The sequence below is a fragment of the Rathayibacter sp. AY1D9 genome, from assembly GCF_002932395.1.
Classification (GTDB): Bacteria; Actinomycetota; Actinomycetes; order Actinomycetales; family Microbacteriaceae; genus Rathayibacter.
This window is the reverse complement of sequence record NZ_PSVQ01000016.1, coordinates 1-57,671: the sequence shown is the minus strand read 5'-3', so window position 1 is coordinate 57,671 and position 57,671 is coordinate 1. Positions and strand designations below refer to the sequence as shown.

The following is a 57,671-nucleotide window of genomic DNA, read 5'->3' as shown; positions in this document are numbered from 1 at the left end:
GCGAGTGGCCCGACGGGCGCCCCAACCTCGCGACCGAGGGCACCTATCTGGGCAGCGCCGCGCGGATGCCGCACACCCAGGGCGCGTTCGCCCGCCACGCGGTGCTGCCGGCGCGCATGCTCCGCGAGCTGCCCGCCGGTCTCGGGCTCCGGGAGGCGGCGCTCGCGGAGCCGGCGAGCGTCGCCTGGCACGCGGTGTCGCGCGCGGGTGAAGTGTCGGGACGGCGCGCGCTGGTGATCGGCAGCGGCCCGATCGGGGCGCTGATCGTCGCCGTGCTGAAGCGGGCGGGGGCGGCCGAGATCGTCGCCGTCGACCTGGCCGAGGAGCCCCTCGCGATCGCCCGGGCGGTCGGCGCGACCCGGACGATCCGCGCGACCGAGCCGACGCGATCGCCGAGGTCGCGGCCGACGTCGTCTTCGAGTCCTCGGGCAGCCCGCGCGGCCTCGCCTCGGCCGTCCGGGGCGCCGCCCGCGGCGGCACCGTCGTGATGGTGGGACTCCTCCCCTCGGGCGAGCAGCCGGCCCTGATCTCGCTCGCGATCACCCGGGAGCTGCGCCTGATCGGCTCCTTCCGCTTCGTCGACGAGATCGACGAGGTGCTGGCGGCGCTCGCCGACGGGAGCCTCGCGGTGGCGCCGGTGGTCACACAGGTGCTGCCGCTGGAGCGCGCGCTCGAGGCCTTCGAGCTCGCCCGCGACGCCTCGCGCTCGAGCAAGGTGCTGCTCGACTTCACCCCGTGACGGGCGCTCGAGGCGCCTCCGGAGGGTCGGGATCGCCCGAGCGTTCGGGGTTCCCTCGGACGGCGGCGCCGCCGGAGCACTACCGTTGCACCATGGCGTCCACCGATACCCCCGATTCCGCCCCCGAAGCCGACACCGCTTCCGAGAGCGCCCCCACGCTCACCTTCTCCGACCTCGGTCTCTCCGACCCGGTCCTCAAGGCCCTCAAGGAGGTCGGCTACGAGACGCCCTCGGCCATCCAGGCCGCGACGATCCCGTCCCTCCTCTCCGGCCGCGACGTCCTCGGCGTCGCCCAGACCGGCACCGGCAAGACCGCGGCGTTCGCGCTGCCGATCCTCTCGCGCCTCGACGTCTCGCAGAAGACGCCGCAGGCCCTCGTGCTGGCCCCGACCCGCGAGCTCGCGCTGCAGGTGTGCGAGGCGTTCGAGCGCTACGCGTCCGGCCTCCGCGGCGTCCACGTCCTCCCCGTCTACGGCGGCCAGGGCTACGGCACCCAGCTCTCCGCGCTCCGCCGCGGCGTCCACGTCGTCGTCGGCACGCCCGGCCGCATCATGGACCACCTCGAGAAGGGCACCCTCGACCTCTCGCAGCTGAAGTTCCTGGTTCTCGACGAGGCCGACGAGATGCTCAAGATGGGCTTCGCGGAGGACGTCGAGACGATCCTCGCCGACACCCCCGTCGAGAAGCAGATCGCGCTGTTCTCGGCGACGATGCCCGCGCAGATCCGCCGCATCTCCGGCAAGTACCTGAAGGAGCCGGAGGAGATCACGGTCAAGAACAAGACCACGACCTCCGTCAACACCACCCAGCGCTACCTGATGGTGTCCTACCCGCAGAAGGTCGACGCCCTCACCCGCATCCTCGAGGTCGAGAACTTCGAGGGCATGATCGTGTTCGTCCGCACGAAGAGCGAGACGGAGACGCTGGCCGAGAAGCTGCGCGCCCGCGGCTACACCGCGGCGGCGATCAGCGGAGACGTGGCCCAGGCCCAGCGCGAGCGCACCGTCGAGCAGCTGAAGTCGGGCAAGCTCGACATCCTCGTCGCGACCGATGTCGCCGCCCGCGGTCTCGACGTCGAGCGCATCAGCCACGTCGTCAACTACGACATCCCGATCGACACCGAGTCGTACGTCCACCGCATCGGCCGCACCGGTCGCGCGGGGCGCAGCGGAGCGGCGATCAGCTTCGTCACGCCGCGCGAGCGCCGCCTCCTCGCCGCCATCGAGAAGGCCACCCGCCAGCCGCTGACCGAGATGCGGATGCCGAGCGTCGAGGACGTCAACGTCACCCGCCTCTCGCGCTTCGACGACGCGATCACCGCGGCGCTCGCCGACACCGAGCGCCTGCAGCGCTTCCGCGACATCATCGGCCACTACGTCGAGCACCACGACGTGGTCGAGTCGGACGTCGCCGCCGCGCTGGCCATCGTCGCGCAGGGCGAGGAGCCGCTGCTGCTCTCGCCCGACGACCCCCGCTTCGCCCGTCGCGAGCGCGAGGACCGCGACTCCCGGCCCGACCGCGGCGACCGCCCCGAGCGCGGCGACCGCTTCGACCGCGGCGGCGACCGGGGCGAGCGTCCCGAGCGCCGTCAGCGCCCGGCGAACAGCAACCTCGCCTCGTACCGGATCGAGGTCGGCCGCCGCCAGCGCGTCGAGCCCCGCCAGATCGTGGGCGCGCTCGCGAACGAGGGCGGCCTCAACCGCGGCGACTTCGGGCACATCGACATCCGCCCGGACTTCTCGATCGTGGAGCTGCCGGCCGACCTGCCCCAGGACGTGCTCGACCGCCTCGCCGACACCCGCATCAGCGGCCAGCTGATCGAGCTGAAGCCGGACCGCCGTCCGAGCCGCGCCGGCGCCGACCGCGGCGCACGCCCCAGCGGCCCGAGCCGCTCGAGCGAGCGCCCGGAGCGCAAGCCGCGCTACTGACGCCTCCCGCCCCGGCGGACGGGCTTCCACGAGACGCCGCTCCGGTACAGCGACCCTTGCGTGTCGCGAACCGGAGTGGCGTCTCGCGTTGGTGCGGGGGGCGGCCTCAGCGGCGCAGGACGCGCCGGGCCAGCACGTTGCCGAGCAGCTGCACCAGCTGCACGATCACGATGATCACGAGCACCGCGGCCCAGGTGACGACCGGCTCGAACTGCCGGTAGCCGTACTGGATCGCGAAGTTGCCGAGCCCGCCGGCGCCGATGTATCCGGCGACCGCCGACATGTCGATCACGGCGACGAACACGAACGTGTAGCCGAGGATCAGCGGACCGAGCGCCTCCGGCAGCAGCACCGTGCGGACGATCCGGAACCGGCTCGCTCCGACCGACCGCGCCGCCTCGATCACGCCGGGCTGCACGGTCAGCAGGTTCTGCTCCACGATCCGCCCGATGCCGAAGGCGGCGCCGAGCGAGAGGGTGAAGACGATCGCGTCCGTGCCGATGCCGGAGCCGACCACCAGCCGGGCCAGCGGCTGGGCCGCGGCGATGAAGATGATGAACGGGATCGGCCGGAACACGTTCACGATCACGTTGAGCAGTCCGTGGACCACCCGGTTCGCGTAGAGGGCGCCGCCGCGGGTGAGCGCCAGGCCCAGCCCGATCAGCAGTCCGCCGAGCCCGCCGAAGAGGAGGCTCAGCGCGACGATGTAGAGCGTCTCGCCGGTCGCCTGGACGAGCTTGGGCAGGAGCGGGATCAGCTCGTTCATCGGGGCACCTCCGTGAGGGCGACGCGTCCGCCGAGGCGGGCGAGGAGGGGGTCGACGACGCCGTCCGGCGCGTCGAGGGCGACCGTGAGGTGGCCGAAGGCCCGTCCGCGGACGTCGGTGATGCCGCCGTAGACGAGCTCGAGCGGCACACCGGCGGCCGCGACCTCGGCGAAGACGTCGCCCTGGGAGGCGGAGTCGTCCGAGAACGAGAGCGTGACCAGCCGGCCGCGGTGGCGCGCGCGCAGCACGGCTGCCTCCGCGGGTGAGGGCACCGAGCGGACGACCGTGGAGACGAAGCGGCGGGTGACCGGCTCGCGCGGGGCCGAGAACACGTCGAAGACGGGCCCGCGCTCCACGATGCGGCCCGACTCGATCACCGCGACCTTCGTCGCGAGCTGCTGGACCACGTCCATCTCGTGGGTGATCACGACGATGGTGACGCCCAGCTCCTCGTTGATGCGGCGGAGGAGGGCGAGCACCTCGCCGGTGGTGTCCGGGTCGAGCGCGCTGGTGGCCTCGTCGGCCAGCAGGATGCGCGGGGAGGCGGCGAGGGCGCGGGCGATGCCGACGCGCTGCTTCTGCCCGCCCGAGAGCTGCTCCGGGTGGCTGCGCGCCTTGTCGCTCAGGCCGACGAAGCGGAGCATCTCGTCGACGCGGGCGCGCTGCTCCGCCCGCGGGACGCCCGCGACCTGCAGCGGGTAGGCGACGTTCTGCCCCACGGTCTTCGAGCCGAACAGGTTGAACTGCTGGAAGATCATCCCGATGCCCAGGCGCAGCCGACGCAGCTCGCGCTCGGGCAGCCCCATGGTCTCGCGGCCGTCGATCTCGATGCTGCCGCTGGTCGCGGGCTCGAGGGCGTTGACGAGGCGCGCGAGCGTGCTCTTGCCGGCGCCGGAGTAGCCGATCACGCCGTAGACGTCGCCCGCCTCGATCTCGAGGCTCACGCCGTCGACGGCCGCGGTCGGGGCGGCGCCGCGCCCTGCGCCGGGGTACACCTTGCGCACGTCGGTCATGCGGATGAGCGGCACGGGGCGCCCTTTCTGTTGCGGGGGAGGCGCGGGACCGCGCCGGTGGGGAGCTCCGCGAGCGGAGGATCCGACCGGCGCGGTGCCGCGGGTGCCGGAGTCAGGAGGCGGCGGAGATGTCGGTCTCGGCGGACTCGAGCGAGGTCTCCAGCTCGGAGGCGGGGGTCTTCAGGAAGACCGCGGTGCCGCCGGACTGCTCCGAGACGCCGTCGAGCACGTCCTGGCTGTCCTGGTAGACCGAGACGAGCTTCGTGTAGGTCTCGTTCTCGGCGTCGTCGGCTCGGGCGGCGAAGATGTTCGTGTAGAGCAGGGAGGCGGGGTCGCTCGGGTCGTCCTGGGCGATCGTGTCCGAGGCCTTGAGGCCCGCGTTCTCGATGAAGTCGTTGTTGATGATCGCGGCGGCCACGTCCGGGAGCGACGTCGGGGTGAGGGAGGCCTCCAGCGCGGTGACCTCCACCTTCGAGGAGGATTCGACGTCGTCGACGTTCGAGAGCACTCCGCCGCCGTCCTTCAGCTCGACGAGCCCGGCCGACTGCAGCACCAGCAGCGCGCGCGCCTGGTTGGTCTCGTCGTTGGGGATCGCGACGGTGGAACCGGCGGGGATGTCCGCGACGTCGTCGTACTGCGAGGAGTAGAGGCCGAGCGGGTAGATCGCGGTCGCGCCGATCGGCACGAGATCCGCGTCGGCCGAGGTGTTGTACTGCGCCAGGTAGGCGATGTGCTGGAACTGGTTGAGGTCGATCTCGCCCTCGGTGAGGGCGGGGTTGGGCTGGTTGTAGTCGCTGAAGTCGACGATCTCGACGTCGATCCCGGCGTCGGCGGCGGCCTTCTCGTAGGTGGCCCAGTAGGGGTCGCTCGCGCCGACCACGCCGATGCGGACGGTGTCGTCGCCGCCGCCCGCGCCGGAGCAGCCGGCGAGGAGCAGGGCGGCGGAGGCGGCGATCGCGGAGGTCGCGAGGAGTCGGGTGCGCAGGGTCATGGCTGTGGGGATCCTTCCGTGGAGAGGATCCGGGCACGCGGTGCCGACCGGGCGGTGCTGGTCACCGCCGGCGCTGCGACCGGCCTCCGGTCGCTCGGCGCCGCGACTGCGCGGATCCCGGGGATCACCTTACGAAGGCGGTCGGACCCGCGCGGAACCCGCGCGTAACACGGCGACTCGGAGGCAGAGGAAGCGCGCGCTCACCGCGGGATCGCGCTGTGACGGCTGCTCAGCGCCTGACCGCGCCGCGCCGGACGCTCAGCTCGCGAGCGCGCCGTCCTCGCCCGCCGACGCCTCGTGCTTGGCGATCCGCTTCGCTATCGCGTCGCGCTCGGCCCGGAGCGACGCGATGGTCGGCTTGTCCAGGCGGGGGTCGGCCAGATCGGCGAAGGGGCTCGCGGCGCCGGTGCGCGCGGACACGAGCGCGGCGTACGCCTTCGTCGCGGCGCGGAGCTCGGCTCCGGCCAGTTCGACCTTCCGCGGCTTCGACTCCTTGTCCGAGACGAGTCGGGCGTGCTTGTCGAGGGCCTCTACCAGTGCGCGATGCGCAGCGTCAATCTTCTTGCTCATAGGCGCATTATGGCGCAGGATCGGCGCACGGCGCCGACTGTGACTCCCCGCGCCCGTCGCCACCTTCCGTGAGACGCCGCTTCGGCACGCGACACGCCGGGGGAGGCGTACCGGAGCGGCACCTCGCGGGGAGGGGACGGGCGGGTCAGCGGGCGACCGGCGTGGAGACGGACGACGCGCCGGCGCTGGTGGCGACCGCCTCGAGGACGCGCTGCACGTCGAGGGCGTCGGCGAATGTGGGCGTGACCGCCGTGCCTCCGGCGATCGCCTCGACGAGGTCGACGACCTGGTGCGTGAAGAGGTGCTCGTAGCCGATGCCGTGCCCGGTCGGCCACCAGGCCGCCATGTACGGGTGCGCCGGCTCGGTGACCTGGATGCGCCGGAAGCCCTGCGCCTCCTCGGGGTCGCGGGCGTCGTAGTACTCGAGCTCGTTCATCCGCTCGAAGTCGAACGCGATCGAGCCGAGCTCGCCGTTCACCTCGATCCGGTTGGCGTTGCGGCGGCCGGTCGCGACGCGGGTCGCCTCGAAGACGCCCAGGGCGCCGCCCTCGAAGGAGGCGGTGAAGGCCGCGGCGTCGTCGACGGTCACGGCGCCGCGCGGGGCGTCGGCACCGGCGCGGCCGCCGAGGCCGACCTGCTCGCTGAGCACGGGGCGCTCGGTGGTGAAGGTGCGCAGCGTCGCCGAGACCGAGGTGATGCCGCGGCCGGTCAGCCACTGGGCGGTGTCGATGCTGTGCGCGCCGATGTCGCCGAGGGCGCCCGAGCCGGCGCGCTCCTTCTGCAGGCGCCAGGTCAGCGGCGCCTCGGAGTCGGACAGCCAGTCCTGCAGGTACTGGGCGCGCACGTGGCGGATGTCGCCGAGGCGGCCCTCCTCGATGAAGCGCTTGGCGAGGGCGAGGGCCGGGGTGCGACGGTAGCTGAAGCCGCACATCGCCACCTTCCCGGAGGCGGCGGCCGCGGCGACCATCCGCTCCGCCTCCTCGACGGAGTTGGCGAGGGGCTTCTCGCACAACACGTGCTTGCCGGCCTCGAGGGCCGCGATGGCGATCTCGGCGTGGGTGTCGCCCGGGGTGCAGATGTCGACGAGGTCGATGTCGTCGCGGGCGATGACGGCCCGCCAGTCGGTGGAGGCCTCGCTCCAGCCCAGCCGCTCGGCGCGCTCGGCGGTCGAGTCGGGGTTGCTCCCCACGAGCACGGCGAGCTCGGGGCGGAGGGGGAGGGGGAAGAAGCGGGAGGCGGTGCGCCAGGCGTGCGAGTGGGTGCGGCCCATGAAGGCAGTCCCTACCATCGCGACGCGCAGGGCTCGGTCGTTCGACATCGTCGTCCTTTCGTCGGCCGTACGACCCTGCCACGGGTCGGGGCGCGGGCGCTACCGCGCTCGGCGAGGCCGCCTCCGGGGCGACGCGCCCGGGCTGCACGGACATGAGCGCGTTCATAGGGTTCGGAGAGCGCTCTATCACGGACGGAATGTCTCAACCGCCGCCGTCAGATGTCGCGTAATCCCGCGGATCCCAGCCCTGACGCGGTAGCAGGAAGCCCTCGGGGCGACTGGGCGATCACTCGAACCGCCTTCGAATCGGTTCAGAACTTTTGCTTGACCCGCGACGTAAGTGGAAGTAGCTTCATCCGCATGGTCACCGCAGACCCCCGCAGCACTGCTGCACAGCCTCTTCCCCGCACCTCCGACGAGTCTCAGCAGCTGCTTCTGCAGATGCGCGGCATCGTGAAGGTCTTCCCCGGCGCCCGTGCTCTCGACGGCGTCGACCTCGATGTCCGACCCGGTGAGGTGCACTGCCTCCTCGGCCAGAACGGCGCCGGCAAGTCCACCCTCATCAAGACCCTCGCCGGGGCCCACCAGCCCACCGAGGGCGAGATCCTCGTCGACGGGAACGTCGTCACGATCCCGTCCCCGACGGCGGCCCTCGCCCTGGGCATCGCGACGATGTACCAGGAGCTCGACGTCGTCGACGGCCTCTCCGTCGCCGAGAACATCTTCCTCGGCCACGAGCTCTCCCGCGGCGGCTTCACCGCCCGGGCGAAGGCCACGAGGATCACCCGCGAGCTGATGGAGCGCCTCGGCCACTCCGAGATCTCGCCGAACCGCGAGGTCGGCACGCTCTCCGCCGCCGGCAAGCAGATCGTGCAGATGGCCCGCGCCCTCTCGCACGACGCGCGGGTCATCATCATGGACGAGCCCTCCGCGGTGCTCGACTCCGAGGAGGTGGAGAACCTCTTCCACGTGGTGCGCCAGCTCACCGCCTCCGGCGTCGCCATCGTCTACATCTCGCACCGCCTCGACGAGATCCGCGCCATCGGCGACCGGATCACCGTGATCAAGGACGGCGCGACCGTCGCGCAGAACCTCGCGGTCGCCGACACCCCCACCTCGAAGCTCATCACCCTGATGACCGGCCGCGCGGTCGAGTACGTCTTCCCGGACCGCCAGGAGCTCGACGTCGAGGCCGAGACGCTGCTGAAGGTCGAGAAGCTGGGCCTGCAGGGCTCCTTCTCGGACGTCTCCCTCGAGATCCGCGCCGGCGAGGTCGTCGGCCTCGCGGGGCTGGTCGGCTCCGGCCGATCCGAGATCCTCGAGACCATCTACGGGGCGCGCCGCGCCAGCACCGGGACGGTCAGCGTGGCGGGCAAGCGCCTGCGCGCCGGCTCCGTCACCTCGGCGGTCGACGCCGGCATCGGCCTCTGCCCCGAGGAGCGCAAGAGCCAGGGCCTGCTCCTGGACGAGCCGGTCTACCGCAACATCACCCTCTCGACCTTCGACCGCTTCGCCAAGCGCGGCTTCCTCGACGAGCGCTCCGAGCGCGCGGCGGCGGCCGAGCAGGCGGTCTCCCTCGACCTGCGGCCCTCCGGGGTCGACCGCGACGCCCGCACCCTCTCCGGAGGCAACCAGCAGAAGGCGCTCCTCGCCCGCTGGCTCGTGCGCGGCTGCCGCGTCCTGCTGCTCGACGAGCCGACCCGCGGGGTCGACGTCGGCGCACGGGCCGAGATCTACACCCTGATCAGGGACCTCGCGACCAACGGCGCCGCCGTGCTCGTGGTCTCCAGCGAGATCGGCGAGGTCCTCGGACTCTCCGACCGAGTGCTCGTGATCTCCGACGGCGCCGTGGTCCACGAGGGCCCGGCCGATTCGATCGACGAGCACCGCGTGCTCGATCTCGTCATGGAAGGAAGTGCAGCGTGAGCGGACAGCTCGACACCGCGTCGCCGTCGATCGGCGGTCCGCAGGAGGACGCCGCCCGTCACGCGTCGGCCGCGACGGGAGGCTCCTCCGGGGGCGTGCCGTCCAAGGACTCCCGCTCCGGGATGGCCCGCCTCATGCAGGGCTCCCTCGGCCGCAACGTCGGGCTGCTGCTCGCGCTGGTGATCCTCTGCATCGTCGGATTCGCGACCGCGGGCGAGCGCTTCGCCAGCGTCGACAACGTGCTCACGATCCTCCGCCTCGCCGCGGTCATCGGCGTGCTGAGCATCGGGATGACCTTCGTCATCACCTCCGGCGGCATCGACCTCTCGGTCGGCTCCGTGATGGGGCTCGCGACGGTCTGGGCGAGCACGGTCTCGACCCAGTACTACGCGGCCAACACCTCCTGGCTGGTGATCGTGCTCACCGCGGTCGTCGTCGGCCTCGTCTGCGGCCTCATCAACGGCGCGCTGATCGCCTACGGCCGGGTCGTCGCCTTCATGGCGACCCTGGCGATGCTCGTCGCCGCCCGCGGCTTCGCCGAGCTGATCTCGAACCGCCAGACGCAGGTCGTCACGGTCACGCCGTTCCTCGACTTCTTCCGCGCCGACGTGCTCGGCATCCCGGTGCTCGTGCTGATCTTCGTGGTCGTCGCCGTCGCCGGCTGGATCCTGCTCAACCGCACCACCTTCGGCCGCCGCACCATCGCGGTCGGCGGCAACCCGGAGGCGGCCCGTCTCGCAGGCATCAAGGTCCGCCGTCACACCATGTACGTCTACGGCCTCGCCGGGCTCACCGCCGGCATCGCCGCCGTCATGATGCTCGCCCGCACCACCGCCGGCAGCTCGACCAACGGCCTCCTCTACGAGCTCGACGCCATCGCGGCGGTCGTCGTCGGAGGCACGCTGCTGGCCGGCGGCCGCGGCACCATCGTCGGCACCGTGTTCGGCGTCCTCATCTTCACGACCCTGACCAACGTGTTCACGCAGAACAACATGTCGACCTCGACTCAGGCCGTCGCGAAGGGCGCGATCATCGTCGCCGCCGTCCTGCTGCAGCAGCGGTTCGCCGCCCGCGGCAGGAAGTCCTGACCCCGGGGCTCCGGCCCCGCTCCTCCACACACAGCAACCCACCCGACCACTCAGGTCACCTCTCCGCAGGACACGTGTGCCCTCGGACCCCTCGGATCGATCGAAGGAGATCACTTCCATGCCCGCACGCCCCTTCACCCGCAGCCGCCTCTCCCGCACCGCCCGACTCGGCTCGGCCGGCGTCGCCTTCGGCGCCGTCGCGCTCATGCTCACCGGCTGCATCTCGAACGCCCCGGTCGAGACCGGCAACGCCGCCTCCGGCGGGACCGCCGCCGCCGTGGCCGCCTCGGACAACGACGCCTCCGGCGACAACGTCGTCATCGGCTTCACCGCTCCCGCCGCCGACCACGGCTGGATGGGCGCGGTCAGCCGCGCCGCCATCGCCGAGGCCGAGAAGTACGACGACGTGGAGCTCCGCACCGCGGAGGGCACCAACGACGTCAACCTCCAGATCAGCCAGGTCGAGACCTTCATCAACGACGGCGTCGACGCGATCGTGCTCCTGCCGATCGACGGAGCGGCGCTCACGCAGGTCGCCACACAGGCGATGGAGGCGGGCATCACCGTCATCAACGTGGACCGCGAGTTCTCCAGCCCCTTCGCCGCCCGGTCGACCATCCTCGGCGACAACTACGGCATGGGCGTCAGCGCCGGCACCTACATCTGCGAGGAGCTCGGCGACAACCCCGACGCCGTCGTCGCCGAGATCGCCGGCATCGACTCCCTCCCGCTGACCCAGGAGCGCAGCCAGGGCTTCTCGGACGCGCTCGAGGGCTGCGGACTCGACGTGGACAACCGCGTCGCCGCCGACTTCACCGTCCAGGGCGGAGAGCAGGCCGCGGCCAACCTCCTCCAGGCCGCGCCGAAGATCGACGCCATCTGGAACCACGACGACGACCAGGGCGTCGGCGTCCTCGCGGCGATCGACACCGCCGGACGCGACGAGTTCCTCTTCGTCGGCGGCGCCGGCTCGGCCAACGTGATGCGCGCGATCGAGGCCGACGACTCCGTCGTCAAGGCCACGGTCGTCTACCCCTCGACCCAGGCCGCGGACGGCATCAAGCTCGCCCGCCTCGTCGAGCAGAACAAGTCGATGGCCGACACCAGCTCGCTCGGCGTCCCGCGCCAGATCCAGCTCTTCGCGCCGGTCGTCACCAAGGACAACGTCTCCGAGTACCTGCCCTCGGCCTTCGAGTCCTGATCGGCCCCACCAGCCCGGGTCGGCGCGGGAACCATCCCGCGCCGGCCCCCACCTCGGCGCCGCCCCGGGATCACTGACGACCCGCAGCGCAGCGCCACCGGCATCCGCGAGAGGAGGAGGAGTGCAAGACACCGGCCCCAGGGCCGGACAGGAGGAGACCGGATCCGCTCAGTCGTGCGGACAGCGACGGACCCGGCCTCTGCGATGAACACCTCATTGAAGGAATCACATCACGCATGAATGGTAAGCGATCCTCGAGAAGAAGCATCAGGCGTCTTCTCGCACTCGGCATCGCCGGGATGGTGACGGTCTCCGGACTCACCGCCCTCGGCCTGCCCGCCTCGGCCCACGACGGAGTGGACCACGGTTCCGAGGGCGGAGCATCCGCTCTCGACTGGAGCAACTACGAGAAGGTCCTGCTGACGAAGAACGTCGGCGAGCCCCTCGACCTGGCCGTCCTCCCGGACAAGTCGGTCCTCCACACCGCTCGGAACGGCGAGATCCGCCACACCGACCCCAAGACCGGCACCACCCGTGTCGTCAACACGATCCCCGTGTACCAGAACTCGGAGGACGGGCTGCAGTCCGTCGGCATCGACCCCGACTTCGCCGAGAACAAGTGGGTCTACCTCGTCTACGCGCCCCCCGGGAACACCCCGACCGGCGCGGCTCCGAACATGCTGCCCGAGGGCGCGACCGACAGCTACTGGGACCAGTGGAAGGGCATCAACCGCCTCTCCCGGTTCAAGTGGACCGGCTCGGGCCTCGACCTCGCGAGCGAGCAGAAGATCATCGACATCGAGACCCAGCGCGGGCAGTGCTGCCACGTGGGTGCCGACTTCGACTGGGACGCCGACGGCAACCTGTACCTCTCCACCGGCGACAACACGCCGGCGAGCGCTCCGGGTGCCGCGGGCTTCGCGCCGAACAATGACGCGCCCCGCATGAACCCGGGCTTCGACTCGCGTCGAGGCGCCGGCAACACGAACGACCTCCGCGGCAAGATCCTCCGGATCACCGTGCAGGAGGACGGCTCGTACACGATCCCCGAGGGCAACCTCTTCCCGGTGGGAACCGAGAAGACCCGCCCCGAGATCTTCGTGATGGGCGTCCGCAACCCGTTCAAGATCGACGTCGACGCCGAGACGAACACCCTCTCCTGGGGCGACTACGGCCCCGACGCCACGAAGGCCGCTGCGGCCGACGGCGTCCGCGGCCCGATGGGCCTCGTCGAGTGGAACGCGACCGGACTGGACGAGCCGCACAACTCCGGCTGGCCCTACGTCCACGGACCCAACGCGCCGTACAACGAGTGGAACTTCGAGACGTCGACGCCCCGCGGCTTCTTCGACCCGGAGAACCTGAAGAACAACTCGCGCTGGAACACCGGCCTCGTCGACATCCCGGACGCCAAGGCGGCGACCGTCTACTACGGCGACAACCCCGGCGACCAGCCGTTCGACGAGCTCGTCAACTTCGGGACCAGCACCGGCCAGGGCCCCATGGGCGGACCGGTGTACCACTTCGACGCGGAGAACACCTCGACGTCGAAGTTCCCGGAGTACTGGGACAAGAAGACCTTCTTCGGCGAGTTCTCGCAGGACTACATCGCGGCGTTCACGCTCGATGAGGACCGCGCGGTCACGCACATCGAGGACTTCCTCCCCAACGCGGCGCTCAGCCAGGCCGCGCAGCCGATCCACGACAACCCGATGGACATGGAGTTCGGCCCCGACGGGTCGATGTACGTGATCGAGTACGGCGACGGATTCTTCCGCGCCAACCCCGACGCGGGCCTGTACCGGATCGACTACGCCGAGGGCAACAAGGCGCCGCAGGCCCGCTTCACCGCGACCCCCCTGTCCGCCTCGCAGACCCCGCTCGAGGTCACGTTCGACGCCAAGGGATCGACCGACCCCGAGGGCGACGCGCTCACCTACGACTGGGACTTCGACGGCGACGGCACCTTCGACGCCACCGGAGTGACCGTCAAGAAGACCTACACCGAGCTCGGACAGTTCACGGCCCGTCTGCGCGTCACCGACGCCAAGGGCAAGTTCAGCCTGACCTCGCGGGTCATCTCGGTCGGCAACCAGGCGCCGCAGATCCAGATCCAGACGCCCGGCAACGGCTCGTTCTTCAGCTGGGGCGACGCGATCCCCTACCAGGTGACCGGCAAGGACGCTGAGGACGGCGACCAGATCGTCAGCAGCCGCGTGGGCTGGACCTACGGCCTCGGCCACGACGAGCACGCCCACCCCGAGGTCACCGGCACCGGTGCCAAGGGAGCGTTCCCGACGTCCAAGGACTCGCCCGAGCACGGCCCCGGCGCGCTGCTGTACGGCACCGTCGTCGTGACCTACACGGACGGCGGCTTCAACGGCCTGCCCCCTGCTGCGGCCGAGGCGACGCTGCGGCTGAACCCGAAGACGCAGGAGGCGGAGCACGCCGCCCGTGAGGGCGTCCTGCCCTACGCGGACACCACCGCCAGCGGCGGCAACGCCGTCAGCGGACTCGGTGCGGGATCCTTCCTGCGCTGGGACCCGGTGAACTTCGCCAACCTGACCGGCGTCGTGGTCCGCGCCACCGGTGAGGGCACCGTCGACCTCCGCTGGAACGCTGCCGACGCAGCGCCCTTCGGAACAGCGACCATCCCCGCGGGAGCCGGCTGGAAGGACGTCCTCGTCCCCTTCGGCACCAACGTCCCCCGCGGCACCGGCTCGCTCTACGTGACCTCGCCCAACGGCCTGTCGCTCGACTCCCTCACCTTCCAGGGTGCCGGCGCCGGTGACAAGACGGCTCCGACCGTCGCGGCGACCCTCGACCCGGCAGCGCCTGCGGGCGTCGGCGGCGTCTACAACAAGCCCGTGACCCTCGGCCTCACCGCCACGGACAACGGAGCGCTCTCCACCGTCCAGTACTCCGCCGACAACGGCACGACGTGGACCACGGTCCGCGCCGTCAACGGCGCGTACACGGTCCCGTTCACCACGAACGGCACCCGGACGATCCAGTACCGCGCCACCGACACCGGCGGCAACGTCTCGGCGGTCGGCACGGTGAAGTTCACGATCGACCTGGCCGCGGCGAACGCCCCGACCGCCGCGTCGACCACCACTGTGGCGCTCTCGGCTCCCCGCGTGACCTTCGGGGCACCCGGCGAGGCGACCGTCACGGTCACCGGTCAGGGTGGGAACCCCGGCGGAGAGGTCGTCCTCTACGAGGGCGCCACCGAGCTGGGCCGCGCGACGCTGAAGGACGGCAAGGCGACCTTCGCCCTGCCGAAGACCCTCGGCGCCGGCACCCACACCCTCCGTGCGGCGTACGGCTCGGACGCCACCTTCAAGGCCTCGGAGGGCACCGCCCGCCTGATCGTCTCGAAGGCCGCCTCGGAGCTCACCGCGACCGTCTCGCCCAACCCGGTCAAGCCGGGCGCCAGCGCGCAGGTCACGGTCGACGCGAAGTCCTCGACGGGTGTCGCCGGCACCGGTCAGGTGAGCGTGATGGTGAAGAGGAACCTCTCCACCGTCGCGATGCTCACCGGGACCCTCGACGAGAACGGGCACGTCGTGGTGACGCTCCCGAAGCTCGCGGCGGGCAGCTACAAGCTGACCGTCACCCACACCGCCACGGCGGACACCAACGCCGCGTCGGCGCTGCTGAACCTCACCGTCCAGCAGTAGCCCCCGCGCAGGGGCCGGCCGGCTCGACCGGGCCGGCCGGCCCCCCACCCCCTGCACCATCTGCCATTTCGAAGGAGAAATGATGCACCACCACCACGCATCCATCACGGCCAAGCCGATGAGCCGGCGCTCGCTGATGACGGCCCTGGCCGCATCGACCGTCGCGGTCGGCGTCGGAGCGGGAGCCCTCGCGGCACCCGCCACGGCCGCCCCCGCGCCCTCGTCCGGATCCACGCGCCTGGTCCCGATCAACCGCATCGGCATCCAGCTCTTCAGCGTCCGCGACAAGGTCTCGTCGCTCGGCTTCCGGGCCGTCTTCGAGGAGCTCGGCCGCATCGGCTACAGCGAGATCGAGTTCGCCGGGTACACCCAGGGCAACGTCGGAGCGATCACCCCGCAGCAGATCCGCCAGCTGCTCGACGACAACGGCCTCCGCGCCGTCGGCTCGCACGTCGGCACCAACCTCCTCCGCTCGGAGCTGGGCAAGCAGATCGAGATCGCGCAGATCCTCGGCACGCCGCACCTCGGCACCGGCAACGCGCCCACCAACGTCAACACCAAGGCGGGCTACCTCGCCGCGGCGGAGGAGTGGAACAAGTGGGGCCAGCAGGTCTCGGCCGCGGGCATGAAGCTCTACCAGCACAACCACGCCGGTGAGTTCGGGTTCGCCACGGACGACCCCAAGACCCGCCTGTACGACCTCTTCTACGACAACACCGACCCGCGTCACGTGTACCTCGAGATGGACGTCTACTGGGCGTACGTCGGCAAGAAGCTCTACCCGGGCTTCGAGCCGCTCGACTACATCAAGCGCAACCCGCGCCGCTACCCGATCCTGCACCTCAAGGACGGCAAGACGAACAACGCCAACACCAACGGCTACGACATCGTCGAGTTCGGCGCGGGCAACCTGCCCTACCAGGCGTTCCTCTCGGAGCTGCGCGACCGCGGCCAGCGCTTCGGCGTCTGGGAGCAGGACACCGCTCCCACGCTGGCGACGCCGCCGAGCACGGGGAACTCCCTCGAGGCCGCTTCCCGCAGCTACTCCGCGATCGCTGCGCTCCGTGGCTGAGCGCACCCCGCGCCGCGCGCGCCGCACCGACAGCACCACCACCAGCACGACGCGCACGAGCGCACCGAGGAGAACCCCCATGAAGTGGAAGACGCCCACGGCGGTCCTCGCGGCCGCCTCCCTCGCGATGGTCGCCGCGCCGTCCGCCTTCGCGGCGACGACGGACTGCACCACCGAGCTCGGGAACCAGACGATCACCGGAGATCTCAACGTCGGCGCGGGCCAGACCTGCGTGCTCGGCAACGTGACCGTCACCGGCAACGTCATCGTCGGCGACGACGCCTGGCTGGACGCCACCTCGGCGACCATCGGCGGCGACGTGATCGGCACCGACGCGTACGGCATCTCGATCGACGGCACCAGCGTCGGCGGAGACGTCGTGTCGTTCTCGGACGGCAGCCGCAACGGCTTCCTCTACCTGCGCGACCTCACGGTCGGCGGCATGGTCGAGGCCGGCGGGATCGACGTCGAGTTCAGCGACCTCTCGGTCGACGGCTCGGTCAGCACCGACGCGGCGAACTACGTCGACGTCGACCGCGCCAGCGTCGGCGGCGACGCCACCTTCGCCGGCAGCGACTTCGGCGTGAACGTGCAGGGCGCCATCGTCGGCGGCTCGCTCGCCGTCACCGGCTCCTCGCGCGGCGTCCTCCTGGGCGCGAACGAGGACGGCTCGGCCTCGGCCCTCGGCAACACGGTGGGCGGGAACCTCACGCTCTCGGGCAACTCCGGCAACGTCCAGCTCGCGGGCTCGACGGTCGGCGGGCGCATCGCGCTCGCCGACAACGCGCCGGCGGTCAACTTCGGTGCGGGCAACACCGCCGCCGGAGTGGACGGCACCTTCACGGGAACGGCGGCGGGCGCTGCGGCGGCCGGCGACCAGGCCGTGGCCGTCATCGTCCCCGAGGCCAACAAGGGCGAGCTGACCTGGACGCTCGAGGGCACCAGCAACCTGGTGAACCTCGGCGTCGCCGAGGAGCAGGGCGACCACTTCGCCGCCTCCGGTGAGCTCGTGCCGGTCCGCGTGACCGACACCCGCCTCAACGGCCCGGCCTGGTCGGTCACCGGCCAGCTGAGCGACTTCCGCTCCGGCGAGAAGACGTTCTCGGGCAAGCACCTCGGCTGGACCCCCGAGGTCCTGGAGAACACGGGCGGTGCCGTCGCCGGCGCTGCCGTCCCCTCCGGGTTCGACTCGGGCAACGGCCTCGCCACGCCCCGCGTCCTCGGCTCCGCCGCGGCGCAGCACCCGACCGGATCCTCGGTCCTGGGCGCCGACCTCGACCTGAAGCTCCCGCTCTCGGTCGGAACCGGCACCTACACCGCGACGCTGACGCTCACCGCGCTCGGCTAGCACCGGTGGGGCGGCCTCCGGGCCGCCCCACCTTCCCCCCGTCTCTCCGCGAGACGCCACTCCGGTACGCCCCGCTCGGCGTGCCGCGCACCGGAGCGGCGTCCCGCGGGGAGGCATCCCCCCCTTGCAACGGAAGCCTGATCGATGCCGCTCATGCCACGCACCTCCCGCACCACCGCCGCCCTGCTGCTGATGACGCTCCTCGCAGCCGGCGGCCTCTCGGCTCAGGCGGGTGCCCAGGAGGCGGATCCCGCCTCCACGCCGGTCACCTGGGGGGTGCGCCCCGCCGACACCGAGCAGGGCAGCGAGCGGCCGAACTACGCCTACGCCCTCGATCCCGGCGGACGCCTCAGCGACGCCCTGATCGTCTCCAACTACGACGACGAGGAGCAGACGTTCCGCGTCTACGGCTCCGACGGCTTCATCACCGAGGCCGGCCAGCTCGACCTGCTCCCCGCCGCGGAGCCCTCGACGCAGCTCGGCAGCTGGATCGCGTTCCCCGAGCCCGAGGTCACCGTGCCCGCCGGCGAGAGCGTGCAGGTCCCGTTCGAGGTCGTCGTCCCCGACGACGTGACCCCGGGCGACTACGCCGCGGGCGTCGTCTCCTCGATCCTGGTGCAGGGCGAGACCGGAGTCTCGGTCGACCGGCGCCTGGGCTCGCGCATGTACCTCCGCGTCGGCGGCGAGCTCGCCCCGCGCCTGTCGATCGACGGCCTCGCCGTCTCGTACCAGGGCGGCTGGAACCCCTTCGCCCCCGGCTCCGCGACCGTCGACTACACCGTGACCAACGCGGGCAACACCCGCATCGCGCCGGGCGCCGAGATCAGCGTCGCCGGCCTCTTCGGCCTCGCGCCGGTGTCCGCGACCGACCCGGAGCCGCTGCCCGAGCTCCTCCCCGGAACCTCCGTCTCGCGCACCGTGACCGTCGCCGGAGTCTGGCCGCTCTTCGTCGCGACCGCCCGCGCCGCGCTCTCGGGCACGGTCGTCACCGCCGACCAGGCCTCCCAGGCCGACTCCGCCGTCGTCGTTCCCGACGTGCCGGTCGCCACCGCCGAGACCTCGGCCGCGGCCGTGCCGTGGAGCGCCGTGCTCCTCCTCGCCCTGCTCATCGGGCTCATCGTGCTGACCGTCGTCCGCCGCCGCCGCCGGGCCGCGGGGGAGCAGGCGCGCATCGACGCCGCCGTCGCCGCCGCTCTCGGCGCCCAGCCGGAGGACGCCGACCGCGCGGAGGTCCGCTCCTGACCGGGTGCGGCCGACGCGGTCCGCGGGGGATCGCGCCGGCGCGGCCCGCCGTCTCCGGGCGCGCGGCCGCCGCTCTAGCGGACCGCCCGCCCCTCGGCGCGCAGCTGCTCGAGGAAGCCGTCCACCACGGCGGGGCTGAGCAGGTGCCCGCGCAGCATCAGCGCGGCACCGCGCACGCCCCCGCTGCCGCCCAGCTCGGCGGTCACCACGTCGAGCCGCTGCGTCGCGAGGGGGAGGGAGCGCTCGTCGATCACCGAGCGCACGGCCGTCAGGATCTCCGGGCTGGCGAGGGCGACCGCGCCGCCCAGCACGATGACGGAGGGGTTCAGCAGGCTCACGCAGGTGGCCAGCACCTCGCCGAGCTGGAGTCCCGCGATCCGCGCCGCCTCCACGGCCTCGGGATCGCGCGCCTTCAGCAGGTCGATCAGCTCGCGCACCGACTGCACGTCGCGGCCCGCCCGGGCGAGCCCGGCGGCCAGAGCGGAGCCGCCCGCGACCGCCTCGAGGTCCCCCTCCTGACCGCCCGCCGCGGCCGGGGCCGTGCGCGGCACCTGGACGTGGCCGAGATCACCGGCGGAGCCGAGGGCTCCGCGCTGGAGCAGCCCGGACGAGACGATGCCCGCGCCGATGCCGGTGCCGACCTTCACGAACATCAGATCGAGGGCGTGCGGGAACCGCGAGGCCCGCTCGCCGAGCGCCAGCAGGTTCACGTCGTTGTCGACGAGCACCGTGGTGTCGTAGCGCCGGCGCACGAAGGCGGGGATGTCGAAGCCGTCCCAGCCGGGCATGATCGGCGGGCGCACCGGGCGGCCGCTCGCGTGCTCCACCGGGCCGGGCACGCCGACCCCGATTCCCGCGAGGGCGGAGCGGTCGACGCCGGCCGCGGCGAGGATCCCGTCGCAGACGTCGAGCGCGTGCCCGAGCACCGCCACGGGGCCCTGCGCGATGTCGAGCTCCTCGCGGCGCTCGGCGATGATGCGGCCGTCGAAGTCGGTCAGCGCGATGGTCGAGTGCGCCGCGCCCAGGTCGATGGCCAGGAGCGAGCGGACGGCCGGGTCGAAGACGAGGCGCGCGGACGGGCGGCCGCCGGTCGACGGAGCGCGGTCGAGGTGCGCGATCAGTCCGAGGTCGAAGAACTGCTCCAGGCGCGTCATCACCGCGGTCCGCGCGAGGCCCGTCTCCTCGACCAGCTCGGCGCGGGTGCGCGGCCGACCGTCGGCGAACAGCCTCAGCATGTCGCCGGTCGCGGTACCCGCGCGCTCGGCCACGCTCAGCTCCTTCTCTCGGCCCGGAGGACGGGTTCGGGGGACAGCACACCTGAGGAAACCAGTCGACGCACGGTCGCGCAATCTCGGCGGGCCCTGCGTGCGGTTCCTGCGCAACACGGCCGGCCGGAGGCGCGACGCGCGCCCGGCCGAGGCCCCTCCCCACTCCGATCGCCCGGGTGCGCCCCGACGATCGCCGCTCAGCCAGCCCTTCCAGACAGGAGAGAACGATGACCTCGTCCGACACCACCACCACAGGCGCCCCCCGATCGAGCGGGCGCATCGGCCTCTGGCTGATCGGGGCCCGGGGCAGCGTCGCCACCACGGCCGCCGTGGGCCTGCACGCCATCGCCGCCGGAGCCGCGCCCAGCTCGGGCTGCGCCACCGCGACCCCCGCCTTCGAGGACGTCCCGCTCGCCGGGTTCGCCGACATCGTCATCGGCGGCCACGACGTCTCGCCGACCCCGCTGCTCGAGAAGGCCACGGGCCTCGCGGCCGGTGGCATGTTCCCGACCTCGGTCGTCGCCGAGGTGGCCGACCGGATCGACGCGACCGACGCCGAGATCCGCCTCGCCCCCGCCGACGCCGCGTCGCAGCAGGAGGAGATCGACCGCCGGGCCGCCGACATCGTCGCCTTCCGCGAGCGCCACGGCCTCGCCCGGGTCGTCGTGATCGACGTCGCCTCGACCGAGGTGCTGCCGGCCGACCGTCCCGAGTTCCACGACCTCGCCGCTCTGCGCGCCGCCCTGGCGCGTCCGGGCGAGCGCCTCCTGCCGCCGAGCTCGATCGCCGCCCTCTCGGCCGTCGTCGCGGGCGCGGCCTACGCCTGCTTCACTCCCTCGACCGCGCTGGCTCTGCCGGCCCTGGAGGAGTGGGCCGCCGAGGCCGGGATCCCGATCGCCGGCCAGGACGGCAAGACGGGGGAGACCCTGCTCCGCAGCGTGCTCGCGCCGATGTTCACGGCGCGCGGGATGCGCGTGCTCTCGTGGGCGGGCGCGAACCTCCTCGGCGGCGGCGACGGGCAGACCCTCGCCGACCCGGAGGCGGTGCGCTCGAAGCTCGTCTCGAAGAACCGCGGACTCCGCTCCCTCCTCGGCGACGACGTCGTCACTCCGCTCCACATCGACAACGTCCCGGACCTCGGCGACGTCAAGACCGCCTGGGACCACGTGCACGCGGAGGGCTTCCTCGGCTCGCGGATCACGGTGCAGACGATCTGGTCGGCGTACGACTCGGCCCTCGCGGCGCCGCTGATCCTCGACCTCGCCCGCCTGCTGGCGCTCGCGGACGAGGCCGGCGTCTCGGGCCCGGTCGGCGAGCTCGGCTTCTTCTTCAAGGACCCGTGGGGCAGCGACGTGCACGGCTTCGCCGAGCAGACCGCGGAGCTGGTGGCCTGGTCCGCCCGCACCGGCGCGCTCGTCGCCGAGCGCCGCACCCCGGTGACGAGCGGGACGCGGAGCGATGGCTGAGCTGCGCGACTACCTCGAGCTCGTCCGCGCGAAGGCCGCGCTGACCGTTATCGGCGACACCGTCGCGGGCGGAGCGTGGGCGGGCCGCGGAGTGGGAGCGCGCACGATCGCGCTCCCACTGTCCTCGGCGCTGCTCTACTCGGCGGGCATGGCGCTCAACGACTACGCGGACGCCGAGCTCGACGCCCGGGAGCGGCCGGAGCGGCCGATCCCCTCGGGGCGCATCCGGCGCTCGGCGGCGCTGGGCACGGCGGCCGCGCTGACCGCGGCGGGGATCGTCGTGGCGGCCGTCGTGGACGGGCGGCGCTCGCTCGCGCTCTCGCTGCCGCTCGCGGCCGGGATCTGGTCGTACGACCTTCTCGCGAAGCCGACTCCGCTGGGCCCGGTCGTGATGGCGGCCTGCCGCGGTCTCGACGTGCTGCTCGGCGCGGGCGTCGACGGCGTGCGCGCGGCGGCCCCCGCCTCCGCCGCCGTGGCCGCGCACACGCTCGGCGTCACCGTGCTCTCGCGCGGCGAGGTGCACGGCACCACCCCGGTCGCGGCGGGAGCGGTCTCGGCCGGCACCGCGGCGATCGCGCTGTCCACCGCGGCCGGCGCTCTGGCCGAGCGCCGGGCCGCCCCCGCCGCGGTCGTCGCCGCGGGCCTCGGGCGCTGGCTCCTGCTCGTGCTCACCGCGCAGCTGCAGGCCGTGCGGACGCCGACGGCCGCGGCCGCGCGGACGGCCACCCGCGCGGGCATCACCGGGATGATCCCGCTGCAGGCCGCGCTCGCCGGTCTGAAGCGTCCCGAGCTGGGGGCGGCGCTGCTCGCGCTCGACGCGCTCGGCTCCCTCCTGCTCCGCCGCCCGCGGACGGCGGACATCACATGAGCGCCACCGGACCCGTCCTCGGCTACGGCACCAACGGCTTCGCCGACCACACCCTCGACGACGCGCTCACGGTGATCCACGCCGCGGGGTACCGCGCCGTCGCGCTCACCCTCGGGCACCCGCACCTCGATCCCTTCGCAGCCGACTGGCGCGAGCGTACGCTGGCGCTCCGGTCGCGGCTCGACGAGCTGGGCCTGCGCGTGGTCGTCGAGACGGGCGCGCGGTACCTGCTCGACCCGTTCGCGAAGCACCGCCCCACGCTGGTCGACGAGGAGGCCGGCCCCCGGGTCCGCTTCCTCGAGCGCGCGATCGAGATCGCCGCGCTGCTGGGCGCCGACGCCGTCTCCCTCTGGTCGGGGGTCGTGCCAGCGGGCGCGGATGCGGCCGCGGCCTGGCGGCTGCTCGTCGAGCGGATGCGCGGCGTCGTCGCGACGGCCGAGCGCCACGGCGTGCGGCTGGCCGTCGAGCCCGAGCCGGGGATGCTGGTGGAGACGGTCGCCGACGCGCTGCTGCTGCGCCGCGAGCTCGGCGACCCGGAGTCGGTCGGGCTGACGGTCGACCTCGGCCACTGCGTCGTGGTGGAGCCGGACGGCGTGGTCGGAGCCCTCCGCAGCGCCGGGGACCTGCTGCTGAACGTGCAGGTCGACGACATGCTCCCGGAGCGGCACGAGCACCTCGAGCTCGGCACCGGATCGCTCGACCTCGCGGCCGCCTTCGCGACCCTCGCCGAGATCGGCTACCGCGGGATCGCCGCCGTCGAGCTGCCCCGGCACTCGCACGACGCGCCCCGCCTGGCCGTGGCGAGCCTCGCGGCGATGGAGGAGGCGCTCGGCGGCGCCTCCTCGCACGCCGAGCACCCGTGGACCGCGGCCGCCCGCTCCGCCGTCCTCGAGCGCCCGTCGCGGATCGAGCGCTTCTTCCCCGCCGCGGGCCGCGAGGCCGGACGCGAGCCGCTCCGGCCCGCCGAGGACCCGCACGGCCTCGTCCACGGCACGCACGACGACGCGGCCCGCGCCGCCCTGGTGCAGGCCGCCGCGCAGGCGCTCGGCGACGACGACCTGGCCGCTCTCCTCCTCCGCCTCTACCGGGGCGGGGACGGCGCCGAGCGCCGCGGAGTGCTGGCCGGGCTGAACGCCCTCGGCGACCCGGGACCGGCGACGACCCTCGCCGGCCTCGAGCTGACCGCCGACGCCCTGCGCGCCAACGACACCCGGCTCGTCGCCGCGGCGATGGGCTCCTTCGCCCGCCGCCACCTCGACGCGCACGCCTGGCGGCACGGGGTGCTCAAGCTCGTCTTCCTCGGCGTCCCGCTCGCAGCGGTCGCCGGGCTGGAGGAGCGCAGCGACGCCGAGCTGCGCGCGATGGCCGGCCGCTTCGCGGACGAGCGCCGCGCGGCCGGGCGCCCGCTCCCGGACGATCTGGCGGTGCTCCTGCCGAGCTGACCGCCCCCGAACGCCGCCCCGACCGCGGGGCACCACCACCGATGAGAAAGGCGCGACGATGCGCATCTTCGACCCGCACATCCACATGACCTCCCGCACCACCGACGACTACCAGGCGATGTTCGACGCCGGCGTCCGCGCGGTCGTCGAACCCTCCTTCTGGCTCGGACAGCCGCGCACGAACGTCGGCTCGTTCACGGACTACTTCGACGCCCTGATCGGCTGGGAGCGCTTCCGCGCCGCGCAGTTCGGCATCCGCCACCACTGCACCATCGGGCTCAACCCGAAGGAGGCGAACGACCCGCGCTGCCGGGCCGTCCTGCCCGAGCTCGACCGCTACCTCGCCAAGGACGGCGTCGTCGCGGTCGGCGAGACCGGCTACGACTCGCTCACCCCCGAGGAGGACCAGGTCTTCCGCCAGCAGCTCGAGCTCGCCGGCGAGCACGGCCTCCCCGCGATGGTGCACACCCCGCACCGCGACAAGGAGTCGGGCACCCGCCGCACCCTCGAGGTCGTCGCCGACTCGGGGCTCGAGCCCGGGCGGGTCCTCGTCGACCACCTCAACGAGGTCACCGTCGACGCGGTCCGCGACTCCGGCTGCTGGATGGGATTCTCCATCTACCCCGACACGAAGATGGACGAGACGCGCCTGGTGACGCTGGTCGAGCGGATCGGGCTGGACCGCGTGCTGGTCAACTCCGCCGCCGACTGGGGCCGCTCCGACCCGCTCACGACCGCGAAGACCGGCCGCCTCCTCCTCGTCGCCGGCTTCAGCGCGGGCGACGTGGACCGGCTGCTCTGGCAGAACCCGGTCGAGTTCTACGGGCAGAGCGGACGCCTGGACCTCTCGCCCGTCGCGGGCTTCGACGTGCAGGAGTCGGCCGGCCGCACCTTCGAGGGCAACTCCGTGCTCCGGGGCGCGCCGCGCGTGGCGGAGGTCGTGTGATGCACCTCTCCTACTGCACCAACGTCCATCCCGCCGAGGACCTGGCCGGAGTCGTCCGCCAGCTCGACGTCTACGCCGGACCCGCGCGCGTGGCCGCCGGGCTCGCCCTGGTCGGAGTCGGCCTGTGGATCCCGCGTGACCTCGCGGCCCGCCTGGTCGCCAGCGCCGAGGACCGCGCCGTCCTCCGCGCGGCCCTGCAGCGCAACGGCCTGGAGGTGCGCACGCTCAACGCGTTCCCGTACGCCGCGTTCCACGCCGAGGTCGTGAAGCTCGACGTCTACCGCCCCGACTGGACCACGCCGGAGCGCCTGCAGTACACGATCGACTGCGCGCGGATCCTGGCCGACCTGCTGCCCGCCGGCGCCGACGGCAGCATCTCGACGCTGCCGCTGGGCTGGCGCGAGGGCTGGGGACGGGAGCAGGACGAGGCCGCCTGCCGCAACCTCGCCCGGCTCGTCGAGGAGCTGCGCGACCTGCGCCGCTCCACCGGCCACGCGATCCGCCTGGCGATCGAGCCCGAGCCCGGCTGCATCCTCGACACCGTGGACGACGTCGTCGACTGGCTGCACCCGCGCATCGGAGTGGTCGACCCGGCGTACGTGGGCGTGTGCCTCGACACCTGCCACCTCGCCGTCTCCTTCGCCGACCCGGTCTCGGCCGTCCGCCGCATCCGCGACGCGGGCCTGCGCGTGGTCAAGGTGCAGGCCTCGGCCGCGCTCCACCTGGAGGACCCCTCGGGCCGCGCCGCGCTCACCCCGTTCGTCGAGAAGCGCTACCTGCACCAGACCCGCGAGAACGGGATCGACGGGGTGCTCCGCGTCGACGATCTGCCCGAGGCGCTGGACACGCTCCCCGGCACCGGCCCGTGGCGCGTGCACTTCCACGTGCCGCTGCACCACCGGCCGGAGGCGCCGCTCTCGGCCACCACGGCCGTCCTGGCGGAGGCGGTCTCGGCGGTCGACGCCGCCTGGCCGTACGACGAGATCCACCTCGACGTCGAGACCTACACCTGGTCGGTGCTCGCCGACGCCCCGAGCGACCTCTCGACGGGCATCGGCGCCGAGCTCGCCTGGGCGGCCGCGCACCTGCTCACGCCCGCCTCCCGAGAGGCGCTGCTGGCGCCCCTCCTCCCGCAGGCGGCGGCGCTGTGAGGCCCGTGCTGCTGCTCGACGTGGTCGGGCTGACCTCGACGGCGCTCGCCGACATGCCCCGCCTCTCGCGGCTGGCCCGCGGGGGCGGGCGCCTGCCGCTGGACACGGTCCTGCCCGCGGTCACCTGCAGCGTGCAGTCGACCATGCTCACCGGCACGATGCCCGCGCAGCACGGGATCGTCGGCAACGGCTGGTACTTCCGCGACCTCGGCGAGGTGCACCTGTGGCGCCAGCACAACCGCCTGGTCACGGGGGAGAAGGTCTGGGAGACCGCACGCCGGCTGAGCGGGGAGCCGTACCGCGCGGCCAACATCGGCTGGTGGTACGCGATGGGGGCGTCGACCGACGTCACCGTCACTCCGCGCCCGATCTACCACGCCGACGGCCGCAAGTCGCCGGACGCGTACGTGCGCCCGCCGGCGCTGCACGACGAGCTGGTCTCGCGCTTCGGCGCCTTCCCGCTGTTCCAGTACTGGGGGCCGACCGCGTCGCTCCGCTCGACCCAGTGGATGGTCGACGCGACCCGGCACGTGCTGGCGGGCGACGGCTCCGGCCCGCCCGAGCTGACCACGGCGTACCTGCCGCACCTCGACTACGACCTCCAGCGCTTCGGACCGGACTCGCCCGAGGCGCGCCGGGCCGCGTCGGAGCTCGACGTGGTGCTCGCTCCGCTGCTCGACGACGCGGAGGCGCTGGGCGCGTCGGTGATCGTGGTCGCCGAGTACGGGATCGCCGACGCCGACACCCCGGTCGACGTGAACCGGGCGCTCCGCCGCGAGGGCCTGCTCGAGGTCTACGTGCAGGACGGCCGGGAGCAGCTGGACCCGTGGACGTCGCGCGCGTTCGCCGTCGCCGACCACCAGGTCGCGCACGTCTACGTGCAGGACGCGGCGGACCTGCCGCGGGTGCGCTCGATCCTCGAGGGGCTCGACGGCGTCGACGAGGTGCTCGACCGGGAGGCGCAGGCCCGCTACGGCCTCGACCACGAGCGCTCGGGCGAGTTCGTCGTGGTCGCCCGGCCGGGGGCGTGGTTCACCTACTACTACTGGCTCGACGACGACCGCGCGCCCGACTTCGCCCGCGGCGTCGACATCCACCGCAAGCCCGGCTACGACCCGGCCGAGCTCTTCTTCGATCCGGCCGACCCGCTGGTGAAGGCGAAGGCGGCGGGCAACCTGGCCAAGAAGGCCCTGGGGCTGCGCTACGCGATGAACCTGGTGCCCCTGGACGCGTCGCTCGTGCGCGGCACGCACGGGAGGCTGCCGTCCTCGTCGGCGGACACTCCGCTCGTGCTGGCCTCGGACGCGGACCTGCTGCCGGCCGGAGCCGCGTCGCTCCCGGCCACCGCGGTTCGGGACCTGGTGCTCGCGGCGCACGGCCCGGCCCTCGCGAAGGAGGCGTCGGCGCTCGCGCGCTGAGGGAGGGGACGCCCGGCGGCCTGCGCTCGTGTACGGGCCGTCAGGCGTCGGGGGCTCAGCCGAGGTCGCCGCGGCCCGACGCGAGCTCAGGCGAGCTCGCCGCGGGCCGCAGCGGGCTTCGTCCGGGCCGCCGGGGGCTCAGCGCGGCACGAGCCCGGTGAGCCGCGCCGTCAGCCGCTCGACGGGGCCGGCACCGAGGAACCGCCACCACAGCACGGCGGCCGTGCACAAACCGAGCACGAGGGCGAGAGCGGCGAGCGGAGTGTCGGCGGAGTAGCCGAGGCCCGCCCGCGCGAGCGCCGCGACGAGAGCCACCTGCAGCACGTAGACCGAGAGCGCGAGCGTGCCGATCGCCCGGAGCGGCACCAGCAGCCGCTGGACAGCGGTGGAGCGCGACGTGGTCAGCAGCACCACCGCGACGTAGGCCAGGAGCACGAGCCCGAGGTCGTGCAGGGTGTCCGGGACGCTGCCGGAGGGCGACTCCACGCCGAGCAGGAGCGCGACCAGTGGCCGCACCGGGTACGCGACGACCGCGACCGCCGCGAGCACCGGCAGCAGCCGGTCGCGCTGCGCGCCGTGCCGCAGCAGCAGGGCTCCGAGGAGGAAGAAGGGGAGCAGGTTGGTCGCGCGGTAGCTCGGCCCGGTGAAGAGCCAGAGGGCGAGCGGAGAGCCGGATGCGGCGGCGGCGACCGCGGCGTTCGCGGGCCCGGCGGCGAGCGCGAGCGCGGCGGCCAGCGCGGCGATCGTCCGGGAGCGGAGGAGGAGCAGCGGCGTGCCGAGCACGAGCACGACGCCGAGGTACTGCAGCACGATCGCGATCCAGCTGCCCCAGGTCTCGAGCCAGACGCCGAGCGCCACGAGCACCGCGCTGCGGATCGCGTTCCGCAGCAGCACCCGCCCTGGCGAGGCACCGGGCCGCGCGAGCACCAGGGCCGCCGACATCCCCATCACCAGCGCGAACAGCGGCGACGCGAGATCGTTGACGTTCCACGCCAGGAACCCGACGACCCCCGTGCGGGCGCTCGGCACGAGCGGCATCGCGTGCGCGACGAGCATGGCCGCCACCGCCACTCCGCGCAGCACGTCGGGGGCGACCAGTCGGTCGTGCCGGAGTCGCGGAGCCGTCGCAGTCATCCCGCGAGAGTAGGCGCGGCCCCGCCGCCGCGCCCCGCGCGAGCGCACCTCGCGCCACCGGCCGTCCGCCGGGCCGTCGGCCGCGGCGCCGCCCGCCCCGCCGACGTGCGCTGCTGTCCGCTCCGCTCCGTCGGCCCGGGCCTCCGGCCGCTCGCTCCCAGCCGTCGCTGACCGGGCGCGGCGCCGCCCGCCCCCGCCCACGCGCGCTGCTGTCCGCTCCGCTCCGTCGGCCCGGCCTCCGGCCGCCCGCTCCGATCCGTCGCTGACGGCCCGTTCCGTCCCCCCGCACGGGCCGTTCGTGACGGATCGACGCCCGGCGCCCTCCGGCAGGCCCGCGCTCGCTCCGCATGCGGCGCCCAGGCGCGCCCGGCCCGCTCCGATCCGTCGCGGACGGCCCGTCCTGCGCTCCTCCGCGGGCCGTGAGCGACGGATCAGCGCCCGCGCGCGCCGCCGCCTCGCGCGGATCCCCGCCGCGATGCCCCATCCGTGCCCCCGGCCTGCTCCGATGCGTCACGAACGGCTCCTTCCGTCCTCCCGAAGCGACCGTTCGTGACCCTTCGACGCCCGCTCGTCCGCACGCGCGCTCGCGCCGCCGCCTCGCGCTGGGCGCCGGATGTCCCGGCCGTGCCCCCGGCCCGCTCCGATGCGTCGAGAACGGTCCCCTCCACCCGTCGGAAGCAACCGTTCGTGACCCCTCGACGCCCGCTCGTCCGCACGCGCGCCCGCGCCGCCGCCTCGCGCTCGGCGCCGCCGCGACGTCCCGGCCTGCTCCGATGCGTCACGAACGGCTCCTTCCGTCCTCCCGAAGCGACCGTTCGTGACCCCTCGGCGCCCGTTCGTCCGTACGCGCGCCCGCGCCGCCGCCTCGCGCTCGGCGCCGCCGCGACGTCCCGGCCTCGCATCGGCCTGCTCCGATGCGTCACGAACGGCTCCTTCCGTCCTCCCGAAGCGACCGTTCGTGACTCCTCGGCGCCCACCCGCCCGCGAGCGGCCCGCACTCGGCCCGCACCGAGCACGACCGGGCATGCTGGGCGGATGACCGACGCCGCCCCGTCCCCCGACCGCCCGCGCCGTGCCCGCAGCCAGCACGTGCTCACCGTGCTGCGGACCGAGCGCCTCACCGGCCACCTCGTCCGCGTGCACCTCGGCGGCGACGGGCTCGACGCGTTCCTCGCCGAGTCCGACCCCGAGCGCCTCGCCGCGACCGACCGCTACGTGAAGCTCCTGCTCCCGCCGCGCGGCTCCGACCTCCAGCCGCCCTTCGACCTCGACGCGCTCCGGGCGAGCGTCGCCCCCGAGCAGCTGCCCGTGCGCCGCACCTACACCGTCCGCTCGGTCGACCTCGAGCGGCGCTCGATCGCCGTCGACTTCGTCGTGCACGGCGACGAAGGGGTGGCGGGACCGTGGGCGCTCGCCGCGGCTCCCGGCGACCGGATCGCCCTCTCCGCGCCCGGCGGCGCCTGGTCGCCGAGCGCCGATCCCGAGGCCGTGCACCTGCTGCTCGGCGACGACTCCGCTCTGCCGGCGATCGCCTCCGCCCTCGAGGGGATGTCCGCGCACGCGCGCGGCCTGGTCCTGATCGAGGTCGACTCGGCCGCCGACGAGCTCGATCTTCCCGCTCCGGCCGGAGTGGAGGTGCGCTGGCTGCACCGCGGCGGTCTCGAGGCCGGCCGGGCGCTGGTCGCGGCCGTCCGGGCCGAGCCGAGGCCCGAGGGCGTGCTCGAGGTCTTCGCGCACGGCGAGCGCACCGCGATGAAGCAGCTGCGCGCCCTCCTGCAGGACGAGTGGGGCGTGGAGCGCCGGGCGCTCTCGCTCTCGGCCTACTGGGCTCTCGGCCGCGCCGAGGACCGCTTCCAGGCCGAGAAGCGCGAGCCGGTCGGCGCGATCTTCGCCGACTGACGCGGGAGCGCACTCCGTCCGCACACCTCCGGGAAGGGACCAGCCTCGGACCCACCTCTACTCCGGTCCCCACGACCGGACCGTCCGATGGCGGTCCGGCCCTGCGAGCCTCGCGCCCGCCGCCCCCGCCGTTCTGCGGGCTGCTCGACCGACACGATGAGGAGAGCCCCCGTGGGAGTGCTGATCTTCGGCGCCTGGCGGCGCCGGATCGAGTTCGAGGACCGGACGCTCGCGCACGTGCGGATCGCCGTGCGCGCGCGGATGGAGCAGGGACAGCCGTTCCGCTTGACCTGGAGGACGCTGCAGGAGTCGGAGCCGCGCTCGCACGCGATCCTCGTGCAGCCGAACGCGGTGCTGGAGTACCGATTCGATCGTCCCCGTCTGCACGCCGTGAACCGCCTCTGGCTGCGCGAGCTCCTCACCCCCGCGTCCGGGCGCGACATGGGCGTCGCCGCCGAGCCCGAGCAGGCGCCGCTCCTCGGTGACGACCGTCCGTCCCCGGTTCCCGAGGGAGGGCTCGCGGCCTAGTCGGAGCGGAGCCCCTCACTGCCGGGCGAGGCCGACCGGGAGCCCGCCCGCAAGGGCGGCGGCGGATCCGAAGATCAGCGCCCCCACCCCGCCGAGGGCGGTGGCGACGACGGTGTTCAGCACGGCTCCGACGAGCGCGAAGCCCAGCACGTTCGGCAGCGAGAGGATCGCGGCGAGGTGGACCTGATCGCCGACGACCTGCCCGAGGAGCGTGTCGGCCTGGGTGAAGAGGTCCGAGTGCACGAGCAGCGGATGGGCGACCAGGACGGCGACGAGGCCGAGCAGCGCGATCGCGAGGCCGAGCAGGAACGAGAGCTTCACGGCCGACCAGAAGTCGACGTGCACGAGCGCGAGGCGGAGCGGAGCCTGATCGCCGGCCGGCTTCCCGGAGCCGGTCATCGGGCGTCAGCGGCGCGCTGGTCGGCGGCGACGACGTCGGCGACGACGAGGGCTGAGGCGGCGGCGAGGGCGAGGGCGCGGTTCACGAAGGTCTCCTTGGGCGGGACGGGCGCCGGGAGCAGAGGCTCGGCGGCGTTCTGCCAGAGTCCCGGGCCGGAGGAGTCCGGTGCGTCGTCCGGGAGTCGCGTCCGGTGCGCCTCGGGGATGACCGCGCGTCCGCTGCTCCCTCCGACAGCCCGCCACCCGCCGAGGGCCCCTCCTCTCCGGCGTGCGGTCGATGCGGATCGCCGCCTGCCGCTCGCAGGACCTCCCCCGCGCGGTGGATCCTGCCCGGACACGGAGCGCCGCGCAGGACGCCGCGGCCACCGCCCCAGCGGGACTCCCGCCGACACGGATGTTGCATCGCCGCCGCAGCCGGACATGTACCTGTGACTCCGCGAAAGGGGAACCATGAGCATCCGCTCCCGAGACGACTTCTCCGAGCTGTACCGCGCCCACTTCGACGACCTGCTCCGCTTCGTCCGCCGCCGCGCTCCCGCCGCGACGGTCGACGACATCGTCGGCGAGACCTTCCTCGCCGCCTGGCGTCGCCGGCAGGACCTGCCGGAGAACGTGCGGCCCTGGCTGTTCGGCACCGCCCGGCACGCGATCCTCAACGCCGCCCGCGGCGAGAACCGCCGGCAGGCGCTGGCCGTGCGGATCGGGACCCTCGCCCCGGAGGAGCAGGCCGACCCGTCGGTCGGCGACCGCCTCGACCTGGAGAGCGCGTGGAAGCGGCTGCCCCTCGCCGAGCAGGAGGCTCTGGCCCTCCACGTGTGGGAGGACCTCCCGCAGGCCGAGGCGGCGCAGGTGCTCGGCTGCTCCCGGGCCGCCTACGCGATGCGGCTCACCCGCGCGAAGCGGCGGCTGGCGGCGCTGCTCGCCCCCCTCGACTCCACGCTCCTCTCCGGCACGGCAGAACGGACCCTCTCATGACCGACCAGCTCCTCGACCTGCTCCGCGCGCACGACGCCGAGCCCCGCACCCCTCTCTCCGCTGCCGAGGCCGCACGTCGGGACGCGCTCCTCGGCGAGATCCTGGTCAGCGAGGACGCGGCCGCTCCCCGTTTCTTCCGCCCCCGCGACTGGGCCGTCGCCGGCGCGGCGACCGTGCTCCTGGCCGCCGCAGCCGCAGCCGCGGTGATCGTCGTGGTCCCGGGTCTCATCCCCGGCACCGGCTCCGTCGGGCTGAACCGCGCGGTGCTCGCCTCCTGGACCGCGATCCCCGAGCGCCTCCTGCCGAGCTCCGAGCTCGGGCAGTCGGCGACGCAGTGGTGTGCGACGAACCTGCAGAGCCCCAACGGCGAGGCCGGGCCGGCGGAGGTCTCGCACCTCGACGCGCGCGGCGACGCCGCCTCGATGATCTACCGCTTCGACGACTCCCTCTACTACTGCCTCAGCGCCGGGAACGGCGCGGGGATGTGGGAGGTGGCGGACGCCGCACCGGCCGGCCCCCTCGCCGCGGACGCCGTCCAGCTCAGCTCGGCCGGCACCTTCGGAGAGGGGGACGCCGCTCTGATCTACGCGGTCGGCTTCGCGGGCGCGGACGTGGAATCGGTGGTGCTGAACGAGGCCGGCGTCGAGCCGGTCGTCGCGACCCTCGAGGGCGGCTCCTGGACCGCCTGGTGGCCCTCGTCCGACGGTCTCGCCGCCGGGCCCGCCGGCACGGTCACGATCACCACCCGGGACGGCTCGAGCCGCGAGGTCCCCGTCGACTCCCTCTACCGCCCGTGAGCGGGCCGCGGCACTCCCGTTCGGACGGGCCGGAGCGGGAGGGGACGGGTGCGCGCGTCCTGTCCACGCGCTTCACCGACGTCCACTACCTCGACGAGGGACCGGAGGACGGCACTCCGCTCGTGCTCGTGCACGGCTTCCCCGACGTCCCCGCCACCTGGGACGGCGTCCTGGAGCTGCTTTCCCCCGGGCTCCGGGTGGTGCGCCCCTTCCTGCGCACCCGCGCCTCCCGTGACGCGCTAGAGCGTCTGCGGCCGCGGACGGTCCGTGCCCACCCCGCGGACGCTCCTGCTGGAGGCCGCGAGGAGCGAGGCGACGAGGACGAGCGCGGCGCAGCCGAGCAGGGTGCGGTCGAGCCCGACGAGGTCGGCGAGCGGGCCCACGAGCGCCTCCCCGAGCGGCACGGCGAGGAAGGAGCCGACCATGTCGTAGGAGTAGACCCGGGCGAGCGCCTCGCGGGGGACGTGGGTCTGCAGCGTCTGGTCCCAGGCGATGGCGAAGATCTCGAGCGCGACTCCGCCGAGGGCGAAGGCGAGGAGGAGGGCGGGGAGCGCCGGGAGGATCCCGAGGGCGGCGACCGGGACGGCCGTCACCGCCATGAGGGCGACGCCCGCCCCCAGCGCCCGGCGGGGCCGCCAGCGCAGCGCGATCACGGCCCCGATCACCAGGCCGACGGTCTGCGCGGCGATCACGAGTCCCCATGCCGCTCGGCCGAAGGACCGGTCGGCGACGACCGGGCCGAGGACCGTGGTCGCGCCGACGAACGCGGCGTTGACGGCGGTGAACTGCGCCACGACGATCCACACCCAGCGCCGGCTCGTGAACTCCCGCCATCCCTCGCGGAGGTCGGCGAGGACGGAGGCGCCCGGGCCCGAGCGGACCGTCCGCGGCAGCCGCACACGGGAGTAGAGGACCGCGGCCAGGGCGAAGCCAGCGGCGTCGACCGCCAGCCCCCACCCGGGACCCACCAGTGCGACGAGCGCGGCTCCGCCCGAGGCGCCGACGATGCTCCCGGCGTTCAGGCCCAGGCGGAGCAGGGCGTTGGCCGGGCGGAGCTCGCCGACCGGCACCGTCTCGGGGACGAGGGCGGCCGCGGCGGGCAGGCTCATCGCCGCGACGGCGCCGTTGAGCACGCTGAGCACGACCAGGGCCGCGACGGTCGCCGTCCCCGTGATCACCGTCACGGCGACCGCGGCCTGAGTGGCTGCTGCCGCGAGCGAGGTGCCGACGAGGATCACGGAGCGGGGGAGCCGGTCGGCGAGGACGCCGCCGAGCAGCAGGACGGCGACGTTGGCGAGGGAGCGCGCGGCGACGACGAGTCCGAGGTCCGTCGGCGAGCCCGTCAGGTCCAGCACGGCGAAGGCCAGGGCGATCGGAGCGACGGCGTTGCCGAGGACGCCGGTCGTGCGGGCGGCGAGGAGCCAGCGGAAGGGGCCGTGCGCAAGAGGACCGTGCGCCAGCGGCCCGCGCCCGTCGCGGGTCACGGCCGGCGGAGCGGGAACATCGCGGTCGTCATCGACACCGGCGCGGTCCCGGGGGTCCTCGGCGGCCGGGCCGCCGCGTGCAGCAGCGCGGACGCCTCCCCGACGTGCCGCACGACCCGCCGCCAGACCTCGGGGTCGACCCAGAGCTCCGCGTCCGTCGAGAGCTGAGGACCGTCCGCCCGGCTCGACGAGCGCCGCCGGAGCTCCTCGATCAGGGCCTCGAGGTGCAGGTCCCGCTCCTCCTCCGGCCCTGCGTCCACGGACGCGGTCACGTCGAAGGGCCTTCCGGAGGCCTCGTGCCGGTACCTCTTCGCCTCGCCGCCCCGCAGGCGCACGGTCTCGACGACGGCCACGAGCCCGGCGCGCTCCAGCACGCGGAAGTGGTAGCTCGCCGTCGCCTGCGACAGCTGCAGCTCGCGGGCGGCCTCCGCGGCGCTCATCGCCGCTCCCGTCACCAGGGACAGCAGGCGGAGGCGGATCGGATGCGCGGTGGCGCGCAGCTCGTCGAGAGAGGACATGCGGCCATGGTGACCGGCGGCTCCCGCACCGTCAAACAGGGCTTTGGGGGTGGGGCGGCGCTCACCGAGCCGCTCCGGTGCACATCGGGCGGCGCTCGCCGGGCCGCTCTGACGAGCGATCCGGAGGGCCCACCGCTCTCCCCAGCGATCAGGGAGCGGGGCCCGGAGTCGTCCTCCGGGCCCCGTCGCTCAGACCTGGGCGGTGCCGCTGTCCTCGACCGGGCCGGACGCGTCCGACTCCTCGGTGATCTCGGTGTCGGTCTCGTCGGCGCGGTCGCGGAGCGCGTCGGCCATCGCGCCGGCGCCCTCGGCTCCGTGGTCGTGCTCGACCTGGTCGATCAGGCCGCCGAGCTTCTCGTCGTTGCTGGCGTCCTCGGCTCCGTCCATCACGGGGCTGTTCTGCTCGTTGTCGCTCATGGCGCTCCTCCTGGGTCGACCGGCCTCTGCGCCGGTGGTCCGACGCTACGCGCGCGGCCCGTGCGGTGCAGGTGATCGACGGGAATCGGCCGGTCCGCTATCGGGGTGCCGAGCGACGTTCCCGGTCATCCCCGAGTCGAGCGGATATCGCTCTCCACCCTCCGGAGAAGTGAGCGGATATCGCCTGTCGAATGAGCCCCTATCGCTTTCCGGCGAGGTGAACAGTTCTCTCAGGGAAGTGCCCCTCGGAGACCCTCCCTGCTATGATCGGGCGACTTCTGCACCAGGGACCGGGGGGTCGTTCTCGGCGGACGATCGATCATCCACACGCCTGTTATCTCGATCATCACCAGTGAAGGCGCGTATGGCTTCGTATCTCTTCGTCTGCTCCGGCGGCGGGCATCTCAAGGAGATGTTCGCGCTCTCGGGGCTCCTCGGAGTCGACCCGGAGGAGCAGCACTGGGCGACCGTCGACAGCGCCCTCAGCCGCACCCTCCTCGCCGACCGGCGCGTGACCCACCTCGCCGATCCGCCGCCCCGCGCCGTGGTGCCGGTGCTCCGCAACGCGATGATCGGCCGCTCCCTGCTGGCCCGCGGGTCCTTCGACGCCGTCTTCAGCACCGGCGCCAGCCCCGCCCTCTCCTTCCTGCCGCTCGCGGCCTCGCGCGGCATCCCCGCGCACTACATCGAGAGCGCCGCCCGCGTGCTCGGCCCGTCGATGACCGGTCGGATCCTCGCCCGGGTCCCCGCCGTCTCGACCTACACCCAGTACCGCTCCTGGGCCGACGACCGCTGGAGCTTCGGCGGCTCGATCTTCGACACCTACCGCGTCGAGGACGTCGTCCCGCAGCCGATCCGCCGCGCCGTGGTCTCGGTCGGCACGCAGGACGGCTACCCGTTCCCCCGCTTCTTCGCCGCGCTCGCGCCGCTGCTCGAGGGCGTGGAGGTGCTCTGGCAGACCGGAGCGAACGACGTCTCCGGGCTCGGGATCGACGGCCGCCACTCCGTGCCGCACGACGAGCTCAACGCCGCGATGAAGGCGGCCGACGTCGTCATCGCGCACGGGGGAGTGGGCACCGCGCTCAGTGCCATCGAGCAGGGCCGGGTGCCGATCCTGGTCCCGCGCCGCGCCTCGTTCGGCGAGCACGTCGACGACCACCAGGTGCAGATCGCCACCCGCCTGGCCGACTCCGGCCTCGCGGTCACCGTCGACATCGAGGGCCTCTCCCGCGAGACGCTCGAACTCGCCGCGGCGAGGCGGGTCGTCTCCGCCGATTCCGCCGTGCCCTTCGTGGTGCACGAGACGGCCGAGAAGTCCTCAGGCCTCTCCCGCCGTCTCTTCCCCTCCTCCCGCTGATCCCCGCCCGAGCGACCAGACGTGATGAGAACGACATCCACGCGTCATCCGCGGCCCGTACACTCTCGAATGGGTTGGGGGGCCGGACGTCACTTCATGTGCGTCGAATTCGGAATGGTCGGCCGACTCGACACTGATGGCGAAAGCTCCGAAGGATTCTCGATATGACTGACACCCCGCGCGGCCTCTCGCGCCGCCTCCTGCTCGCCGCCTCCGCTGTCGGAGCCGCCGCGACCGCCTCCGCGCTGGTGGCGACCCCGGCGCTCGCTGCGCCGAACTACAGCGTGATCCCGAGGCTCCCGGGCGAGGTCTCGCGCCTCGACACCAAGTTCTCGAAGAGCGGCAACAAGCCCTACGAGATCATCGATGTGAAGATCGGCAGCGACTCCACCCGCCTCTTCGTCCCGCACTCGGCGAAGCCGAAATCAGGCTCCTCGGTGCCGGTCGCCTGGTTCTACCACGCCAGCGGCAGCAGCTTCAGGGCCCTCGACAAGGCCTACTTCTACTCGGCCGATCCGCTCGTCGACCTGGGCTTCGTCAGCATCTGCCCGGACTTCGGCGGCCCGAGCAACTACACCAACCCCACGGCGCTCGCCGTGCAGACGGCCGCCACAGCCTGGGTGCAGAGCCTCTGGAACGTCCGCGGGAGCTTCCTCCGCTCGAACTCCGGCGGCGGCGCGATGATGTGCTGGGCCTACGCGAAGAAGATGGTGCCGAACATCTACGGGGCCTACCACGCCAGCAGCGTCTTCGACGTCGAGGACCTCGCGGCGCGCGACGACAGCCAGCCGAACCGCGTCCTCGCGGTGTACGGCGGAGACCGGGCGCTGATGCGCGCGACCAACCCCGCCCGGCTGCCGCAGTCCGCCTGGCAGGGCATGCGTCTGCGCGTCAGCGCCGGCACGGCCGACCAGCTCGCTCCTGCCGAGCTGCACGGCGGACGCCTCCGCCGCCTCGCGCTCCCCGTCGCCAAGGAGGCGACGATCGCCTACCACAACAGCGCCGGCTACGAGGGCGGCCATGTCGTACCGGAGTTCACCAACAAGGACTCGGTCGCGACCTTCCGCCGCTGGCTTCAGGAGGGCCCCGCCTGATCCGCGGCAGGACCGACGCGACCCCTCCTCCCCGGGGGTCGGCGCCAGGGTCGAGCAGTGGAGGAGGAGGGCACGGCATCGCAGGCGTCCCAGCCGCCGAGAGGCGGCTCGCGAGGGCATCGCGATCCTCATCGAGGCCGACGGGACCACTCCCGTGAGCGCCGCACCGCCCGCCCCCTCCTCCACCACTCCGCTCCGACGCCAGAAGGACTCCCTGACGTGATCGACATCCTCCCGCGACGACTCCTCGTCGGCGCGCTCTTCTCGGTCGCCCTGGTGATCGTCCTCGGGATGGGGTACATCTTCTCGACCCGGGAGCCGGCCACCGGCCTCCTGGTGATCGCCGCCGGAGTCGGCGGCATCGTCGGGGCCTGGGTGCTGCTGCGGGTCCCCGCGCACTGGCTGCCGGCGATGGCGCTCGCGTTCTTCGCGCTCGTCCCGACGCCGCTGACCCCCTCGACCCTGACGTTCCGCATGACGCTCTGGGCCGTCATCCTCGTGATCTGGGCGATCCGGCGCGGGCTCGCTCCCGAGCTGTGGCGCGCCCCCGTCAAGGCGTGGACCCGCGAGCTCGTGCTCTCCCCGTGGCGGGCCGTGGTGATCCTCGCGTTCATCGCCCTCATGCTCTGGTCGGCCCTGGCGACGGTGCGCAGCTCCTACGCGACCGAGGGCGTCTCGTGGATGTTCAGCTTCGCGATCTGCGTGGGCGTGCCGATGCTCGTCTTCGACGCCCAGCGCGAGGCCGTGCTGCTGCGCAAGACGTGGGTGATCCTCTCGGGGCTGCTCGCCCTCTACGCCGCCCTCGAGCTGGTCGCGCAGAGCTCCCCGATCCTCGGTGCCGTCTACGGCGCCCTCGGCTACGAGCAGGACCAGCACTGGTCGCTCTACCGCGCCGAGATCACCTTCGGCCACCCGCTGCTCGCCGGCACCTTCCTCACGGTGGGCGCCGGTCTCGCGTTCGGCTCCTGGCTCCAGGGCTCCCGCAAGTCGGACCTGCTGCTGGGCATCCTGGCCTCGGGCGGCGTCGTCGCGACCGTCTCGCGCGGACCGATGGCGGCCATCGCCGTCGCGGTCGTCGTCGCGCTCGTCGCCGTGGGCTTCCTCAACCCGAACCGCTCGCTGCTCCGGCCCGGCTCGATCCTGATCGCCGGGCTCGTCGCGGGTGTCGGAGTCCTGAACTTCGAGCCCGTCACCGCCCGCAACAACAACCTCGACGCCTCCATCTCGGCCGGCGCCCGCGACCTCGCGGTGACCGTGTCGCTGAAGGCGGCCGAGCTCACGCACTGGCTCGGCTCCGGAGCGGCGACGTCCGGCATCAGCGGCAGGCGGTTCTCGGACGTCGTCATCGAGAACTCGTTCCTGCAGCTGCTGATCAGCGTCGGCATCCCCGGCCTGCTGCTCTTCGTGATCATGGTGGCCGCGATGTTCGGCGCCACGCTCAGCCGTCGCGACATCGGTCCTGCGGCGGGCCTGCTCGGCTTCATGGTCTGCCTCGCCGGCTACAACGCCATCGACGCGGTCCGCCCCAGCCACCTGCTCCTGGGATTCCTCGTCATCATCTGCCTCAACCCGGTGCACGTCCCCGACTTCTCGAAGGGCATCCGGATGCGCCAGCCCCTCGGGGCGAGGATCTTCGACGCGCCGATGGCCGTCGGGATGCGGGGCGAGCGATGAGCCGCCTCGCCCGCAGGAACGACTCGTCGCCGGCCGCGCTCGTCGTCCAGCAGTCGCTCGCGCCGCCGGACTCGACCACGCAGTACGTCGACTCGATCGTCGACGGCCTGGCGCCCGGCGTCGAGCTGCTGTTCTTCTCCTGGCGCAGCGCCCTGCTCGCCGACTACGACGTGCTGCACGTGCACTGGCCCGAGCTGATGATCCGCGGCCGCAGCCCGCTGCACCGCTTCCTCCGCCGCCGCGCCCTCGACGTGCTGCTGGTGCGCCTCGCGCTCCAGCGCATCCCGCTCGTGCGGACGGTGCACAACCTGCACCCGCACGAGCTCGGTCCCGCCGCCGAGCGCCGCTCGCTGGCCCGGGTCGACCGCGCGACCGACCTGTTCGTCCGCCTGAACCCGACGACCGTCGCTCCCGGCCGGGCGCCCGCCGTCACCGTGCTGCACGGCCACTACCGCGACCAGTTCGCGCAGCACCCGCTGCCCGAGCGCGAGCACGGCCGCGTCCTCTACTTCGGCATCATCCGCCCGTACAAGGGCGTCGTCGAGCTGATGGACGTGTTCCGCGGCGTGGAGGACGACTCCCTCTCCCTGCACGTGGTCGGCAGCCCCAGCACGGGCCAGCGCGAGCTGGTCGAGGAGCGGGCCGCCCGCGACACCCGGGTGCGCACCACGCTCCGCCGGGTCGACGACGCCGAGATGGTCGACGAGATCGGCCGGGCCGAGCTGATCGTCCTTCCCTACCGCGAGATGCACAACTCCGGCTCGATCCTGGTCGCCCTGTCGCTCGGCCGGCCGATCCTGGTGCCTCGCACGCCCACCAACACGGCCCTGGCCGAGGAGGTCGGCAGCGACTGGGTGATCGAGTACGACGGCGAGCTCACCCCCGAGCTGATCACCGCCGCTCTCGAGCGCACGCGCACCCGGCCGCCGGAGGGGCTCCCCGCCCTCTCCGGTCGGGACTGGGACGTGCTCGGACTCCAGCTCAAGAAGGCCTACGAGGGCGCGATCGCCACCAAGAAGGGCTCGACCCGATGACCGGGACCACGCAGAAGCCGTCACCGAGCCTCAGCCGCTCGGCGAGCCGCGGCGCCGCCGTCACCATCGGCGGGCAGGCGATCCGCATCGCCGTCCAGCTGGGCGGCATCGTCATCCTCGCGCGCCTGCTCTCGCCGGCCGACTACGGCCTGCTCGCGATGGTCACGGCGATCATCGGCATCGGCGAGATCTTCCGCGACTTCGGCCTCTCCTCCGCCGCCATCCAGGCGAAGGAGATCACGCCGGGCCAGAAGAGCAACCTGTTCTGGATGAACTCGGGCATCGGCCTCACCCTCACCCTGGTGGTCATCGCGGCCTCCTGGCCGATCGCCGCCCTCTACGGCGACGACCGGCTCCAGCTGCTGACCGTCGTGCTCTCCTCGACGTTCCTCCTCAACGGGATCTCGACGCAGTTCCGCGCCGACCTCGCCCGTCACCTCCGCTTCGTGAAGATCACCCTGGTCGACATCGTCGCCCAGGTGCTGGGCCTCGTGGTCGGCGTGCTGATGGCGCTCGGCGGCGCCGGCTACTGGGCGCTGGCCGGGAGCCAGATCGTGCAGCCGCTCATCAGCGTGCTGATGCTGGTCTTCATCACGGGCTGGCGTCCCGGCCGCTACCGCCGCGGCGAGGCGATGGGCCACTTCCTCCGCTACGGAGGCGGGGTCTTCGCGACCCAGGCGCTGACCTACGTGAGCAAGAACGTCGACTCCGTCATCATCGGCGCGCGCTTCGGCCCGGTCGACCTCGGCCTCTACAACCGCGCGTTCCAGCTGATGATGCTGCCGCTGCAGCAGTTGAACTCTCCGGTGCAGCGCGTGGCACTGCCCGTGCTGTCCAAGCTGCAGGACGAGCGCGAGCGGTTCCGCACGTTCATCCTCTTCGGCCAGTCGGCGATGCTGACGGCGATGGGCCTCGTGCTCGCCGTCCTCGGCTCCCAGTCCGACTCGGTCATCCGGATCCTGGTGGGGGAGCGCTGGCTCGCCTCGGTCCCGATCTTCCAGATCCTGCTCGTGGCCGGGTTCTTCCAGGCCACGGCGTACTGCTCCAACTGGGTGTTCCTCGCCAAGGGTCTCGTGCGCCAGAGCGTCTGGTACAGCCTGGCGACCCGCCCGCTGATGGTCGTCCTGATCCTGCTCGGCTCCAACTGGGGAGTGACGGGCGTCGCCATCGCGTACGCCGGCTCGCTCGCCCTCACCTGGCCGACCGCGCTGATCTGGATCGGCCGCACCTCCGATGCCCCCGTCCGCGAGATGTTCACCAACGGCCTCCGCAGCGGCATCACGTTCGGCTCGATCACGGTGGGCGCCTACTTCTCCACCGTCTGGATCGCCGCCGACCAGCCCGTCCTCCGCCTCCTCCTGGGCGGCGCCGCCGTCCTGGTCGGGGTCGGGCTCTGGATGCTGATCCTCCCCGCGTTCCGCCGCCAGATCCTCAGCCTCGCCGACCTGCGCCGCCACTTCCGCCGCAGCCGCCCGGCCGCCGCTCCGGCCCCGGCCACGGTCGACGCCATCAGCCCCACCGGCGACAGCGCGCTGGTCGACGGAGCCGTCACGGCCGGCATCCCCGACTCCGAGCGGCCTCCCGCCGCCGTTCCTCCCACCGAAAGAGATCGATGAAACTCAAGCTCGGCGTCGTCAAGTCCTGGAAGAAGGACTTCGTCACGACGACCCGCCTGCCCGCCCGACGCGACGCGGCGGTGCTCCGCGCCGCCCTCGCGGACCTCCGACCCGAGCCCGAGTCTCACCTCGTGATCGCCGCTCCCGGCAGCGGCAACATCGGCGACCAGGCCATGCTGGAGGCGTTCCTCGAGAACACCACCGGCCCCGTCGTGGTCGTCCAGCGCTACGCCGGCGACGTCGTGATCCCCGAGGAGCAGGCCGACCGGGTCGAGGTCGTCGAGCTCCCGCACCTGGTCTACGGAGTGGGCGACGCGCACGCCGCCGATCTCCGCGCCTACGCCGCGCTGATCCGCCGCGCCCGCTCGGTCTCGGTCGTCGGCGCCGACATGATGGACGGCAAGTACAGCCTCCGCGGCTCGGTCCGCCGCTCCCTGCTCGCGCAGGCCGCCGCCGAGGCAGGGGTGCCCACGCGCGTCCTCGGCTTCTCCTGGAACGCGGCGGCCCGCCTCGCCGCCCGCCGCTCCCTGATCGCCGCCTCCCGCGCCGGCGTCGTCCCGATGCTCCGCGACCCGCTCTCGGCGGAGCGCGCCCGGAGCATCGGCGTGCAGCGCGTCGAGGAGGTCACCGACATCGTCTTCTCGGCGCGCACCCGCGACCGCAGCTTCCGCGAGGATCTGGGACTGCCCGAGGGCGTCCCCTTCGCGCTCGTGAACGCGAGCGCCCTCGTCGCCGGCATGGTCGACCAGGTGCCGGAGTACGAGCGCATCGTCGACCGCCTGCGCGCGGCCGGCGTTCACGTCGTGCTCCTCCCGCACGTCTCCCGCCCCATCGGCGACGACAAGGTGGCCGTCCGCGCGGTCGCCGAGCGCGTGGGAACCGAGGGCGTCACCGTCGTCGACCGCGTGCTCATGCCCGCCGAGATCCGCGGCCTCGCCGAGGACGCCCTGCTGACCGTCACCGGGCGGATGCACCTCGCGATCATGTCGCTCTCGCTCGGCGTCCCCGCGATCACCCTCGCCACCCAGGGCAAGGTCGAGGGCATCATGCGCCTCATCGGCCTGCCGCAGCTGTGCGTCGAGCCGGTCCCCGGCTTCGCCGACCGCGTCCTCCCGGTGATCGACCGCATCCTCGCGGAGCCGGGCGACGGCGGCGTGCGCGCCACCATCGACTCGGCCATGCCCGAGGTGCGCCGCCTCTCGGCGCTCAACACCCGCGGCCTCGGCGCGGAGGTCGTGCGATGAGCGCGGCGCAGGAGAAGGGACCGCGCATGCGGATCATGTTCGTCGTCACGTCGCTGCACGGCGGCGGGGCCGAGTTCGTCGCCCGCACCTGGATGGGCTGGCTCCTCGAGCAGGGCCACCACGTCGACGTCGTCACCACGTCGGTGAAGGGCACCGACGAGTACCTCCCCGAGGGCGCGGTGCTGCACCGCATCGGCGAGGGCAAGGGCCACGTCGGCAAGGCGCGGATGCTCAAGGAGCTGTTCCGCCGCCGCACCCCCGATGTCGCGGTCGCCCTGCAGGGCTACCCGAACATCGTGCTCCTGGCCTCGGCGGAGATGACCGCGAAGGCGGACCGCCCGAAGACCATCGTGAGCGAGCGCAACCTCGTCTCGCTCGGCATCCCGGGCTTCTCGAAGACCCAGAAGGTGCAGCTCGGGCTCGCCAAGACGCTCTACCGCCGCGCCGACCACGTCATTGCGATCTCGCACCCCGTCGCAGGCGAGCTCGTCGCCGGCTTCGGCGTCTCGGGCGAGCGCTGCACCGTCGTGCCGAACCCGGCGACCGCCAAGGTCGACCGCTCCCGCCAGGTCTCGCGCACCCCCGGCACCGCGGCGGGCCTGCAGATCGTGCTGCCCTGCCGCCTCGTCGTCCAGAAGCGCCCCGAGCTCGCGATCCTCGCGGCCGAGGAGCTGGAGCGCCGCGGCATCCCCGCGAAGGTCGTCTCCTTCGGCGGCGGCCCGCTGCTCGGCAGCATGAAGGCGGAGGCGACCGCGCGCGGCGTGGACTTCCAGGACATGGGCTGGGTCGAGGACTGGTTCCACCACTTCGACGAGAACGCCGTCGTGCTGCTCCCGTCGCTGCGCGAGGGCTTCGGCAACGTGCTGGTCGAGGCGGCCGCCGCCGGCGTCCCCTCGGTCGCCGTGTCCGGGGCGCTCGGAGTCGCGGACGCGATCGTCCCCGGCCTGACCGGCGAGCTCGCGCTCACCCCCTCCGCCTCCGACCTCGCCGACGCGCTGATCCGCGCGAGCGAGCTCGAGATCACCGGCATCGACCGCTGGCTCGACCGCTTCTCGCTGGAGTCCAGCGGCCGCGACCTCGAGACGGTGCTCCGCCGGGTCGTGGGGCAGAAGTGACCCTCGTCTCGGTGGTGGTCCCGGCGCACCAGGAGGAGGCGCACCTCGCCTCGGCCCTGGAGCGCCTGCTGCGGCAGACCCACGCCGAGCTCGAGATCCTCGTGGTCGACGACGCCTCGACCGACGGGACCGAGGCGATCGGCCGCGCGTTCGCCGAGGAGCACGAACGGATCCGCTACCTCCGCCAGGACGAGAACCAGGGCGTCGCGGCCGCTCGCGAGCGCGCTGTCGGCCAGGCCGCCGGCGAATGGGTCTGGCTGGTCGACGCCGACGACGAGTGGCCGGAGACCGCGGTCGAGGCCATGCTCACCGCGGGGGAGGCGGGCCCCGCCGACGTGGTGGTCGCCCAGGCGGTCACGGTCGACGCCACCGGATCCACGCCCGTCGGCTCCCTGCGCGGCCCGCTCGCGCTCTCGGGCCGGGGCGCCTTCACCGCGCTCCTGGTCGGGGAGCTGACCGGGCACCTCTGGAACAAGTTGTTCCGCCGCGAGCTGTTCGACGGCATCGACTTCACGCGGATCCGCCAGCACTCGGACCAGGCGCAGGTCGCGCAGCTGCTCGCCGCGGCCGACGAGGTCGTCGTCGTCCCCGACTCCGTCTACGAGTACCGCCTCCGCTCCGGCTCGATCATCCGCTCGGGCGCGAAGCGCGCCGACTCGCTCGCCGGGCTCGCCGCCGTGATCGAGCGGACGGCCCGCGGGCTCGACCCGCGCCTCCTCGACTCGCAGGACTACTCCTACTACCGCGCGCGCTTCTCCCTGCTCTCCCGCTTCAAGGACGCCACCTCGGGCGCGCACAGCCCCGAGGAGGCCGACCGGCTCTGGCGGGCCGCGCACGACGAGGCGGGGCTCCGGCACCTGGTCGCGCTCGTGCGCCGGCGCGACCTCAAGCGCTCCGTCCTCTTCGGGCTCGCCGCCGCGGCGCCCGCGCTCTACCGAGCGGCGATGAGCGCCGGGAACGGACGCCGGTGACCGTCGTCTCCATGGTGAGCGGAGAGGCCGGAGTGCGCTTCCCGGCAATCGAGTCCTCGTCACTATTCCGTCGAATGTGCGGCGCGGACGATACACCCTTAGTCTTGATCCTCGGTCGCATTCTGCGACCGAGCCTGCGTCCTTCTCTGAGCCTTGTTCACCTCGGATGGAATTCACGAGCGGTACGACCGGGCACAAGGGGGAGAGAATGAAGCTGCTGAAGCCTGCGGGCGGGGCCCGACGCGAATGGGTGGATTTCGCCAAGGGTGCCGCCATCTTGATGGTCGTGTACTACCACACGTCGTTGTACCTCGGTGACATCGGGGTCGAGAACACTCTCGGCCGCATCAAGGTCGTGTTCGAGCTGTTCCCGATGCCCCTCTTCTTCCTGGTGTCCGGTCTCTTCGGCTCGCGCATCCGCACCTGGAGCTTCGGCGACCTCTGGCGCCGCAGGCTGTACCCGCTGCTCTGGCTCTACGTGGTCTGGTCCGTGATCCGCATGGCCTTCTACCTGGTCGTGCCGCTCGCGAACGGCGGACTCGGCGAGCTCCCCGCGACCGACCCGCTCAACCTGCTCCTGCTGTTCTTCTGGCCCAGCAGCAGCTACTGGTTCATCTACGGCCTCGTGCTCTTCACGCTCGGCGCGTGGCTCCTGCGCAAGGTCGACCACCGCGTGCAGGTCGCCCTCGCCGCGGTGATGGGGACGATGTTCACCACCGGTCTCCTCAACACGACCAACGTGGGCTGGAACCGCATCGGCGCCCTGTTCGTCTTCTTCCTGGTGGGCACGCTCTACTCGAAGAGGATCATCGACTTCGTCGAGCAGAAGGGGAGCCGCGCGTTCCTCTACGTCACTCCGGTCTTCGTCGTGCTGAGCGCGGTGCTCTTCCTCTTCCCGATCCGCTGGGTGCCGTTCCTCGCCCTCGCCGGCCAGATGGCCGCCGTCGCGATGGGCATCCTCGTGTCGCGGGCCCTCTCCCGAGTGCGATTCCTGAACTTCTTCACGATCTGCGGCGAGCGCAGCCTGCACATCTACCTGCTGCACCTCTACTTCATCGTGATCGCCATCACGATCCTGCGGGTGATCCTCCCCGAGGACCGCTCCGAGATCGGCGGCTTCGAGGTGCCGCTGCTGCTGGTCGTGATGGTGCTCGCGGTCGTCCTCTCGCTCTTCGTGACCCGCTACCTCTCGAAGGTCAAGTGGATCTACGTCCCCCCGGCCGCCCTCGGCGGCCCCGGCAAGCGGCGCAAGCCCGTGCCCGTCCCTGCGCGCGGCCCCGGAGTCGTCTCCGATCCCGTCGCGGTCCCGGCCGATGAGCCCGGCACCTCCCCCAGTTACGAGAAGAAGAGAGCGGAGTCCCACGAGTGAAGACGACACGAGCACGCAGAGCCGGAGTCCTGGCGGCCGTCGTGGCCGTCGCCCTCGGGCTGGCCGGCTGCTCCTCGCAGCCCGAGCCCGTCCGCACGCCCGACGGCTTCACGACGGAGAAGGCGATCGAGTACCGCTCGGTCGACGGCGTCTCGCTGAAGGCCGACGCCTGCCTCCCCACCGCGGGCGGCACCGACCGCCCCGCGCTGCTGATGCTGCACGGCGGAGGGTTCGTCGACGGCGCCCGCGACGAGGGCGGGATGACCGAGCTCTGCGAGTACTACGCCGAGCGCGGCTTCGTCTCGGTCTCCGTCGACTACCGCCTCCTCCAGGACAGCCGGTACCCCGGCCAGATCGAGGACGCGCAGGCCGCCGTGGAGTGGCTGCGCGAGCCCGCGCAGGTCACGCGCTTCGGCCTCGACCCCGCCCGCATCGGCGTGATGGGCAGCTCCGCCGGAGCGATCATCGGAGCGACCATGGGCACGCTCGGCGAGGGCTCCCTCACCGAGGGCTCGCGGGTCAAGACGGTCGTCGCCTTCTCGGCGGTCGCCGACATGACCGAGACCGGGATGTCGCTGGGCACGCCGGTGCCCGAGGCGAAGGAGCAGATCCTCTCCTACCTGAACTGCGACGAGATCGACTCGACGACCTGCCCGCAGAGCATCCCCGCGTCGCCGATCACCTCGGTCGACTCCACGGACGCCCCGCAGATCTGGCTGACCTCCGAGGACGAGCTCGTCCCGGTCGAGCAGGCCGACGCGATGCAGGTCGCCCTGCAGGACGCCGGAGTGGCGTCCGAAGTCGGCGTGGACGGCTCCGGCCACCACGGGCTCCAGAACAACACCCCGAACAACAAGAAGGCGATCCTCGCCTTCCTGCAGGCCCACCTCTGATCCACCGCTCCCGCGCGAAACCTCGCGGCCGGTTCCGCGCAACGCGGACGACACATCACGACGCTACAGTCAGACCCCCTGCACTCCGGTGCAGTCGACGAAAGGGACACCACACACCATGACCTTGAACGGACTGTTCGCCGGCATCGGCCGGAGGTGGGTCTACATCGTCGCCTTCGCTCTGCTCGGCGCCGTGGCGGCCCTGGTACTCAACGCCGTCCTCCTCCCGCAGTACAAGGCGGACGCACGCGTGTACGTCGCGGTCTCCTCGTCCGGAGTCCTCTCGACCGCGGACCGGGTCGCGGCCAACAGCGCCGCCTCCCAGGCCACGGTCACCTCCGTCGCCCTCGGCACCTCGGACACCGTCCTGCAGGGCGTCATCGACGGCCTCGGCATCGACGAGCCCATCGAGGAATTCGCCAAGCGCGTGACCGTCCTCGCCGAGCCGGAGTCCGTGGTCATCACGATCTCGGCCACCGACCCCTCGCCCGAGCAGGCCGCGGTCATCGCCAACGCGGTCGCCGCCCAGCTCGACGCGGCCGTGAAGGGCGCCGATCCGGCGACCACCACGAACGGCGTCGCCGTCCCGCAGATCCAGCTCCAGGTGCTCAGCCAGGCGCTCCCGCCGGAGCTGCCGGTCACCGGTGGCATCCTCGTCCTGCTCGCGCTCGGCATCCTCGGCGGCGCCGTGGTCGGCGTGGGAGTGGCGATCGTGATGACCGCCCTCGACCGCCGCCTCCGCAGCGGCGACGACGTCCGCTCCGCGATCGACCGGCCGCTGCTGGGCATCGTCCCGGTCAAGGCCACCAAGCTCGACGAGATGCTGAACTCGACCGAGATCCCGGCCCGCTACTCGGCCGTGGCGTTCGAGCTCTCCGCCATCGCGCGCACCCGCTCGTACTCCTCCTTCGCGATCGCCCCGGCGTCCGAGAAGACCCCGCACACCGCCAGCGCGGTGCTGCTCGCCAAGGCGCTGGCCGTGCTCGGCTCGTCCGTCGTGATCGTGGACGGCACCGCCGAGGGCTCGGCTCTCGCTTCCGCCTCGGGCGGACGCCCGGGCCTGCGCGAGGTGCTCGCCGGAGCCGCCTCGCTCGACGACGCGATCATCAAGCGCTCGACCGACCGCGTCGACCTGCTCCCCGCGGGCGGCGCCCAGGCCGGTACGCCGATGCCGACCGACGCCCTCCGCGCGCTGGTCGAGGAGCTCGAGAAGGTCTACGACATCGTCCTGATCGTCACCGGCACCCTCGGCGCGACCGAGCAGTCGCCGACCTTCCGCGGCGTGGCCGACGGAGCCGTCCTCGTCCTGATCGAGGGCAAGGTCGACTCGCCCCAGGCCGCCGCCGACGTGCACTGGATCGAGACCGCCGGCACCCCCGTGGTCGGCGCGGTCGTCCTGGCCCGCCACAAGCTGCAGAAGGCCCCCGCGATCGTCTGATCGCGTCCTCGCACGCTGCGGAAGAGCGCACCCCGGCCCCGGCCGCGGTGCGCTCTTCTGCGTCCGGGGACTGCGCCGCTTGTCCGGGCAGGCCCGTGCGGGCTCTGCGAGGCCTGGCCGGCGCGTCCGCCCTCCCAGCCTCTCCAACGCCCGCCGTGGCCGGACCGGACCCTTCTCCGTCCCCCGCGAGCCCGCTCACCCCGCGAGTCCGCACGAGTCGCGGTAGTCGCGCGCGAGCACGCCGACTTCCGCGGACTCGAGAGGAGGCGGCGTCCCCGTCCTAGGCCAGCGGGCTCTCCGGGGCGGGCCCGTGCGGGCTCTCCAGGGCATGGCCGGCCCCTCCGGACCTCCTCCGGCCTCTCCAGCGCCCGCCGTGGCCGGACCAGGTGCCTCACCGGCTCCCGGGAGCCCGCTGAGACCGCGAGGCCGCAGAAGTCGCGGTACCCGCGCGCGACTCCGCCCACTTCTGCGTGCTGGAGAGGCGCGGGCGCGTCAGCCGGGCTCTGATCGCGTCACCGTCCGACCGGCCCACTCCTGCGGCCCCGGAGACGCCGAGCGCCCGCCCGCGCCCTCGCGAGTCCGCGGTGGTCGCGGTCGTCGCGCGCGACCCCGCCGGCTCCCGCGTGGTCGGCGGGAGGCGGGCACACGCAGAACCGCCGCCGTCGAGGGGACGACGGCGGCGGTTCTGCGCGCGGGGAGCGGATCAGGTCACGGCGTGCAGGCCACGTTCCCGATCAGGTCCTTCCCGGAGTTGGAGCAGCTCAGCGTGTTTCCGCTGGTGGACCAGTTGGACGGCTGGTGGAGGTAGACCACCGCGTTGCTGGTCTTCAGCGCGAGGTTGCCGCTGATGGTGTTGTCGTTGCCCGAGCCGTCGGCGCGGGTGATCACCTGGTAGCCGTAGGTGGTGGTGCCCGCGGCGGAGTTGCCCGCGGCCAGCCAGCTGTTGCCCGAGACCAGGATCAGCGAGACGACGTCCGAGGCGAGCCGCGATCCGCCGAGGACCGTGTTCCCGATGATGTCGCCGTCGAGGGTGCCCTCCTTGGCCTCGATCGGCTCGGCGCCGGTGTCGCTGATCGCGTTGTCGACGACCGCGATGCGGGCCGTGCGGTCAGGGTTGCAGCTGTTGTACTCGCACCAGTTGCGGTCGGAGGTGCCGACGTAGACGCCCTCGCCGTACTTGGCGGAGACGAGGCCGGTGCGGCGGATGGTGCTGCCGACGATCAGGGAGTCGGTGGTCTGGCTGCGGAAGTGGACCGCCTCGTAGCCGATCTCGCTCACCGTCAGGCCGGCCATCTGGACGCCCTTGCTGGCGAGCACCTGGATGCCCTGGAAGGAGCTGCGGACTGAGAAGCCCACGAGGTGCACGTCGCTCACCGTGTTCAGGATGAGCGCGGTGCCGCTCGAGGTGGATCCGGAGGTGAGGACCGCGTTGGGCGAGCCGCAGATCCAGATCGACCCGGGCTGGGCGGCGGTGCCGCGGAGGGCGAACTTGCCGGTGTAGACGCCGTCGGCCAGGCGGATGACGTCGCCGGAGGAGGGGTTGGTCAGGGCCGTGACGAGCTGCGCCGAGGTCGACACCGTCTTGGTGGCGGCGGGGCAGTCGAAGGCCGCGAGCAGCGAGGCGCGGGAGGCGAGGAGGTCGGCCGTGGTGGTGGCCGACTCCTTCAGCCGCGAGTCGCGGCCGGCGTCGTCGGTCGCCGAGACGGTGTACGTGTAGGCGCGTCCCGCCTCGGCGGTCTCGTCGCGATACTGGCGCACCGGGTCGGCGACGGTGCCGACGACCGTGTCGCCGGAGCCGTCCTCGTTCGAGCGGTGCACGTCGTACGAGACGACCCGGGAGCTGAAGGGCGCGTCCCAGGCGACGGTGTAGCCGTCGGTCAGGGGGGAGAGCTCCACGGCGTCGGTCGCGAGGCCGTCCTCGGCGAGGACGAACGCGTCGATGATCAGGTTCTTGTCGGTCGACTGGGAGTTCTTCGTCCCCGTGTAGGAGATGGTCACGGTGTGCGTGCCCTCGGCGAGGTCGGTCGTCTCGTAGACCGGCACCTGGTACTGCGCGGTCGAGCTGTAGCGGTCGACCTTGGTGACGGGTCCGCCGTCGACCGAGACCGCGGCGATGCCGGAGGAGGAGGTCTTCCGGCTGATCCAGCGCCACGACGTGCCGACGAAGGTGAACTTCACTGATCCTGCGGAGGTCAGGTACTTCATCCCGCCGCCGCTGTCGCCGCCCGCCATCGATCTCCACGAGCCGGTGTACTGCAGCGCGGGGTCGGTCTCCTGCACGAGGAGGCTGGTCGCTCCGGAAGGATCGAGCACGGGGCCGTCGTCCTCGCCGCCGCCGGTCTCGTCGGTCGGCTCCTCGGTGGCGGGAGTCGCGCGGGTGATGTCGAACGCGTCGATGACCAGGTTCTTGTCGCTCGCGGAGCTGTTGGCCGTGCCGCTCCAGGCGATCTTGACCGTGTGGACGGTGTCGGCGAGGTCCTTCTTCGTGAACACCGGGACCTGGTACGCCGTGGTCTTCGTGTACCGGTCGACCGAGGTGCTCGCGCCGTCGACCGTGACGGTGGCGATGCCGGCGGAGGCGGTGGTGCGGCTGACCCAGCTGAAGCCGGTGCCGCGGAAGCTGAACGAGACGGAGCCGGTGCTGTTGAGGAACTTGATCCCGCCGCCGCTGTCGCCGCCCGTCATCGTGCGCCACGAGCCGCTGTAGGTCAGCGAGGAGTTCGTCTCCTGGATCCGCGTGCTCTGCCCGGCGCCCGGGTCGAGAGTGGCCGCGGAGGCGGCGGGCGCCGTGAGGGGAGCGACCAGGATGCCGAGAGCGGCGATCAGAGCGGTGGTGAGGGAGAGGCGTGCGCGTCGTCGGCGAGGGCGGGTCGGGTCTGGCGTCGTCTGAGGATTCACGATCGGCTCCGGGTCTTCGAGGGGGCGTCGGGGGCGGTTCGAGGGGGCTGCTCAAGGGGGTGGTGCTGGTCCTCCCGACGCTATAGACGGGCCTTGCGACTGATGGCTGGATGAGACGGATTCAGGTTGTAGTACCCCATTCGGGCGTGGTGGTCGGGCTTATATCCGCGATTCCGCTGAAGGACTGGCGGACCGCCGCGCATGCGTGTATACGGAACGGTCACACGCGCTGTCGACGACGGATCGGAGGGCGGATGTCGGATCGGGAGGGGACTCCGGGAATGCCCGTCCGCGGAATGGACGAGGGGGAGTGCTGCTCGGTCGAGGAACGGCGACCCTACCCGGCGACTCTGGACACGGCCCCGGGCCGGGCCGCTGGGCGAGAGAATTGACCGGGCGTTCACCGGGCCGACCCCTCGCCGAAACACTGCGATGATGGGCTCTCCACTGGTGATCGCCGTCGCACCCGCGTCGCGGATCACCCGCCGCGGGCGAGCGGCGGTCCCGACGAGAGGGAGGACGCGATGGACACGGCCACGACCGCGACCGGCGACCGCCCGTCCACCCCGCCGTCCCGGGAGCGACCGAGATGCCCCCGGGTCCGCGCTCGCACCGTGATCGGACGGCTCCTGCTCGTCCCCCTCGTGGTGCTCGCCCTCTTCGGCGCCGGGATCCCGCTCTACGTCACGCCCCCGATCGACCCGATCCCTGAGCAGGCGGACGCGGTCTTCGTGCTGGGCCCCTCCACGAGGGCACGCGTCGAGTTCGCCCGCCGGATCATCACCTCCGGGGCGACGGACACGATGGTGCTCTCGGTCGGCCCCGGCGAGATGAACGCTCCCTACGAGGCCAAGAAGTACAAGAAGTGCAACGAGCCCGGCGGCGACGTCCTCTGCTACTCCGCCGACCCGCTCACGACCCAGGGAGAGGCCCGGCAGCTGCGCGACATGGCCGAGCAGTACGGCTGGGACCACGTCATCGTGATCACCAACGCCTCCCACCTCGTGCGCGCCGAGATGATCATCGAGCGCTGCTACTCCGGCGAGCTCTCGATGGTGCCCTCGGGCGAGCCGATGGGCCTGGACTACCTGGTGAACCAGTACGTCTACCAGACCGGCGCGTTCCTCAAGGCCTTCCTGGTCACCAACGGCTGTTGACGCGAGCACTCCTCCTCGAGCCGCCGAGCCCGCCTGCGCTAGTCTGCCCGGGGCGCCATCGGCCCCGAGCCCGCTCCTGCGGAGCCCGGCCGGCCCGGCCCACGACGGCAGCGCGGCAGGAGGATCGACCGGGGAGACCCGCGACGCTCCCCGCTCCGCACCGGTCACCCCCACGCGAACCCCTCCGAAAGGCCCGCCCGTGACACCTGCCCGATCGATCTTCGCCGTCGGCCGCGGCCAGTACGAGAACATCGGCGACATCATCCTGCGTCGCCAGCTCCTCGACTGGCTCCGCGAGTCGGGTCCGCTCCACGTCTACGTGGGCCACTCGCCGTGGGGCTACGACGACGGCCTGCGCCTGGGCCCGGACGACACGGTGTACCGCTCGCTCCTGCGCTGGTACGCGGCGCTCGCCCGCGAGGCCCTCGCCGGCCGGGCGAACTCGGTGTTCAAGCCGGGAGAGATCCAGCTGACCCTGATCGGGATGAAGGAGCACCTCGTGATGCTCCCGGGCATCGCCCTCGTGCGCCTCGGCGGCGGCCGCGTGATCCGCGCCGGCGTGGGCACCCGCAACTTCGCCCCGCTGCCCCGCGCGATCATGTGGCCCTCGATGGCGCTCTCGAGCTACACCCGCTGGCGCGACGACAAGACGGCCGGCTACATGCGCGTCGGCGCCGCCATGCCCGACCTCGGCTACGGCGAGGGCTCGAGCGACGCGGAGCTGACCGCGTTCGCCGCGCAGCCCGACGAGGAGCGGCGCGTTCTGGTCCTCTCCCTCCGCGAGGACCACGAGGTGGACGCCCGCCCCTACCCCGAGCAGGAGTGGCTGGCCGCGATCAAGGGCTTCGCCGAGCGCGAGGACCTCGACATCGTCGTCGTCACGCAGGTCGCCGTCGACGCCGAGCGCTCCCGCCGTCTCGCCGCCGACCTCGACGCGGACATCCTCGACTGGGATCCGGCGCACACCCACGACGAGCACGAGATCCTGCTGCGCGAGCTCTACCGCACGGCCCGCGTCGCGATGAGCGACCGGCTGCACGTGATCATCATGGCGTTCACCGAGGGCGCGGCCCCGGTGAGCCTGCAGATGGACGGATCGACGAAGGCCTCGCGCCACTTCGAGACCATCGGGATCCACGACGTCACCGTCGACATGTCCCGGACGACCCCGGCCGCCGGCGTCGAGACCTTCTTCGCCGTGGTCGCCCGCCGGAGCGAGCTGCTCGAGAAGCTGCTCGTCGCCCGCGGACGCCTCCGCGGCGTCCGCGACGACATCCAGGCGCTGCTCGCCGTGCCGCCCCGCAGCCGCCCGGCCGCCGCGGCAGCCCCTGCCGGCCCGAAGACGCGGGTGTATCACGTCGGCCGCAGCGGAGAGGTCCCCGGAGGCATGACGCAGGTCGTCAACGGGTACCTCCGCTGGCCGTTCGAGCGCTCGGACGTCCGGGTGATCTCCTCCCGGACCGCTCCGGGCGAGCACGTCGCCGCGGCCCGCCTGGCCGCCGGCGCCGCCGCCCGCATCGTCGCGATCGCGCGCCGGGAGCCCGGCTCCGTGATCGTCGTCCACCTCTCGGAGCGCGGCTCGTTCCTCCGCGAGGGGTCCCTCCTCCGCCTCGCGCACCGTCTCGGACTGCGCACGGTCGCCCACCTGCACGGCAGTGAGTTCGCCGCCTTCACCGCCGCGCACCCGCGCCTGGTGAAGGACGTGCTGCGCAGCGCGGACGAGATCATCTCGCTCTCGGAGGAGACCTCGGCGATCTGCCGCCGCTACGTCCCCGCCGAGCGCGTGCACCTCGTGCCCAACGCGCTCGAGCAGGGCACCCCGCGCGAGAAGACCCGCACCGTCGTCTTCGGCGGCGTCGTCAGCCACCGCAAGGGCGTCGACGTGCTGCAGAAGGCGTGGGCGCAGGTCGAGGGCAAGGAGGGCTGGCGCCTGCTTGTCGCCGGTCCGATCCGCGAGCCGGAGGTCGTCGACCGCGGCGTCCCGGGGATCGAGTTCCTCGGCTCGCTCGAGAACGCCCGCCTGCTCGCCCTGCTCGACGAGGCGTCCATCGCCGTCCTGCCCTCGCGCGACGAGGCGATGCCGATCTTCATCCTCGAGGCCCTCGCCCGCGACGCGGCCGTCGTCTCGACCGCGGTCGGCGGCATCCCCGAGGTCCTCGGCGACGGCTGCGGCCGCGTGGTCGCGCCCGGAGACGTCGAGGGCCTCGCCGCCGCGCTGACCGAGCTCATAACCGACGAGGACGCCCGGGCCGAGGTCGTCGAGAAGGCCGGGGCGCGCTTCCGCGAGCGCTTCTCCGCCGACGCCGTGTTCCCGCGGGTCGAGGAGGTCTGGCTCGGCTGAGCCGCCTGCGACTTCGCCCCGGATCGCGCCCCGGGCCCCGCTCCGGGCCTGGGCGGAGCCGCGGGAGCGTAAAATCGCTGGAGTCCGCGTCGCCGTGCCGTCGCGCGCCCAGCCGTCCGCTCCCGGACGCCTTCTCCCTCCATCCCAGAGAGGCTCGACCGTGGCCATCGCCGCCGACTCCGACCGCCGCCTGTGGACCCTGCCCCTCGCGCGCGCCGTGATCGCGGCGGTCGCCGGCTGTGTCGTCACCTTCTCACCCGACCACGGGCCCGCCTTCGGCCTCGCCGTCTTCGGCGGCTTCGCGATCGCGACCGGCGCCGTCTCGCTCGCCCTCGGGCTCCGCAGCTGGAGCGGCCGGGCCCGCCCGCTCGCCCTCGGCTCCGCGGTGCTCACCCTGGTCGCCGGAGTCGCGGCGCTCGTCGCGCTCCCGGTCGCCAACCTGCTCTCCTTCGTCGCCCTCGTCGCCGGCTGGGCGCTGCTCTCCGGCTTCCTCGAGTTCTCGAGCGGCCGCCGCGGTCAGGGCCTCGCCGCCCGCGACTCCGTGATCGTCGGCGTCGGCACGATGCTCCTCGGCGCCGCCTTCGGACTCCTCCCGCCCCACCCCGTCGTCACCGTCGGCCTCCTCGGCGCCTACGCCGTGATGGTCGCCGTGTTCCTCGCCATCGCGGCGTTCTCGCTCAAATGGGCCGCCGGCGCCGACGCAGCCACCGGACACGATCCCGTCGCCCCCACGACACCGACCTCCGGAGGAGACCGATGACCGCCGAAGGCCAGCAGCCCGACCCCGCCTCTCCCGCCGACCGCGCCTCGGCGGCCGACTCCGCCCCGGCGCGCGACCCCGGCGAGTTCACGCCCCGCACGTTCCAGCCGACCCGCAAGGACCGCCTGCGCCCGCTCGAGCTCATCGGCTTCTCCGCGGTGATGGCGGCCTTCGTCGGCCTGGTCGTCATGCTCTCGACCCGCGAGCCGGTCGTCGCGCTCATCTCGTTCGGCGTCGCCTTCATTGTCGTGCTCGTCGCGATCGCCATGTTCTCACTGACCTTCAAGCCGGACGAGGCCGAGATCGCGGACATCGACGAGCAGGACTCCGCTCACTAGGTGAGGGACGGCTCCGCCGCTCCCAGTCGGCCGGGAGCACGCCGCGCGGGCGGATAGTCCCTTCCGCCGCGCATGCTGATCGAGCAGTCGGGAGGGCGTCTCGAGATCCCGCCTGCGCACGCGGGCGCCGCTTCCGCGTCGGTGGTCGCGCGTAGCGTGCGGAGGGTGGCGGAGGCGATCGGGCGATGGTGGCAGAGGCGGCGGTTCTCGCGCGGCGCCGACGTCCCCTACGCGGTCGGCACCTACCGGGAGGCGTGGGCGTCCTACCCCGTCCTGGTGCGGCAGTACCGGCCCGAGTACAACGAGGGCATCGTGCTCAGCCAGATCCCGCCCGCGGCCGACGTGTACCTGTGCTGGCTCTGCGACGCCGGGCATGTCTTCGTCGCCACCCCCGAGGAGCAGCGCCACCGTCCCGGCCGGGAGCGGCGCCGCTCCTCCTGGTGCCCCGACTGCGCCGAGCTCGCCTCGCCGCGCCTGCCCCGGGCCGCGCCGATGATCGGCGGTCGGCTCGCCGAGGTGCTCGCGCCGACGTCCGCCCCCGGCGACGGCTCCTTCGTCCTCCTGGCGCCGCCCGCCGTGATCGCGCGGGGGCTCCCGACGCCCGCGTCGCCCACCGGCCGCGGGTCCGCGTCACCCGCCGACCCGAGCGGATCCGCGCCCGCCGCGTCGTCGACTCCTCCGTCCGCTCGATCCACCCCTCCAGCTGCCGCCGCTCCGGCCGCGCTCCCGCCGCGGAAGGTCGGCGACTGCTCGGTCGCGCCGAGGGTGCCGGTGACGATCAGGACGATGTCGTAGACCTTCTCGAGCTCCTCGACCAGCGCGCGG

General features: G+C 73.0%; 46 protein-coding genes and 1 pseudogene (1 of these 47 running past the window's edge). 35 read left to right on the top strand and 12 right to left on the bottom strand.

From position 1 onward, the window contains the following. Positions 1-739: pseudogene (locus tag C5C50_RS08785) on the top strand (L-idonate 5-dehydrogenase) (it extends 301 nt beyond the left edge of the window). 92 nt (positions 740-831) lie between these two features. After that, complete coding sequence (locus C5C50_RS08780) at positions 832-2,667, top strand: DEAD/DEAH box helicase (RefSeq protein WP_104237941.1); 1,836 nt, start codon at positions 832-834, stop codon at positions 2,665-2,667. 106 nt (positions 2,668-2,773) lie between these two features. On the opposite strand, the gene C5C50_RS08775 is transcribed toward C5C50_RS08780, so the two are convergent. The 5 genes from C5C50_RS08775 to C5C50_RS08755 form a co-directional block, all read right to left on the bottom strand. After that, positions 2,774-3,433 (bottom strand): methionine ABC transporter permease, encoded by a 660-nt coding sequence (locus tag C5C50_RS08775; protein ID WP_104233527.1) that lies wholly within the window; start codon positions 3,431-3,433, stop codon positions 2,774-2,776. After that, entirely contained in the window at positions 3,430-4,461 is a 1,032-nt protein-coding gene (locus C5C50_RS08770; RefSeq protein WP_258067714.1) for a methionine ABC transporter ATP-binding protein, read from the bottom strand. The genes C5C50_RS08775 and C5C50_RS08770 overlap by 4 nt, the downstream gene beginning before the upstream one ends. A gap of 97 nt (positions 4,462-4,558) precedes the next feature. Beyond that, a complete protein-coding gene (locus C5C50_RS08765) occupies positions 4,559-5,437 on the bottom strand; it encodes a MetQ/NlpA family ABC transporter substrate-binding protein (RefSeq protein ID WP_104273276.1) in 879 nt (292 codons plus the stop codon). Positions 5,438-5,695: 258 nt separating this feature from the next. Then, on the bottom strand, positions 5,696-6,007 hold the full coding sequence (locus C5C50_RS08760) for a hypothetical protein (RefSeq protein WP_104260659.1): 312 nt from the start codon (positions 6,005-6,007) through the stop codon (positions 5,696-5,698). Between the two features lie 145 nt (positions 6,008-6,152). Then, on the bottom strand, positions 6,153-7,325 hold the full coding sequence (locus C5C50_RS08755; protein WP_104273275.1) for a Gfo/Idh/MocA family protein: 1,173 nt from the start codon (positions 7,323-7,325) through the stop codon (positions 6,153-6,155). Positions 7,326-7,718: 393 nt separating this feature from the next. Between C5C50_RS08755 and C5C50_RS08750 the strand changes: the two genes are divergently transcribed. The 7 genes from C5C50_RS08750 to C5C50_RS16965 all read left to right on the top strand — a co-directional run bounded on the left by C5C50_RS08750 (position 7,719) and on the right by C5C50_RS16965 (position 18,837). Continuing rightward, positions 7,719-9,203: a sugar ABC transporter ATP-binding protein gene (locus C5C50_RS08750; protein ID WP_208543410.1), complete on the top strand. Its 1,485-nt coding sequence runs from the start codon at positions 7,719-7,721 to the stop codon at positions 9,201-9,203. A gap of 122 nt (positions 9,204-9,325) precedes the next feature. After that, a complete protein-coding gene (locus tag C5C50_RS08745; protein ID WP_104222491.1) occupies positions 9,326-10,291 on the top strand; it encodes an ABC transporter permease in 966 nt (321 codons plus the stop codon). A gap of 118 nt (positions 10,292-10,409) precedes the next feature. After that, entirely contained in the window at positions 10,410-11,492 is a 1,083-nt protein-coding gene (locus C5C50_RS08740) for a substrate-binding domain-containing protein (protein ID WP_104222461.1), read from the top strand. A gap of 236 nt (positions 11,493-11,728) precedes the next feature. Beyond that, positions 11,729-15,175, top strand: coding sequence for a PQQ-dependent sugar dehydrogenase (locus tag C5C50_RS08735; RefSeq protein WP_146085878.1), 3,447 nt, complete (start codon positions 11,729-11,731; stop codon positions 15,173-15,175). An 82-nt stretch (positions 15,176-15,257) separates the two neighbouring features. After that, positions 15,258-16,247, top strand: coding sequence for a sugar phosphate isomerase/epimerase (locus C5C50_RS08730; RefSeq protein ID WP_219813837.1), 990 nt, complete (start codon positions 15,258-15,260; stop codon positions 16,245-16,247). A 79-nt stretch (positions 16,248-16,326) separates the two neighbouring features. Continuing rightward, positions 16,327-17,595, top strand: coding sequence for a hypothetical protein (locus C5C50_RS08725; protein ID WP_104273273.1), 1,269 nt, complete (start codon positions 16,327-16,329; stop codon positions 17,593-17,595). 153 nt (positions 17,596-17,748) lie between these two features. Further along, positions 17,749-18,837, top strand: a complete 1,089-nt coding sequence (locus C5C50_RS16965; protein WP_146085484.1) for a hypothetical protein — start codon at positions 17,749-17,751, stop codon at positions 18,835-18,837. A gap of 74 nt (positions 18,838-18,911) precedes the next feature. Here the strand turns inward: C5C50_RS16965 and C5C50_RS08715 are convergent, their stop codons facing one another. Next, complete coding sequence (locus C5C50_RS08715; RefSeq protein ID WP_258059432.1) at positions 18,912-20,105, bottom strand: ROK family protein; 1,194 nt, start codon at positions 20,103-20,105, stop codon at positions 18,912-18,914. A gap of 227 nt (positions 20,106-20,332) precedes the next feature. Between C5C50_RS08715 and C5C50_RS08710 the strand changes: the two genes are divergently transcribed. From C5C50_RS08710 to C5C50_RS08685, 6 genes are read left to right on the top strand one after another with little or no spacing between them, the layout of a single operon-like run. Beyond that, positions 20,333-21,571 (top strand): inositol-3-phosphate synthase, encoded by a 1,239-nt coding sequence (locus C5C50_RS08710; protein ID WP_104222464.1) that lies wholly within the window; start codon positions 20,333-20,335, stop codon positions 21,569-21,571. Then, a complete protein-coding gene (locus tag C5C50_RS08705; RefSeq protein WP_219814090.1) occupies positions 21,564-22,439 on the top strand; it encodes an SCO3242 family prenyltransferase in 876 nt (291 codons plus the stop codon). Before C5C50_RS08710 ends, C5C50_RS08705 begins: the two co-directional genes overlap by 8 nt. Then, positions 22,436-23,881 carry an EboA domain-containing protein gene (locus C5C50_RS17280; protein ID WP_104222465.1) on the top strand — a complete coding sequence of 482 codons (1,446 nt, stop codon included), beginning with the start codon at positions 22,436-22,438 and terminating at the stop codon, positions 23,879-23,881. The genes C5C50_RS08705 and C5C50_RS17280 overlap by 4 nt, the downstream gene beginning before the upstream one ends. 58 nt (positions 23,882-23,939) lie before the next feature. Continuing rightward, positions 23,940-24,827 (top strand): TatD family hydrolase, encoded by an 888-nt coding sequence (locus C5C50_RS08695; protein ID WP_104222466.1) that lies wholly within the window; start codon positions 23,940-23,942, stop codon positions 24,825-24,827. Continuing rightward, positions 24,827-25,978, top strand: a complete 1,152-nt coding sequence (eboE, locus tag C5C50_RS08690) for a metabolite traffic protein EboE (protein WP_104222467.1) — start codon at positions 24,827-24,829, stop codon at positions 25,976-25,978. Before C5C50_RS08695 ends, eboE begins: the two co-directional genes overlap by 1 nt. Next, positions 25,975-27,396 carry an alkaline phosphatase family protein gene (locus tag C5C50_RS08685; RefSeq protein WP_104273272.1) on the top strand — a complete coding sequence of 474 codons (1,422 nt, stop codon included), beginning with the start codon at positions 25,975-25,977 and terminating at the stop codon, positions 27,394-27,396. Before eboE ends, C5C50_RS08685 begins: the two co-directional genes overlap by 4 nt. A 138-nt stretch (positions 27,397-27,534) precedes the next feature. On the opposite strand, the gene C5C50_RS08680 is transcribed toward C5C50_RS08685, so the two are convergent. Further along, a complete protein-coding gene (locus C5C50_RS08680; protein WP_146085877.1) occupies positions 27,535-28,530 on the bottom strand; it encodes a DUF418 domain-containing protein in 996 nt (331 codons plus the stop codon). A 1,035-nt stretch (positions 28,531-29,565) separates the two neighbouring features. Here C5C50_RS08680 and C5C50_RS08675 point away from each other — a divergent pair. Beyond that, entirely contained in the window at positions 29,566-30,429 is an 864-nt protein-coding gene (locus C5C50_RS08675) for a siderophore-interacting protein (RefSeq protein ID WP_104273270.1), read from the top strand. Between the two features lie 171 nt (positions 30,430-30,600). Further along, positions 30,601-30,957, top strand: coding sequence for a hypothetical protein (locus C5C50_RS08670; RefSeq protein WP_104273269.1), 357 nt, complete (start codon positions 30,601-30,603; stop codon positions 30,955-30,957). A gap of 15 nt (positions 30,958-30,972) precedes the next feature. Here C5C50_RS08670 and C5C50_RS08665 read toward each other — a convergent pair whose 3' ends face one another. Then, a complete protein-coding gene (locus C5C50_RS08665) occupies positions 30,973-31,356 on the bottom strand; it encodes a DUF3566 domain-containing protein (RefSeq protein WP_104273268.1) in 384 nt (127 codons plus the stop codon). A 450-nt stretch (positions 31,357-31,806) separates the two neighbouring features. Between C5C50_RS08665 and C5C50_RS08660 the strand changes: the two genes are divergently transcribed. Both C5C50_RS08660 and C5C50_RS08655 read left to right on the top strand, forming a co-directional pair. Continuing rightward, positions 31,807-32,331 (top strand): RNA polymerase sigma factor, encoded by a 525-nt coding sequence (locus tag C5C50_RS08660; protein ID WP_104263229.1) that lies wholly within the window; start codon positions 31,807-31,809, stop codon positions 32,329-32,331. Beyond that, entirely contained in the window at positions 32,328-33,128 is an 801-nt protein-coding gene (locus tag C5C50_RS08655) for a hypothetical protein (protein ID WP_104269485.1), read from the top strand. The genes C5C50_RS08660 and C5C50_RS08655 overlap by 4 nt, the downstream gene beginning before the upstream one ends. 239 nt (positions 33,129-33,367) lie before the next feature. Here C5C50_RS08655 and C5C50_RS08650 read toward each other — a convergent pair whose 3' ends face one another. From C5C50_RS08650 to C5C50_RS08640, 3 genes are all read right to left on the bottom strand, one after another. Further along, entirely contained in the window at positions 33,368-34,612 is a 1,245-nt protein-coding gene (locus C5C50_RS08650) for an MFS transporter (RefSeq protein ID WP_258067712.1), read from the bottom strand. Then, positions 34,609-35,130: a helix-turn-helix domain-containing protein gene (locus C5C50_RS08645; RefSeq protein ID WP_104222473.1), complete on the bottom strand. Its 522-nt coding sequence runs from the start codon at positions 35,128-35,130 to the stop codon at positions 34,609-34,611. Before C5C50_RS08645 ends, C5C50_RS08650 begins: the two co-directional genes overlap by 4 nt. 189 nt (positions 35,131-35,319) lie before the next feature. Further along, positions 35,320-35,547 carry a hypothetical protein gene (locus tag C5C50_RS08640; RefSeq protein WP_104222474.1) on the bottom strand — a complete coding sequence of 76 codons (228 nt, stop codon included), beginning with the start codon at positions 35,545-35,547 and terminating at the stop codon, positions 35,320-35,322. Positions 35,548-35,911: 364 nt separating this feature from the next. Between C5C50_RS08640 and C5C50_RS08635 the strand changes: the two genes are divergently transcribed. The 11 genes from C5C50_RS08635 to C5C50_RS08585 all read left to right on the top strand — a co-directional run bounded on the left by C5C50_RS08635 (position 35,912) and on the right by C5C50_RS08585 (position 49,352). Beyond that, positions 35,912-36,904, top strand: a complete 993-nt coding sequence (locus tag C5C50_RS08635) for a glycosyltransferase (protein ID WP_104260670.1) — start codon at positions 35,912-35,914, stop codon at positions 36,902-36,904. A gap of 164 nt (positions 36,905-37,068) precedes the next feature. Next, positions 37,069-37,998, top strand: a complete 930-nt coding sequence (locus C5C50_RS08630) for a S9 family peptidase (protein WP_104273266.1) — start codon at positions 37,069-37,071, stop codon at positions 37,996-37,998. Between the two features lie 219 nt (positions 37,999-38,217). Next, positions 38,218-39,672, top strand: a complete 1,455-nt coding sequence (locus C5C50_RS08625) for an O-antigen ligase (protein ID WP_104273265.1) — start codon at positions 38,218-38,220, stop codon at positions 39,670-39,672. After that, positions 39,669-40,706 carry a glycosyltransferase gene (locus C5C50_RS08620; RefSeq protein ID WP_104226616.1) on the top strand — a complete coding sequence of 346 codons (1,038 nt, stop codon included), beginning with the start codon at positions 39,669-39,671 and terminating at the stop codon, positions 40,704-40,706. Before C5C50_RS08625 ends, C5C50_RS08620 begins: the two co-directional genes overlap by 4 nt. Further along, on the top strand, positions 40,703-42,322 hold the full coding sequence (locus tag C5C50_RS08615) for a lipopolysaccharide biosynthesis protein (protein WP_104263234.1): 1,620 nt from the start codon (positions 40,703-40,705) through the stop codon (positions 42,320-42,322). Before C5C50_RS08620 ends, C5C50_RS08615 begins: the two co-directional genes overlap by 4 nt. After that, a complete protein-coding gene (locus C5C50_RS08610) occupies positions 42,319-43,566 on the top strand; it encodes a polysaccharide pyruvyl transferase family protein (RefSeq protein ID WP_104260673.1) in 1,248 nt (415 codons plus the stop codon). Before C5C50_RS08615 ends, C5C50_RS08610 begins: the two co-directional genes overlap by 4 nt. After that, positions 43,563-44,681 carry a glycosyltransferase gene (locus C5C50_RS08605; RefSeq protein WP_104226619.1) on the top strand — a complete coding sequence of 373 codons (1,119 nt, stop codon included), beginning with the start codon at positions 43,563-43,565 and terminating at the stop codon, positions 44,679-44,681. The genes C5C50_RS08610 and C5C50_RS08605 overlap by 4 nt, the downstream gene beginning before the upstream one ends. After that, a complete protein-coding gene (locus tag C5C50_RS08600) occupies positions 44,678-45,652 on the top strand; it encodes a glycosyltransferase family 2 protein (protein WP_104273264.1) in 975 nt (324 codons plus the stop codon). Before C5C50_RS08605 ends, C5C50_RS08600 begins: the two co-directional genes overlap by 4 nt. A gap of 208 nt (positions 45,653-45,860) precedes the next feature. Then, positions 45,861-47,021: an acyltransferase family protein gene (locus tag C5C50_RS08595; protein ID WP_181027202.1), complete on the top strand. Its 1,161-nt coding sequence runs from the start codon at positions 45,861-45,863 to the stop codon at positions 47,019-47,021. Next, on the top strand, positions 47,018-47,914 hold the full coding sequence (locus tag C5C50_RS08590) for an alpha/beta hydrolase (RefSeq protein WP_104273263.1): 897 nt from the start codon (positions 47,018-47,020) through the stop codon (positions 47,912-47,914). Before C5C50_RS08595 ends, C5C50_RS08590 begins: the two co-directional genes overlap by 4 nt. A gap of 118 nt (positions 47,915-48,032) precedes the next feature. After that, positions 48,033-49,352: a Wzz/FepE/Etk N-terminal domain-containing protein gene (locus tag C5C50_RS08585; RefSeq protein ID WP_104233544.1), complete on the top strand. Its 1,320-nt coding sequence runs from the start codon at positions 48,033-48,035 to the stop codon at positions 49,350-49,352. Between the two features lie 708 nt (positions 49,353-50,060). Here C5C50_RS08585 and C5C50_RS08580 read toward each other — a convergent pair. Then, a complete protein-coding gene (locus tag C5C50_RS08580; protein ID WP_104260675.1) occupies positions 50,061-52,250 on the bottom strand; it encodes a hypothetical protein in 2,190 nt (729 codons plus the stop codon). Between the two features lie 614 nt (positions 52,251-52,864). Here C5C50_RS08580 and C5C50_RS08575 point away from each other — a divergent pair. The 5 genes from C5C50_RS08575 (at position 52,865) to C5C50_RS17425 (ending at position 57,641) form a co-directional block, all read left to right on the top strand. Further along, complete coding sequence (locus C5C50_RS08575) at positions 52,865-53,407, top strand: YdcF family protein (RefSeq protein WP_146084859.1); 543 nt, start codon at positions 52,865-52,867, stop codon at positions 53,405-53,407. A 199-nt stretch (positions 53,408-53,606) separates the two neighbouring features. Further along, entirely contained in the window at positions 53,607-55,748 is a 2,142-nt protein-coding gene (locus C5C50_RS08570; RefSeq protein WP_104273262.1) for a glycosyltransferase family 4 protein, read from the top strand. Between the two features lie 160 nt (positions 55,749-55,908). Further along, the gene (locus C5C50_RS08565; RefSeq protein ID WP_104225185.1) at positions 55,909-56,508 is read left to right on the top strand and encodes a DUF308 domain-containing protein; all 600 of its coding nucleotides are present in this window, start codon (positions 55,909-55,911) and stop codon (positions 56,506-56,508) included. Next, positions 56,505-56,846, top strand: a complete 342-nt coding sequence (locus C5C50_RS17275) for a hypothetical protein (protein WP_258059918.1) — start codon at positions 56,505-56,507, stop codon at positions 56,844-56,846. The genes C5C50_RS08565 and C5C50_RS17275 overlap by 4 nt, the downstream gene beginning before the upstream one ends. Positions 56,847-57,011: 165 nt before the next feature. Continuing rightward, complete coding sequence (locus tag C5C50_RS17425; protein WP_181133906.1) at positions 57,012-57,641, top strand: hypothetical protein; 630 nt, start codon at positions 57,012-57,014, stop codon at positions 57,639-57,641. Positions 57,642-57,671: the final 30 nt, after the last annotated feature.

Bases quoted from the DNA above. Each gene is read 5' to 3' on its own strand.
- C5C50_RS08605 (WP_104226619.1), top strand. From the start codon at position 43,563: ATGAGCGCGGCGCAGGAGAAGGGACCGCGCATGCGGATCATGTTCGTC.
- C5C50_RS08635 (WP_104260670.1), top strand. From the start codon at position 35,912: ATGGCTTCGTATCTCTTCGTCTGCTCCGGCGGCGGGCATCTCAAGGAG.
- C5C50_RS08735 (WP_146085878.1), top strand. From the start codon at position 11,729: ATGAATGGTAAGCGATCCTCGAGAAGAAGCATCAGGCGTCTTCTCGCA.
- C5C50_RS08740 (WP_104222461.1), top strand. From the start codon at position 10,410: ATGCCCGCACGCCCCTTCACCCGCAGCCGCCTCTCCCGCACCGCCCGA.
- C5C50_RS08610 (WP_104260673.1), top strand. From the start codon at position 42,319: ATGAAACTCAAGCTCGGCGTCGTCAAGTCCTGGAAGAAGGACTTCGTC.
- C5C50_RS08705 (WP_219814090.1), top strand. From the start codon at position 21,564: ATGGCTGAGCTGCGCGACTACCTCGAGCTCGTCCGCGCGAAGGCCGCG.
- C5C50_RS08725 (WP_104273273.1), top strand. From the start codon at position 16,327: ATGAAGTGGAAGACGCCCACGGCGGTCCTCGCGGCCGCCTCCCTCGCG.
- C5C50_RS16965 (WP_146085484.1), top strand. From the start codon at position 17,749: ATGCCACGCACCTCCCGCACCACCGCCGCCCTGCTGCTGATGACGCTC.
- C5C50_RS08710 (WP_104222464.1), top strand. From the start codon at position 20,333: ATGACCTCGTCCGACACCACCACCACAGGCGCCCCCCGATCGAGCGGG.
- C5C50_RS08760 (WP_104260659.1), bottom strand. From the start codon at position 6,007: ATGAGCAAGAAGATTGACGCTGCGCATCGCGCACTGGTAGAGGCCCTC.
- C5C50_RS08750 (WP_208543410.1), top strand. From the start codon at position 7,719: ATGCGCGGCATCGTGAAGGTCTTCCCCGGCGCCCGTGCTCTCGACGGC.
- C5C50_RS08780 (WP_104237941.1), top strand. From the start codon at position 832: ATGGCGTCCACCGATACCCCCGATTCCGCCCCCGAAGCCGACACCGCT.
- C5C50_RS08620 (WP_104226616.1), top strand. From the start codon at position 39,669: ATGAGCCGCCTCGCCCGCAGGAACGACTCGTCGCCGGCCGCGCTCGTC.
- C5C50_RS08585 (WP_104233544.1), top strand. From the start codon at position 48,033: ATGACCTTGAACGGACTGTTCGCCGGCATCGGCCGGAGGTGGGTCTAC.
- C5C50_RS08660 (WP_104263229.1), top strand. From the start codon at position 31,807: ATGAGCATCCGCTCCCGAGACGACTTCTCCGAGCTGTACCGCGCCCAC.
- C5C50_RS08755 (WP_104273275.1), bottom strand. From the start codon at position 7,325: ATGTCGAACGACCGAGCCCTGCGCGTCGCGATGGTAGGGACTGCCTTC.
- eboE (WP_104222467.1), top strand. From the start codon at position 24,827: ATGCACCTCTCCTACTGCACCAACGTCCATCCCGCCGAGGACCTGGCC.
- C5C50_RS08645 (WP_104222473.1), bottom strand. From the start codon at position 35,130: ATGTCCTCTCTCGACGAGCTGCGCGCCACCGCGCATCCGATCCGCCTC.
- C5C50_RS08695 (WP_104222466.1), top strand. From the start codon at position 23,940: ATGCGCATCTTCGACCCGCACATCCACATGACCTCCCGCACCACCGAC.
- C5C50_RS08595 (WP_181027202.1), top strand. From the start codon at position 45,861: ATGAAGCTGCTGAAGCCTGCGGGCGGGGCCCGACGCGAATGGGTGGAT.
- C5C50_RS17275 (WP_258059918.1), top strand. From the start codon at position 56,505: ATGACCGCCGAAGGCCAGCAGCCCGACCCCGCCTCTCCCGCCGACCGC.
- C5C50_RS08730 (WP_219813837.1), top strand. From the start codon at position 15,258: ATGCACCACCACCACGCATCCATCACGGCCAAGCCGATGAGCCGGCGC.
- C5C50_RS08765 (WP_104273276.1), bottom strand. From the start codon at position 5,437: ATGACCCTGCGCACCCGACTCCTCGCGACCTCCGCGATCGCCGCCTCC.
- C5C50_RS17280 (WP_104222465.1), top strand. From the start codon at position 22,436: ATGAGCGCCACCGGACCCGTCCTCGGCTACGGCACCAACGGCTTCGCC.
- C5C50_RS08675 (WP_104273270.1), top strand. From the start codon at position 29,566: ATGACCGACGCCGCCCCGTCCCCCGACCGCCCGCGCCGTGCCCGCAGC.
- C5C50_RS08615 (WP_104263234.1), top strand. From the start codon at position 40,703: ATGACCGGGACCACGCAGAAGCCGTCACCGAGCCTCAGCCGCTCGGCG.
- C5C50_RS08665 (WP_104273268.1), bottom strand. From the start codon at position 31,356: ATGACCGGCTCCGGGAAGCCGGCCGGCGATCAGGCTCCGCTCCGCCTC.
- C5C50_RS08655 (WP_104269485.1), top strand. From the start codon at position 32,328: ATGACCGACCAGCTCCTCGACCTGCTCCGCGCGCACGACGCCGAGCCC.
- C5C50_RS08745 (WP_104222491.1), top strand. From the start codon at position 9,326: ATGGCCCGCCTCATGCAGGGCTCCCTCGGCCGCAACGTCGGGCTGCTG.
- C5C50_RS08680 (WP_146085877.1), bottom strand. From the start codon at position 28,530: ATGACTGCGACGGCTCCGCGACTCCGGCACGACCGACTGGTCGCCCCC.
- C5C50_RS08775 (WP_104233527.1), bottom strand. From the start codon at position 3,433: ATGAACGAGCTGATCCCGCTCCTGCCCAAGCTCGTCCAGGCGACCGGC.
- C5C50_RS08640 (WP_104222474.1), bottom strand. From the start codon at position 35,547: ATGAGCGACAACGAGCAGAACAGCCCCGTGATGGACGGAGCCGAGGAC.
- C5C50_RS08630 (WP_104273266.1), top strand. From the start codon at position 37,069: ATGACTGACACCCCGCGCGGCCTCTCGCGCCGCCTCCTGCTCGCCGCC.